The 56816-nt window shown below is 62.9% G+C and carries 53 protein-coding genes and 1 pseudogene (2 of these 54 only partly in view); 29 read left to right on the top strand and 25 right to left on the bottom strand.

All coding sequences use genetic code 11. From position 1 onward, the window contains the following. Positions 1–476, bottom strand: partial view of a LysR family transcriptional regulator gene (locus VSR71_RS17795; protein ID WP_342915166.1) — the 5' portion only. The gene continues 424 nt to the left of window position 1, outside the view; only the first 476 of its 900 coding nucleotides appear in the window; its start codon is at positions 474–476; its stop codon lies beyond the left edge, outside the window. A gap of 181 nt (positions 477–657) precedes the next feature. Here VSR71_RS17795 and sdhC point away from each other — a divergent pair, with 181 nt between their 5' ends. From sdhC to VSR71_RS17755, 8 genes and pseudogenes are all read left to right on the top strand, one after another. Continuing rightward, positions 658–1065, top strand: coding sequence for a succinate dehydrogenase, cytochrome b556 subunit (sdhC, locus tag VSR71_RS17790; protein ID WP_342915165.1), 408 nt, complete (start codon positions 658–660; stop codon positions 1063–1065). An 11-nt stretch (positions 1066–1076) separates the two neighbouring features. After that, positions 1077–1442: a succinate dehydrogenase, hydrophobic membrane anchor protein gene (sdhD, locus tag VSR71_RS17785; RefSeq protein WP_116324062.1), complete on the top strand. Its 366-nt coding sequence runs from the start codon at positions 1077–1079 to the stop codon at positions 1440–1442. Between the two features lie 3 nt (positions 1443–1445). Continuing rightward, complete coding sequence (gene sdhA / locus VSR71_RS17780) at positions 1446–3224, top strand: succinate dehydrogenase flavoprotein subunit (protein WP_342915164.1); 1779 nt, start codon at positions 1446–1448, stop codon at positions 3222–3224. 34 nt (positions 3225–3258) lie between these two features. Continuing rightward, positions 3259–3960: a succinate dehydrogenase iron-sulfur subunit gene (locus VSR71_RS17775; protein ID WP_135705162.1), complete on the top strand. Its 702-nt coding sequence runs from the start codon at positions 3259–3261 to the stop codon at positions 3958–3960. A gap of 229 nt (positions 3961–4189) precedes the next feature. Then, entirely contained in the window at positions 4190–5521 is a 1332-nt protein-coding gene (locus tag VSR71_RS17770) for a PLP-dependent aminotransferase family protein (protein ID WP_342915163.1), read from the top strand. A gap of 236 nt (positions 5522–5757) precedes the next feature. Then, complete coding sequence (locus tag VSR71_RS17765; protein WP_342915162.1) at positions 5758–6501, top strand: acetoacetate decarboxylase; 744 nt, start codon at positions 5758–5760, stop codon at positions 6499–6501. 52 nt (positions 6502–6553) lie between these two features. Beyond that, on the top strand, positions 6554–7336 hold the full coding sequence (locus tag VSR71_RS17760) for a 3-hydroxybutyrate dehydrogenase (RefSeq protein ID WP_342915161.1): 783 nt from the start codon (positions 6554–6556) through the stop codon (positions 7334–7336). Positions 7337–7365: 29 nt separating this feature from the next. Then, a pseudogene (locus tag VSR71_RS17755) lies at positions 7366–8479 on the top strand (DUF3734 domain-containing protein). A gap of 214 nt (positions 8480–8693) precedes the next feature. On the opposite strand, the gene VSR71_RS17750 reads toward VSR71_RS17755, so the two are convergent. From VSR71_RS17750 to VSR71_RS17735, 4 genes are all read right to left on the bottom strand, one after another. Next, positions 8694–9482 (bottom strand): transcriptional regulator, encoded by a 789-nt coding sequence (locus VSR71_RS17750; RefSeq protein ID WP_342915160.1) that lies wholly within the window; start codon positions 9480–9482, stop codon positions 8694–8696. A gap of 817 nt (positions 9483–10299) precedes the next feature. Further along, the gene (locus VSR71_RS17745; protein ID WP_342915159.1) at positions 10300–11421 is read right to left on the bottom strand and encodes a hypothetical protein; all 1122 of its coding nucleotides are present in this window, start codon (positions 11419–11421) and stop codon (positions 10300–10302) included. Positions 11422–11589: 168 nt separating this feature from the next. Continuing rightward, on the bottom strand, positions 11590–13293 hold the full coding sequence (locus tag VSR71_RS17740; RefSeq protein ID WP_342915158.1) for a hypothetical protein: 1704 nt from the start codon (positions 13291–13293) through the stop codon (positions 11590–11592). A 279-nt stretch (positions 13294–13572) separates the two neighbouring features. Further along, a complete protein-coding gene (locus tag VSR71_RS17735) occupies positions 13573–14175 on the bottom strand; it encodes an XpsR family transcriptional regulator (RefSeq protein WP_342915157.1) in 603 nt (200 codons plus the stop codon). Positions 14176–15016: 841 nt separating this feature from the next. On the opposite strand from VSR71_RS17735, the gene VSR71_RS17730 reads away from it, so the two are divergent. From VSR71_RS17730 to VSR71_RS17705, 6 genes are all read left to right on the top strand, one after another. Continuing rightward, entirely contained in the window at positions 15017–16396 is a 1380-nt protein-coding gene (locus VSR71_RS17730; protein WP_342915260.1) for an undecaprenyl-phosphate glucose phosphotransferase, read from the top strand. Positions 16397–16513: 117 nt separating this feature from the next. Further along, on the top strand, positions 16514–17227 hold the full coding sequence (locus VSR71_RS17725) for a WecB/TagA/CpsF family glycosyltransferase (RefSeq protein ID WP_342915156.1): 714 nt from the start codon (positions 16514–16516) through the stop codon (positions 17225–17227). A gap of 16 nt (positions 17228–17243) precedes the next feature. Then, positions 17244–18323: an endo-1,4-beta-xylanase gene (locus tag VSR71_RS17720; protein WP_342915155.1), complete on the top strand. Its 1080-nt coding sequence runs from the start codon at positions 17244–17246 to the stop codon at positions 18321–18323. Between the two features lie 16 nt (positions 18324–18339). Further along, a complete protein-coding gene (locus tag VSR71_RS17715) occupies positions 18340–19854 on the top strand; it encodes a hypothetical protein (RefSeq protein WP_342915154.1) in 1515 nt (504 codons plus the stop codon). Continuing rightward, positions 19851–20756 carry a polysaccharide pyruvyl transferase family protein gene (locus tag VSR71_RS17710; protein ID WP_342915153.1) on the top strand — a complete coding sequence of 302 codons (906 nt, stop codon included), beginning with the start codon at positions 19851–19853 and terminating at the stop codon, positions 20754–20756. The genes VSR71_RS17715 and VSR71_RS17710 overlap by 4 nt, the downstream gene beginning before the upstream one ends. Positions 20757–20797: 41 nt before the next feature. Beyond that, on the top strand, positions 20798–22261 hold the full coding sequence (locus tag VSR71_RS17705) for an oligosaccharide flippase family protein (protein WP_342915152.1): 1464 nt from the start codon (positions 20798–20800) through the stop codon (positions 22259–22261). Positions 22262–22928: 667 nt separating this feature from the next. Here the strand turns inward: VSR71_RS17705 and VSR71_RS17700 are convergent. The 3 genes from VSR71_RS17700 to VSR71_RS17690 are packed head-to-tail and all read right to left on the bottom strand — an operon-like array spanning position 22929 to position 26778. Beyond that, complete coding sequence (locus VSR71_RS17700) at positions 22929–25172, bottom strand: polysaccharide biosynthesis tyrosine autokinase (RefSeq protein WP_342915151.1); 2244 nt, start codon at positions 25170–25172, stop codon at positions 22929–22931. After that, entirely contained in the window at positions 25169–25642 is a 474-nt protein-coding gene (locus VSR71_RS17695; RefSeq protein ID WP_342915150.1) for a low molecular weight protein-tyrosine-phosphatase, read from the bottom strand. Before VSR71_RS17695 ends, VSR71_RS17700 begins: the two co-directional genes overlap by 4 nt. Then, positions 25639–26778 (bottom strand): polysaccharide biosynthesis/export family protein, encoded by a 1140-nt coding sequence (locus VSR71_RS17690; RefSeq protein ID WP_342915259.1) that lies wholly within the window; start codon positions 26776–26778, stop codon positions 25639–25641. Before VSR71_RS17690 ends, VSR71_RS17695 begins: the two co-directional genes overlap by 4 nt. 714 nt (positions 26779–27492) lie before the next feature. Between VSR71_RS17690 and galU the strand changes: the two genes are divergently transcribed. The 5 genes from galU (at position 27493) to VSR71_RS17665 (ending at position 31705) form a co-directional block, all read left to right on the top strand. Then, a complete protein-coding gene (gene galU, locus VSR71_RS17685; RefSeq protein ID WP_342915149.1) occupies positions 27493–28389 on the top strand; it encodes a UTP--glucose-1-phosphate uridylyltransferase GalU in 897 nt (298 codons plus the stop codon). A 134-nt stretch (positions 28390–28523) separates the two neighbouring features. Beyond that, positions 28524–28838: a hypothetical protein gene (locus VSR71_RS17680; protein WP_342915148.1), complete on the top strand. Its 315-nt coding sequence runs from the start codon at positions 28524–28526 to the stop codon at positions 28836–28838. 66 nt (positions 28839–28904) lie between these two features. Then, the gene (locus VSR71_RS17675) at positions 28905–29720 is read left to right on the top strand and encodes an undecaprenyl-diphosphate phosphatase (RefSeq protein WP_342915147.1); all 816 of its coding nucleotides are present in this window, start codon (positions 28905–28907) and stop codon (positions 29718–29720) included. Between the two features lie 190 nt (positions 29721–29910). Then, positions 29911–30264, top strand: a complete 354-nt coding sequence (locus VSR71_RS17670) for a hypothetical protein (protein ID WP_342915146.1) — start codon at positions 29911–29913, stop codon at positions 30262–30264. 82 nt (positions 30265–30346) lie between these two features. Beyond that, positions 30347–31705 carry an epoxide hydrolase family protein gene (locus VSR71_RS17665; protein ID WP_342915145.1) on the top strand — a complete coding sequence of 453 codons (1359 nt, stop codon included), beginning with the start codon at positions 30347–30349 and terminating at the stop codon, positions 31703–31705. Positions 31706–31851: 146 nt separating this feature from the next. Here VSR71_RS17665 and VSR71_RS17660 read toward each other — a convergent pair whose 3' ends face one another. The 6 genes from VSR71_RS17660 to VSR71_RS17635 all read right to left on the bottom strand — a co-directional run bounded on the left by VSR71_RS17660 (position 31852) and on the right by VSR71_RS17635 (position 38119). Further along, positions 31852–32475, bottom strand: coding sequence for a response regulator transcription factor (locus tag VSR71_RS17660; protein ID WP_342915144.1), 624 nt, complete (start codon positions 32473–32475; stop codon positions 31852–31854). A gap of 322 nt (positions 32476–32797) precedes the next feature. Then, the gene (locus tag VSR71_RS17655; protein WP_342915143.1) at positions 32798–34270 is read right to left on the bottom strand and encodes an efflux transporter outer membrane subunit; all 1473 of its coding nucleotides are present in this window, start codon (positions 34268–34270) and stop codon (positions 32798–32800) included. A gap of 14 nt (positions 34271–34284) precedes the next feature. Further along, the gene (locus VSR71_RS17650) at positions 34285–36411 is read right to left on the bottom strand and encodes an FUSC family protein (protein WP_342915142.1); all 2127 of its coding nucleotides are present in this window, start codon (positions 36409–36411) and stop codon (positions 34285–34287) included. A 28-nt stretch (positions 36412–36439) separates the two neighbouring features. After that, positions 36440–37477: a multidrug transporter subunit MdtN gene (gene mdtN / locus VSR71_RS17645; protein ID WP_342915141.1), complete on the bottom strand. Its 1038-nt coding sequence runs from the start codon at positions 37475–37477 to the stop codon at positions 36440–36442. 14 nt (positions 37478–37491) lie between these two features. Next, complete coding sequence (locus VSR71_RS17640; RefSeq protein ID WP_342915140.1) at positions 37492–37755, bottom strand: YtcA family lipoprotein; 264 nt, start codon at positions 37753–37755, stop codon at positions 37492–37494. Between the two features lie 145 nt (positions 37756–37900). Beyond that, complete coding sequence (locus tag VSR71_RS17635; RefSeq protein WP_342915139.1) at positions 37901–38119, bottom strand: hypothetical protein; 219 nt, start codon at positions 38117–38119, stop codon at positions 37901–37903. 422 nt (positions 38120–38541) lie between these two features. Here VSR71_RS17635 and VSR71_RS17630 point away from each other — a divergent pair, with 422 nt between their 5' ends. Next, complete coding sequence (locus tag VSR71_RS17630) at positions 38542–38634, top strand: LuxR C-terminal-related transcriptional regulator (protein ID WP_428979424.1); 93 nt, start codon at positions 38542–38544, stop codon at positions 38632–38634. Between the two features lie 81 nt (positions 38635–38715). Here VSR71_RS17630 and VSR71_RS17625 read toward each other — a convergent pair whose 3' ends face one another. Both VSR71_RS17625 and VSR71_RS17620 read right to left on the bottom strand, forming a co-directional pair. Then, positions 38716–39114: a hypothetical protein gene (locus VSR71_RS17625; RefSeq protein WP_342915258.1), complete on the bottom strand. Its 399-nt coding sequence runs from the start codon at positions 39112–39114 to the stop codon at positions 38716–38718. Between the two features lie 129 nt (positions 39115–39243). Further along, positions 39244–39597, bottom strand: a complete 354-nt coding sequence (locus VSR71_RS17620; protein WP_342915138.1) for a hydroxyquinol 1,2-dioxygenase — start codon at positions 39595–39597, stop codon at positions 39244–39246. Between the two features lie 399 nt (positions 39598–39996). Here VSR71_RS17620 and VSR71_RS17615 point away from each other — a divergent pair, with 399 nt between their 5' ends. Beyond that, positions 39997–40137 (top strand): hypothetical protein, encoded by a 141-nt coding sequence (locus tag VSR71_RS17615; RefSeq protein WP_342915137.1) that lies wholly within the window; start codon positions 39997–39999, stop codon positions 40135–40137. Then, positions 40130–40789 (top strand): MarR family winged helix-turn-helix transcriptional regulator, encoded by a 660-nt coding sequence (locus tag VSR71_RS17610; RefSeq protein WP_342915136.1) that lies wholly within the window; start codon positions 40130–40132, stop codon positions 40787–40789. The genes VSR71_RS17615 and VSR71_RS17610 overlap by 8 nt, the downstream gene beginning before the upstream one ends. Before the next feature lie 16 nt (positions 40790–40805). On the opposite strand, the gene VSR71_RS17605 is transcribed toward VSR71_RS17610, so the two are convergent. Continuing rightward, the gene (locus VSR71_RS17605; RefSeq protein WP_342915135.1) at positions 40806–41366 is read right to left on the bottom strand and encodes a thioredoxin family protein; all 561 of its coding nucleotides are present in this window, start codon (positions 41364–41366) and stop codon (positions 40806–40808) included. A gap of 58 nt (positions 41367–41424) precedes the next feature. Continuing rightward, entirely contained in the window at positions 41425–41841 is a 417-nt protein-coding gene (locus VSR71_RS17600) for an organic hydroperoxide resistance protein (RefSeq protein WP_342915134.1), read from the bottom strand. A 353-nt stretch (positions 41842–42194) separates the two neighbouring features. Between VSR71_RS17600 and VSR71_RS17595 the strand changes: the two genes are divergently transcribed. The 4 genes from VSR71_RS17595 (at position 42195) to VSR71_RS17580 (ending at position 46443) form a co-directional block, all read left to right on the top strand. After that, a complete protein-coding gene (locus VSR71_RS17595; protein WP_342915133.1) occupies positions 42195–42917 on the top strand; it encodes a hypothetical protein in 723 nt (240 codons plus the stop codon). 225 nt (positions 42918–43142) lie between these two features. Next, positions 43143–43526: a response regulator transcription factor gene (locus tag VSR71_RS17590; RefSeq protein WP_342915132.1), complete on the top strand. Its 384-nt coding sequence runs from the start codon at positions 43143–43145 to the stop codon at positions 43524–43526. Between the two features lie 232 nt (positions 43527–43758). Next, complete coding sequence (locus VSR71_RS17585; protein ID WP_342915131.1) at positions 43759–45585, top strand: PAS domain-containing sensor histidine kinase; 1827 nt, start codon at positions 43759–43761, stop codon at positions 45583–45585. A 294-nt stretch (positions 45586–45879) separates the two neighbouring features. Beyond that, positions 45880–46443: a peptidase gene (locus tag VSR71_RS17580; RefSeq protein WP_342915130.1), complete on the top strand. Its 564-nt coding sequence runs from the start codon at positions 45880–45882 to the stop codon at positions 46441–46443. Positions 46444–46787: 344 nt separating this feature from the next. Here VSR71_RS17580 and VSR71_RS17575 read toward each other — a convergent pair whose 3' ends face one another. The 6 genes from VSR71_RS17575 to VSR71_RS17550 all read right to left on the bottom strand — a co-directional run bounded on the left by VSR71_RS17575 (position 46788) and on the right by VSR71_RS17550 (position 52816). Next, positions 46788–47474, bottom strand: coding sequence for a GntR family transcriptional regulator (locus VSR71_RS17575; RefSeq protein ID WP_342915129.1), 687 nt, complete (start codon positions 47472–47474; stop codon positions 46788–46790). Positions 47475–47656: 182 nt separating this feature from the next. After that, positions 47657–48697 carry an AraC family transcriptional regulator gene (locus tag VSR71_RS17570; RefSeq protein ID WP_342915128.1) on the bottom strand — a complete coding sequence of 347 codons (1041 nt, stop codon included), beginning with the start codon at positions 48695–48697 and terminating at the stop codon, positions 47657–47659. A gap of 164 nt (positions 48698–48861) precedes the next feature. Next, positions 48862–49197 (bottom strand): hypothetical protein, encoded by a 336-nt coding sequence (locus tag VSR71_RS17565; RefSeq protein ID WP_342915127.1) that lies wholly within the window; start codon positions 49195–49197, stop codon positions 48862–48864. A 51-nt stretch (positions 49198–49248) separates the two neighbouring features. Further along, positions 49249–50493, bottom strand: a complete 1245-nt coding sequence (locus tag VSR71_RS17560; RefSeq protein ID WP_342915126.1) for a complex I 51 kDa subunit family protein — start codon at positions 50491–50493, stop codon at positions 49249–49251. Between the two features lie 19 nt (positions 50494–50512). After that, positions 50513–52162, bottom strand: coding sequence for an FAD-binding protein (locus VSR71_RS17555; protein WP_342915125.1), 1650 nt, complete (start codon positions 52160–52162; stop codon positions 50513–50515). 15 nt (positions 52163–52177) lie between these two features. Continuing rightward, complete coding sequence (locus VSR71_RS17550) at positions 52178–52816, bottom strand: 2Fe-2S iron-sulfur cluster-binding protein (RefSeq protein WP_342915124.1); 639 nt, start codon at positions 52814–52816, stop codon at positions 52178–52180. Between the two features lie 105 nt (positions 52817–52921). On the opposite strand from VSR71_RS17550, the gene VSR71_RS17545 reads away from it, so the two are divergent. From VSR71_RS17545 to VSR71_RS17535, 3 genes are read left to right on the top strand one after another with little or no spacing between them, the layout of a single operon-like run. After that, complete coding sequence (locus VSR71_RS17545) at positions 52922–54364, top strand: anion permease (protein ID WP_342915123.1); 1443 nt, start codon at positions 52922–52924, stop codon at positions 54362–54364. 16 nt (positions 54365–54380) lie between these two features. After that, entirely contained in the window at positions 54381–55328 is a 948-nt protein-coding gene (locus tag VSR71_RS17540) for a DUF2950 domain-containing protein (protein WP_342915122.1), read from the top strand. Next, positions 55325–56455, top strand: a complete 1131-nt coding sequence (locus VSR71_RS17535; RefSeq protein ID WP_342915121.1) for a DUF3300 domain-containing protein — start codon at positions 55325–55327, stop codon at positions 56453–56455. Before VSR71_RS17540 ends, VSR71_RS17535 begins: the two co-directional genes overlap by 4 nt. 52 nt (positions 56456–56507) lie before the next feature. Here VSR71_RS17535 and mdcH read toward each other — a convergent pair whose 3' ends face one another. Further along, a protein-coding gene (mdcH, locus tag VSR71_RS17530) for a malonate decarboxylase subunit epsilon (protein WP_342915120.1) crosses the window boundary here: on the bottom strand, positions 56508–56816 show its end. It continues 624 nt past the right edge of the window; the window shows 309 of its 933 coding nt (coding positions 625–933); the start codon falls outside the window, past its right edge; the stop codon is at positions 56508–56510.

Genomic DNA, 56816 nt, shown 5'->3' with positions numbered 1-56816 from the left:
AGTTGAACGCCGGCCGGCGACTGCCCGCTCAAGCGGACAAAGGCCACATCGACCCGGCCATCATTGAGATAGGCGAGGAGTTGTGACGTATTGCCTTCCGCCAGGGTGAGGACAACATTGGGGTAATCCTGCCGGTAGGCGCGGATCAGCCTTGAGACCACGGGATTGAACGCAGCCGAGCCGGTGAATCCGATATTGAGGCGCCCGATTTCGCCCCGTCCCGCGCTTTGCGCTTTCTCCACGGCTGTGCGCGTGTCATGGAGTATGCGCCTGGCATCCGTTGCGAACGCCTCGCCCGCTTCGGTCAGTACCACGCCATGCCCGGTGCGGCGAAACAGCTTGACCCCCAGTTCCTCCTCCAGCGCGTGAATCTGCTGGCTGAGCGGCGGCTGCCCGATGCCGAGCCTTTCCGCTGCCCGCGTTACGTTGCGCTCGTCGGCGACGGCGAGGAAGTAGCGAATATGCCGCAGCTCCATGCGATATCTGCCGTTATATATATCAGAAAGATGCGATAGATATTGGACAGTATATCAGCGGGAGGCCAAAATACGCGCGTATCAGCCCCTGGCCGGGGCTGCACGATATCGGACACTGCGTCGGATCGTGTGGCTCGAGGCCAGGACGGCGAATCATCCCACTACAAGAATCAGCGCCCCCATGGAAAAGCAACTATCCACCAGGCCCGAATTCCGGAATATCGGTATCTCGCAGATCGCGAAATACCGGTTGCCCTGGGCCGGCAAGGTATCCATCCTGCATCGCGCGAGCGGTGCCTTGATGTTTCTCCTCCTTCCCTTCGTCCTGTATCTGTTCGAGCAGAGCATCACCTCCGAACTGAGCTTCGCAAAGTTCTCGGCCCTGTTGTCCGGCGGCTTTGTCAAGCTGGTTGTTCTGGCCCTGATCTGGGGTTATCTGCATCATTTCTGCGCTGGTATCCGCTTCCTGCTGCTGGATGTGCACGTCGGTGTCTCCAAGCCCGCCTCGGCCAAGTCTGCCGTCAGCGTGCTGGTTGTCAGCCTGCTGCTTACCCTGATTTTCGGCCTGAAGCTGTTCGGCCTGTTCTGAGGAGAATCACGGTGGCAAATAACAATATCGGTCCCAAGCGTCTGGTCGTCGGTGCCCACTACGGCCTGAAAGACTGGCTCGCGCAACGCGTCACGGCCGTGATCATGGTGGTGTTCACCGTGGTCTTGGCCATTGCCTTCCTGCTGTCGAACGGCGCTTCGTATGAGGCGTGGGCAGGGCTCTTCGCCAACCAGTGGATGAAGATCATCACGTTCCTGACCATCCTGTCGCTGCTGTATCACGCCTGGATCGGCGTGCGCGACATCTGGATGGACTATGTGCGTCCGATGGCCGTGCGCCTGGTGCTGCAAGTTCTTACGATTCTGTGGCTCGTCGGTTGCGCGGGCTACGCTGCTCAGATTCTCTGGAGGGTGTAATAAATGGTCGCAGTCAAGACTGGATTGCCGCGTCGCCGCTTTGACGTGGTCATCGTCGGTGCTGGCGGCGCCGGGATGCGCGCATCCCTCCAGCTCGCGGAAGCCGGCCTGAACGTGGCCGTGCTGTCCAAGGTGTTCCCGACCCGCTCGCACACGGTGGCGGCGCAGGGCGGCATCGGTGCCTCGCTCGGCAACATGAGCGAGGACAACTGGCACTATCACTTCTACGACACCATCAAGGGCTCGGACTGGCTGGGCGACCAGGACGCGATCGAGTTCATGTGCCGGGAAGCGCCGAAGGTCGTGTACGAGCTCGAGCACTTCGGCATGCCGTTCGACCGCAACCCGGACGGCACCATCTACCAGCGCCCGTTCGGCGGCCACACCGCCAACTACGGCGAGAAGCCGGTGCAGCGCGCCTGCGCCGCGGCCGACCGTACCGGCCATGCGCTGCTGCACACGCTGTACCAGCGCAACGTGCGCGCCAAGACCCACTTCTTCGTCGAATGGATGGCGCTGGACCTGATCCGCGACCAGGACGGCGACGTGCTGGGCGTGACCGCGCTGGAAATGGAAACCGGCGAGGTCTACATCCTCGAAGCCAAGACCACGCTGTTCGCCACGGGCGGTGCCGGCCGTATCTACGCCGCGTCGACCAATGCCTTCATCAACACCGGTGATGGCCTGGGCATGGCTGCGCGCGCCGGCGTGCCGCTGGAAGACATGGAGTTCTGGCAGTTCCACCCGACCGGCGTGGCCGGCGCGGGCGTGCTGATCACCGAAGGCGTGCGTGGCGAGGGCGGTATCCTGCGCAACAAGGATGGCGAGCGCTTCATGGAGCGCTATGCGCCGACGCTGAAGGATCTGGCGCCGCGTGACTTCGTGTCGCGCTCGATGGACCAGGAAATCAAGGAAGGCCGTGGTTGCGGCCCGAACGGCGACTACGTGCTGCTCGACCTGACCCACGTCGGTGCCGAGACCATCATGAAGCGCCTGCCGTCGATCCGCGAAATCGGCATGAAGTTCGCCAACGTCGACGCGATCAAGGAACCGATCCCGGTGGTCCCGACCATCCACTACCAGATGGGCGGTATTCCGACGAATTACCACGGCCAGGTCGTGGTGCCGAAGAACGGCAACCCGAACGAAGTCCTGAACGGTTTCTACGCGATCGGCGAATGCTCGTGCGTGTCGGTGCACGGCGCCAACCGCCTGGGCACCAACTCGTTGCTGGACCTGGTGGTGTTTGGCCGTGCGGCCGGCAACCACATCATTGCGCAGAACCTGAAGCAGAAGGAACACAAGCCGCTGCCGGCCGATGCCGCTGACCTGGCGATGTCGCGCCTGGCCAAGCTGCAGGCCACGTCGTCGGGCGAATACACGCAGGACGTCGCCAACGACATCCGCAAGAACATGCAATCGCATGCCGGCGTGTTCCGTACGCAGAAGCTGATGGACGAAGGCGTCGAGCGCATCCTGGAAGTGTCCGAGCGTGCCGACAACATCCACCTGAAGGACAAGTCCAAGGTCTTCAACACCGCGCTGGTGGAAGCCCTGGAAGTGGCCAACCTGGTGGAAGTGGCCAAGGCCACCATGATCTCGGCGGCCGCCCGCAAGGAATCGCGCGGCGCCCACGCGCACAGCGACTTCCCCAACCGCGACGACCAGAACTGGCTCAAGCACACGCTGTTCTACAGCGAAGGCAACCGCCTCGACTACAAGCCGGTGAAGATGGAACCGCTGACGGTGGAAAGCGTGCCGCCGAAGGCCCGTACCTTCTGAGCACCGCATCGTAGAGACAACAGGACCCACAGAAATGAAGCGTATTTTCGAAGTCTACCGCTACGATCCGGACAAGGATGCGGCGCCGCGCATGCAGACCTACGAGGTCGAGCTCGACGGCCACGAGCGCATGCTGCTGGACGCGCTGGTGAAACTGAAGAAGCTGGACGAGACCATCTCGTTCCGCCGTTCGTGCCGCGAAGGCGTGTGCGGCTCGGACGCGATGAACATCAACGGCAAGAACGGCCTGGCCTGCCTGACCAACATGCGCGAGCTGCCGGACCGCATCGTGCTGCGTCCGCTGCCGGGCCTGCCGGTGGTGCGCGACCTGATCGTCGACATGACGCAGTTCTTCAAGCAGTACAACTCGATCAAGCCGTTCCTGATCAACGACGAACCGCCGCCCGAGAAAGAGCGCCTGCAGTCGCCGGAAGAGCGCGACGAGCTCGATGGCCTGTACGAGTGCATCCTGTGCGCCAGCTGCTCGACGTCGTGCCCGTCGTTCTGGTGGAACCCGGACAAGTTCGTCGGCCCCGCCGGCCTGCTGCAGGCTTACCGCTTCATCGCGGACAGCCGCGACCAGGCCACCAGCGAGCGCCTGGACAACCTGAACGACCCGTATCGCCTGTTCCGCTGCCACAGCATCATGAACTGCGTCGATGTGTGCCCGAAGGGACTGAACCCGACCAAGGCCATCGGCAAGATCAAGGAGCTGATGGTCCGCCGCGCAGTCTGAGGCGGTGCTGCTCCGGCGTGGCGTCATGCCACGCACCCTCTTTGCCATGCAGCTGCCCTGCATCGGCACCATGACAAGGACGTCGCGGCTCTGCCGCCGCGACGCTTTCCCTCCAAGTCCCGCCTGCCCCCTGTCCCGCCCGCCGTGCCATGCACGCAACACGTTGTGTCGCGCCGTCGCGAGGCCGATAATCGATGCATTCCGATAATTGTCATGGAAGCGATCTTCGATGCCCCGGCTCCGTTACAAGGAAGTGGTCGACCAGTTCGCAGCCGACATCCGCGAGGGCCGGCTGCGTCCCGGAACCCGGCTGCCCACCCATCGCGCCCTCGCGGCCCGGGAGGGGCTGGCGCTGGTGACAGCTTCACGGGTCTACGCCGAACTTCATGCGATGGGCCTGGTGAGCGGCGAGACTGGCCGAGGCACGTTCGTGAAGGAGACGCTTCCTGCCGGCCAGGGCATAGACCTGCCGGCATGGAGCGCCGACACGGTAGACCTGAGCTTCAACAACCCGTCGTTACCAGGCCAGGTTGACCTGCTAAGGGCGGCATTGCGCCAGCTTGCCAGCGCGGGGGATCTTGAAGCGGTGCTTCGGTACCATCCTCATGGCGGACGCGAGCACGAGCGGGCGACCATGGCGGACCATCTGGGGAGCCGTGGCGTGGCGGCGTCGGCCCGGACCACCGTGCTCGTGAGCGGCGCGCAGCATGGGCTGACGGCCACGGCCATGGCGTTGCTTGAGCCGGGCGACGTCGTGGCCGTGGACGCCCTGACTTACCCGGGCTTCAAGCTCACCGCCGAGGCGTGCCGGCTCGAACTCGCGCCGATTCCCGCTGACGGACGCGGTCCCGACCTTGGTGCCCTCGAAGCCTTATGCCGTCGGCGGCGGGTTCGCGCCGTGTACATGATGCCGACGTTGCACAATCCGCTCGGGTGGGTGATGAGTCTGCGACGGCGGCGCGAACTGGTCGCCATTGCGCGCCAACACGGACTGGTCCTGATCGAAGACGGAGCCTACGCCTTCCTGGAGGAAAGCGCACCGCCGCCCCTGGCGGCATTGGCCCCTGAAGCCACCGTATACGTGTCGGGCCTGTCGAAGAGCGTCGCCACAGGGCTTCGAGTCGGCATGATATGCGCGCCATCCGAATGGATCCCCAGGCTGGAGCGCGCCATCCGCGCAACCACCTGGACGACGCCGGCAACCATGACGGCGATTGCCTGCGGCTGGCTAGAAGATGGCACCGTGGCAAGGCTGGAGGCTGAAAAACGCCGGGACGCCACGCTGCGCCAACGCGTAGTCAGCGATGTGCTGGGCCATCTGAAGCCGGTTCGCCATTCCGCGTCGTATTTCGTTTGGCTGCCTTTGCCCGAGGAAGTCCGTGCGGATGCCGTCGCCAACGCGTTGCTGCGCGAGCGGATCTCGGTGTCGACCGCGCATCCCTTTGCGACGTCGAAGCACGTGCCTCATGCCATCCGGCTGGCACTCGGCTCGGTACGTCTGGACGCGCTGCGGCGAGCGTTGGAGACCGTAGACAAGGTAGTGGCCGAGCAAGCCTGCTGAAGCGGGTCCAGCCTCCAACGCTGACGGGAAGAGTCCGTCCCATACTGCAGCAGCCTCACGGCCGCCCCGGCGGATCCCGCGCCGGGTCCTTGCCCACTCGACGCGCGAATCGAAGTGGCCGGAGAAACCGATACCTAGGTCCAATAGACCGCTGCAGCGCAAGCTCCCAGAATGACCTCGACCGTACACCCCCTCTGACGGGGACGGTACGGAGTCGCCACAGGAGCTCAACTACCATGGACGTCCAGACCATCCGGAAGCGCGCATTTGCCACGCCCCTGCTCAGCCCGGCCTACCCGATCGGGCCGTATCGCTTTCTTCAGCGCGAGTACTTTGTCATCTCCTATCGCACAGATCCCGAAGTGTTGCGTGCGGTCGTGCCAGAGCCGCTGGAAACGACCGATCCGGTGGTGCACTACGAATTCATCCGCATGCCCGACTCGACGGGCTTCGGTGACTACACCGAATCAGGCCAGGTGATTCCGGTGACGTACCGGGGGCGTCCAGGCAACTATACCCATGCGATGTTCCTTGACGACCATCCGCCCCTGGCCGGTGGGCGCGAGCTGTGGGGCTTTCCCAAGAAGCTGGCTAGTCCGCACCTCTCCGTCGAGACCGACACGCTCCTGGGCACGCTCGATTATGGCCCGGTGCGCGTGGCCACCGGCACGATGGGCTACAAGCACCAGACCATCGACAAGGCCGAAGTGCAGGCCGCCCTGGCGAACACCCCCAACTACCTGCTCAAGATCCTGCCGCACGTCGATGGCACCGCGCGCGTTTGCGAACTGGTCTGCTTCTTTCTCAAGGATGTCGACGTCAAGGGAGCCTGGACCGGCCCTGCGGCCCTGTCCCTCTTCCCGCACGCACTCGCACCGGTTGCCTCGCTGCCGGTGCTGGAAGTCATCGGTGCGAAACACTACGTCGCCGACCTGACCCTAGCGTTGGGAGAGGTTGTGTACGACTACCTGCAGGCATGACCGGCATCGACCGGTTTCCGGCCTGACACCCCATCGATGATGGAGAACAAGCATGAAGCTATTTGGCAAATCAGCCATTGTGACCGGCGCCGCCAGCGGCATCGGCAAGGCGATCGCGAAACTGCTGGCTCGCGAGGGGGCCTCCGTCGCCGTCGCTGACCTTGATGAGGATGCCGCGCGCAGCGTCGCCGCAGCCATCGAGGCTGGCGGCGGCCAGGCCATGGGCGTGGCGATGGACGTCACCGACGAAGCTGCGGTCGATCGCGCCACGCAAGCCGTGGCAAACCGGTTCGACGGCGTCGACATCCTGGTTTCCAACGCCGGCATCCAGATCGTCAATCCGGTACACGAGTACAGCTTCGCGGATTGGAAGCGCATGCAGGCGATCCACCTTGACGGCGCTTTCCTGACCACACGCGCCGCGCTCAGGTACATGTACCCCGACGACCGGGGCGGCACCATCATCTACATGGGCTCGGTCCATTCGCATGAAGCCTCGCCGCTCAAATGCGCATACGTGGCCGCCAAGCACGGGCTGCTCGGACTCGCGCGCGTGGTGGCCAGGGAAGGCGGCGAGCACAACGTGCGCTCGCATGTCATCTGCCCGGGCTTTGTGCGCACGCCGCTGGTCGAGAAGCAGATTCCCGAACAGGCCCGCGAACTTGGCATCAGCGAGGAAGAGGTGGTGCGCCGCGTGATGCTGGGCGGCACCGTGGACGGTGTCTTCACCACCGTCGACGACGTCGCCCAGACCGCCCTCTTCCTGTGCGCCTATCCGTCCGCGGCCCTGACCGGGCAGTCGTTCGTGGTCAGCCACGGCTGGTACATGCAGTAAGCGCGCCATGGTCGGCCGCGGGAGGGAACATGTTTCAGGAACGACAAGACTTGCAAGGCAGCTCCGGCGCCGCCCGGGTCCGCACCGAAGTGGATCGCGGCTACGCCGTGCGGGCACTTGTGCTTCAGGGCGGCGGCGCGCTCGGCGCCTATCAGGCAGGTGTCTACCAGGGGCTTGCCGAAGCCGGCATTGAGCCGAACTGGGTCTCGGGCATCTCGATCGGCGCGTTGAATGCCGCGATCATCGCCGGCAACGCGCCGGAGCATCGCGTGACCAGGCTGCGCGAGTTCTGGTCCCATATCTGCCGCCGGCCCTGGTTTCCAAGCCTGATTCCGTATGGCTCGATTGCCGGCAGTGCGCAGCATTGGCCGGACTCGTTGCGGATCTGGTTCGATGGGATCGAAGCCGCCCACGCCCTGCTGGAGGGGCAGCGCGGATTCCGACTTCGACCGCATCAATAGCCACCATGAGATGCGCGTGTCGGTAGGCGCCGTCAATGTGCGGACAGGCAACTTCGTCTATTTCGACAACACCGAGATCAGGCTTCGCGCCGAACACTTCATGGCTTCCGGCGCGCTGCCGCCGGGCTTTCCTGCGGTGGAAATCGACGGTGAATTCTATTGGGATGGCGGTCTGGTGTCGAACACTCCGCTTTCCGCAATCCTCCACGCCAGGCCAAGTCGCAACGCCCTGATCTTCCAGGTTGACCTGTGGAGCGCGCGCGGGCCGTTGCCGGAGAATCTGGCAGACGTCGCCACACGCCAGAAGGATGTCCAGTATTCCAGCCGGACACGCCTGATCACAGCCTATATGAGCGAGCAGCAGCGCTTGCGCCGCATGCTCAGCGACGTGCTGGACCTGGTGCCGCCGGAGCGGCGTCAGAGCGCGGCCTACCTGCGCGCGGCGGAAAACGCCTCCGACGCGCGCCGGAATATCGTCCAGCTGATCTATCGCGACAAATCGTTCGAAGGCAGCGCCAAGGACTTCCAGTTCGGACCGTTGACGATGAGCGAGCACTGGGCCAGCGGGCTGGACGACATGCGTGAGACGCTCCTGCAGCCGGAATGCCTGTCCATGCCAAGTCAGGAAAATCCGTTTGTCACGCACGACATCCACCACATGCGGGCCGGCATCGGTCGGTAATTCCTTGCGGCATTGCCGGCCGGGGCCTTGGGGCCAGATGCCCCGATGCCCGCCGCGCCGGCTCGACTACGTCACACCAGCCGGGCAAAAAAAAGACACCGCGTCAACGGTGCCCTCAATGGGAAATTCAAATGAGTGAAGAGCCAGGATTGTGTCAAATATACTGGCCCGGCAAAATTGAAAATTTTTTACATCAGTCTTTTTTGTCGCGGCACTAAGCGAAAGTTTCGCAGCCCGCGCGCAGAGGTTCGTTTGCCGGAAACACCGGCCGAACACGTTCCATCGTCCGACAAGCACCCGCCTCCGCTGGCCGCCTGCTCATTTCGTTGAGCACCGGCAAGCGCTCCGGACGGGCGGACGGTCCGTCATCGACGGCATCGAGCTCGGCGCAGTGCCTGAAGTCGCTTTCCGCCAGTCGCATGCCCAGAAACTTCCCGAACGCATCGAGCTGAACCTGCGACGTCATTCCGGCGCTGCCGCCGATTGCCGGGCAGATGACCCACGTCGTCCCGTCCTTGGTGAACAGGCGCAAGCGCCTGACCTGGTCAGCCGGCTGGAGTGCATGCTCTTCGCTGGCCAGTCCGCCCAGCGAGAAGGCTTCGATGTATTCGTCGGCATGGCGGTGGCTCAGGCAAATGACCACCTTCGGGCGCCAGCGGCCGCGGGTCTTGGCGAGGAACCGGAAGCGCTCGCCATCCCGGCACAGGTTCAGGTAGCGCGACTGCGGAATCAGTTCAGGCTGGCCTCGGAACGCCTTGGACCACGTCGTGCGTCCGTCGACGTGGGCAGGCAGGGGAAACAGGCTGAGCCTGAATTCGGCGCCCCGCGGCGAGTAGAGATGGCGCCAGTAGTAGTGTTCCCAGTCGTTGTCCCCGAGCCGGATGCGCAGCGCCTCGGCACGCGCCGCGGCCATGATGCGTGCCACGCACTGATGGCCGAACCACTTGCCCATGTCTTCCCGGTGCTGGTGCCGGAACACCGCGTCCCAGGCCGGCGGTGCCATGCGCGGCTGTAGCGGTGCGACGAGCGGCTCCGACCACGCCGGGCTCCTGTCGCATATCCAGACGGGAGCCTTTGGATTGCCTCCTTCCATTCCGACATAGGAGGCAAAATAGCGATCCAGGTCCGGACGCGCGAACACCTTTGAATGCTGCATACTATCCCTTGCTGCTTGGTGGGACCCCCGGTAAATCACAATGCCGCAGCATGCCGCGGCCTCCTGGGCGCACGTGCTGCTGTGGTCTTTGGCAAAACGTTATTTGCAGGCAAGGTGCGAGGATTTAAGTGCGCCGCCGCAGGCGCCATCCTTTGCACCGATCTGGGCATTTTTTTAATGCCCGGAACTGACTGCTTTAATTATTTTTTCATGCTCGTATTCGCATACGACACCACCTGACATGAAGAAATCCAGTCAGTGGCAGCCGAACGCATTCGCGACTCGTGGAGACGCAGAGCTTGCATTATCCTGCAACCAGGATAATTTCCATGCTTGGGTGGACTTTGTCATGGAGAAAAATTCACTCCATGGAATGCACCATCTACGATAATTGGCGCTGAATATGAAAACCAATATCTATCCGAACGCGCAGCCCCGATAATTTCACTCGACTTATATATGGATCCCTTTTTGATTGAAATAATTCTAACCTAGCCCTCAAGTTTTAGGAATTTCAATCTTCTAAGGTCTGACATAAGTGATTTGCTGCGATGCAATATCCTGGGGAAGCGTTATCTATCCCCTCCCCGGAGGGGATAGAAATGTGCTGACAGGCCCTGGGAACAGCATGCAATGGCCACCGGCCGCGACCGCCTTCACAAACTCAGAACCCCGAGAATCGAATGCCGATCGAGCCGTAGCCGTAGTAGCGGTCCAGCTTGCCCGCGGTGGTCGCGTTATAGAGGAATGGGATGGTGCCGACGAAGTTGTACAGCGATGCCTGGCCGCGCAGGAACACCTCCACGTTCTTCACGACCGCATATGACAGCTCCAGGCCCAGCGTATGGTTGGAGCGGATCGGCGAATAGCCGTAGGTTTCCGCGCGGCTATCAACATTGCTGCGCAGGAGGTACTGGAACTGGTACCCAAGGCGCGCCGCAAAGCGCTCGTACTTCCAGCGCCATGACCCGCCCAGGTTCAGGTAGCCGGCCGTATAGTTGAAATCATCGTTGAAATCCAGGCCGAACTGGCTGGCGTCGACTGCGAACGAGGCCGACTGCAAAGTAGCGTTGCCCACGTTGCACGGTGCGGCCAGCTGGCCATTGGCGACATTGTCGGAGCCGATCGCGACATTGAAGTTGCAGTTGCCTCGCTGCAGGCGCGTATTGATGCTCCCGATCGTCACGCGGCTGATGCCGAGCCCGATGAAGCCGGTGAGCTGGTTGCGCTCGGTCAGCTCGCCGGAGAAGATGACGTCGGCCTGGGCCTGGACATCATTCGCGTTGTTCACGGTAAGGCTGTTGAACGTCGTATTGCGGACCATCACCGGCGACGAGCGATTCAGGCTGCCGGAGTGGTCTCCCCATAGGGAGAAGCGCAGCATGATGCGATCGCGCGCACCGGCCTCGGCGAGCGGGTCATAGTGCATCGCCAGCATCCAGGTATCGATCGTGTTGTGGTCTTGCCCGTAATCGATGCCACGGCGCCAGTAGGTGGCCGACCCCGACCAGTGCGGCGAAAACTTGTAGCCCAGCATCAGCTTGCCGCCACGATAATCGCCGGAGTTGTCCGACACCGGCCCCTGCTGCCCGCGCAGGTTAAAGACATCCACGGCGCGGTTCACCATGTCGTAGCTGGCCTCCACCCGCACCGAGGTGAACTCTCCGGTGGCGGGCTCGGCTTGCATGAACACATCGTCGGGGGCGGCGCTGGCCGTGCCCGCGCACGACAGGCCCAGCATCAGGGCGCAGGCGTGGTCCAGCCGGCGCTTGTGAATCAGCTGCATATAGACTCCGAGGCCACTGGGCGAGCCTCATGCGTGGCGGCTCCGGAGAGGCGCTCGACGCAGACAAGAAAAGACCCGGTCACCCTCGCGACTGCATTGAGACACGCGTTCGAATGACCGGGCGGCCTGGCCTTCCCCATCCTGGCGGAAGGCACCACTACGCGCCGGTCACGGGTTGAGCGTGACCGTCGTCTTGAGGCCGTCGCCGACCACCATCTCGGAGTCAGTCTTCACCAATGCCGTCTTGGCGAACTCCACGTCGCCGTTGACCAGCATGCCCACCTTCACATCCCGGCCGCTGACACCGGTGGTTGTGGCAAACGTCACCGGGAAGGTACTGGTGGCCCTTGGCGTGAGGGCGTCAACCTGCGCCTGGCTCAGCGCGCCGGCAGACCTGAGCTTGCCGAGGAACACCGTGAACGGCAGGTTCAGCGAGCCGCCATTGGCCGTGGAGAACAGGCTGTCGGCGACGCTGTTGGTCAGGCTTGCCGCGGCGGACAGGTTGCCACTGATCCGGAACGAATAAGTGGTATTGGCAGGCACCACCGCATTCACCAGTTGCGACCCGTTGAACGTCAGCGTCACGTTCTCGATGATGACGTCGACCTGATTGCCACCATAGCTATAGCTCAACCCGGCGCGCACTTGCGACGGCCCGCCGTTGAAGGCGTTACCATTCTGCGTCAGCGCAACCTGGATCGAGCCCAGCGTGCCGCCCGTGGCCGAGATCGTGTCGGTGATCGGGTAGTTGGCGCCATTGATCGTCAGGTTCGACAGCAGCAGGTAGTTGTTCAGCCCGACAGCGTTTGCCACGTTGTTGATGGCGCCTGCATCCACCGCGCTGCCCAGCTCCGCAGTTACCTGCTGGATCTCGGCGGTGTTACCGGTCGACACCGCAGCGCCTAGTTCAGCCAGCGTGTTCGTGATCGATGCATTCGTGAGCCCGTCAGTCGTTACCGCCTGGACCAGCGCCGTGGTCGTGGTGGACTGCGCGCTCTCGGTCACGATGTTGAGCGATCCGCTTTCCGTCAGCGCCGCCAACGTTGCGGTGGGGCTGCTACCCAGATCGACGGCCTCCAGTGCGGTGTTCACGCTTGCCACCTGGGTCGTGATTACCGGCGCGGCCAGTGCGGCCACATTGGCAGCCACCGCGCCGATGTCCGAGCGCAGTTCGGCGGGCAAGCCTGCCTGCGCGTTCTGTACTGCACTGGATACCACGTTCGTCACCAGTGCACTGCTGGTCAGGTCTGCGGTGCCCGGAGCGCTGGCCACGGCGTTTGCGACTGCCTTGGAGGCCGCTGCGGCCGTATCCGCGGCAGTCAGCGTGCCGCCCTCGCCCAGGCCCGTCAGCGTCTTGGCGACGTGATCGACCAGTTGCTGCACCACGACCGCCGCCCGCAGCGCTGCCGCGTCCTGCATCGGATCGAGCGTGGTCAGGTCCTTGCCTCCGAGGCCAAGGCCGGTTGCCAGGGGCGCCAACTGGCCCGAGCCGAGCTGGACCGCCAGCGTGGTCAGCGGCGAAGCCACCGGAATCACGCCCTGCTTGTAATCCAGCGCCGGTGCCTGCAGCACCCCGGTGAACGGCTGGTTGGTACCGATATCGGTGCCGCTGGTGACTCTCAGCGCGCTCTTGGTGCAACCGGCCGGGAAGGTAAAGTCCCCGGTTGCATTCGTGGTCGCGGTCTTGTTGTCGCAATCAAGGAAGGTGACTGTCGAGCCGGACAGGTAGAAGTCCACCGCCTTGCCGCTCACGCTGGCAGAAGGCTGCGAAGGCGGGGGCGAATCGTCGCCGCCGCCACCGCAAGCCACCAGCGTTGCTGCGGCACTTGCCATGATGCCAAGGATAAAGATGTTCCGGGTTCTGGTTTGCACGCTGCTCTCCTCAGGTCGATACTTCGATACAACGAAAGATGGTTGGGAATCCTGCGACGGGGACACTGCCGCGCACAGTCTCCAGCGCTCTGCTGTCTCGGGTGCCACGCACGACTTTGCGCGTGGCACCCGCGGCAGCAGCTTGCGGATCGCGCCGGCACGCAGATAAACGCATCCACCGATCCGTGTCACCCCTACTTGGCGGGGGAAACTCGATCCGTCGCCGTCGCCGGTGCCGAAGGCAGGCCAGCGGCATCAACGCCCCACGCTCGCCATGGCTCATGACGGCCTCGCACCCGGTTCGTCCGCAGCAGCGGAGTACCCGGGAAAATCGTCCGGCCGCAGCCAGCGCGTGATGTACCGCCCCATCGCGTCAAGCAATACGTCGGACATCATTCCGGCTGCGCCAGCCAGTGGCGGACAGATGATCCACGTGGTGCCGTCTCGTTCCAGCACGCGCAAGGTCTTGGGCTGATCGGCGGGCTGCAGGACGTGGTCGGTGGCGCGCGCCTGCGCGAGTGCGAAGGCCTGCACGAAGTCGTCGGCGTGCCGCTCGCCCAGGCATATCACCACCTTCGGCTTCCAGCGCCGGCGAATTCCGTCGATGAAGGCAAAGCGCCGGCCTTCGCGGCAAAGGTCGAGGTAACGCTGCCTGGGCAAGAGCTCCGGCTGGCCTTTGAACGCCTTCGACCACGGTGTCTGATTGATCAGGCGCGCTGGCAGCGGGAACAGGCTGAGCTTGAACTCCGCGCCCTGCGGCGCGTACAGGTGGTGGTCGAAGTAGTCCTTCCAGTCCTGCTCGCCTGTGGCCATCCTGAAGACTTGCGCGCGCGCCGCCGACATGATCCGCGCAATCTTCTGGTGTGATTGCCAGCGATCCATGTGATGGCGATACTTGCAGCGGTAGGCAGCATCCCACGCGCCCGGTTGTGCACGCGGAACCAGCGGGACCAATAGCGACGCCGCGCCTGGATGCGGGGAGCTATCGCAGAACCATACTGCAGCGCCTGGATTTCCCCCTTCCATCCCTACGTAAGACGCGAAATACGAATCCAGCTGCTCCCGCGTGAATACCGTATGTGGCTCTGTTTTTCTCATTCCTTTACCGCGTTGAGTGAAGGATGCCCAGATGCTGAGCCGCATCAGCTTTTCATGTGCATCACGCACGGCGGTCCCGAATCCGCTCACCAATGTTTTTATTCTCACCCCCAACGCGAGGGGGGCGCTGCCATCTCGCTTCCCTCCTTGAGCGGGGTAACGCTCACCTCGGTTGCACGGCATCTTCGCGCGCGAAAAAACGACGAAGCTCATCGCGATCGGCACCTCCACCAAGGCCAGGCTTTCCCTTCTGATGAAGGGTACCGACGCTTTTCGCTGCATCGCACTATTCGCTCCTGAAAACACGGAGCACACCGGCGCCAGCGTCGCGCCGGCAGCAAAAAGAGCGTTGCGGTTCCATTGGACGGCCCTCAAGGATGCGGCCGTGGCCGGTCATCAGCTGACCGCCGCCACACCATGGAACCGGCTGCAGCTAAGCAGTCCCGCACGACTCTGCTCCGTCAAGACCATGAGCATGCACAACCACGATGCATGCCGTGCGACGGGCCTGGCCGCCACTGCGCGCGGACGGCAAGTTCGGAGGAGACAACAAGGGCATGGGCACCCGCTTGGGCACCCATTACTCGAACGCTTCTGGGGGAAGCAATTGGGTATCTATCGCGATATGTTTGCCAGGCACCACGATCAGCTCACGCTGATGGCTCGCCTGCTCGACGCCGGTGCCATCTGGCTTGCGGCTATCCTGGCCAGTGAAGTGCGATTCGCCACTGCGCACGCGCCAATCCACCAGTTCATCCAGTACTTTGGTTGTGCCATTGCCTTTATCGTGCTGCCCGGGTTCGATGTCTACACATCGTGGCGCGGCCGCAGCCTGATCTCCCTCGCTGCGCGCCTGCTGTCTGCGTGGAGCCTGGTCTGGCTGGTCAGCCTGCTGCTGACCTACCTGCTTCACCAGGCCGATTCACTTTCCCGCTTGTGGATGGTGTACTGGTACGCTTTCTCGCTGGCCGGCCTGGTGGGCCTGCGCGTAGTCACCCGTGCCGTGCTCAACCTGTTGCGCGTTGCCGGTGCCAACAACAAGCGCGTGATCATCGTCGGCTTCGGCCGTACCGGCCAGGAGATGTATCGCCGCGCGACCGCCAGCCACACCACCGGGTTCAAGATCAGCGGCATCTATGCCGCTGAAGGCGAGTCCACGCCGGAAGGACGCCGTCGCATCACCGACAGCGCCCACATCGCCGATTTCGCTCGCGAGCACGGGATCCATGAGATCTGGATCACCCTGCCGATGAGCGAGCACCGGCGGATGCAGGAAATCGCCTTCTCGCTGCGCAACGACTTCATCGACATCAAGTGGATGCCGAGCGTGCTCGACTTCGACCTGCTCAACCACAACGTCGGCAACTTCCTGGGCATGCCCGCGGTGGAAATGAACAAGCCGCCCTCGCTCGGCGTGCGCGGCACCCTCAAGGCCATCTTCGATCGCAGCTTCTCGGCGCTCGTGCTCGTCGCGCTGTCGCCGCTGTTCCTGCTCATTGCCATCCTGATCAAGCGCGACTCGCCAGGTCCGGTCTTCTTCAAGCAGGAGCGCCTCGGCATGGATGGCCGCGTCATCCACGTCTACAAGTTCCGCAGCATGAAGGTGCATGCCGAGCACGGCGTCGTCACGCAGGCCACCAAGGGCGACAGCCGCGTGACGCCGATCGGTGCCTTCCTGCGCCGTACCAGCCTGGACGAGCTGCCACAGTTCATCAACGTGCTGAAGGGCGAAATGAGCGTGGTAGGGCCACGGCCGCACGCCATGGCGCACAACAACATGTACAAGGAACAGCTGGACTTCTACATGCTGCGCCACCGCGTCAAGCCCGGTATCACGGGCTGGGCCCAGATCAACGGCTATCGCGGAGAGACCGACACCCTGGACAAGATGGCCAAGCGGGTGGAGCACGACATCTTCTATATACGGAACTGGTCGTTCTGGATGGATTTGAGGATTATTTTCTGGACGGCTTTCAAAGGGTGGAAAGGACAGAATGCGTATTAGCCTGCTGGCAGCAACACTAGCTTGCTCGCCTACAGCCCGGCACGCACTGCCCTTCCACAATGAACGCCCTGATAGCCGCCACCGAGCCATCCAATATCAACTCGATGCAGGAATCCTATGAAATTTCTTCTGAATAGACTGTCCGCATCCTCGGAACTGCCCACTCGCAATGGCGTTTACACCTTCCTGAATCCCTACTCCTATCTGATCGCCAGAAGAAGCCCTGAAATATTCGAGAGATTCGACGGGATCTATATCGACGGCCAACTCCTCGCCAAAATGCTCAGCTTCGTCCTGGGCGATCAAGTGACCAGGACAAGTTTTGACATGACCTCTCTCGCTCCCAAGCTTATGGAAAGCGCGGAGAATAACGACAAGTCCGTCTACCTGATCGGAGCGAAACCAGAACAGATCGATATTGCCGCCGAACACTTTCAGGAAAAATACCCGAAACTGAAGATATGCGGACTGCGCCATGGCTACTTCAATTCGGCGAAGGAACGAAGCGAGGCAATTCGCAACATTGTTCAGTTGGCGCCCGACTACGTCATCGTGGGAATGGGCACCCCGATTCAAGAGGAGTTTCTCCTGGAACTGGTCGCGGGCGGCTGGCGTGGGCAAGCTTTCACGTGCGGGGGCTTTCTTCATCAATCGTCCGAGCGGCTTACCTACTACCCGGCCTGGGTGAACAAGCTCCACCTCCGCGCGCCATTCCGTGCCTTTAAGGAGCCACGCTTGCTGCGACGCTACATGATAAGTTACCCCTATTTCATCGCTGTTTTCGCAATCGATTGGCTCACATCGAGCCATAGAATCCACAAAAAGACATAAACCTCCACTTTGCCCGATGCGAAGAAGGACATTTCTCGCTAGCGCCTCCCTCCTGGCCTTCCATAATGCCGGGAGCGAGGCGAAAACGAATGCGCAAGCAACAGCTAGCCAGGCTCCTGGCATAAGCGGTTGTTCCCAGCCTGTCAGGATCGAATTCGGAAGCGCTGTCACTGCCGAAGCCCTCAGTACAAACATTTTGTTGCGACAGGCAATCCTGCGGGAATGCAGCATTCTGTCCTTCGAGCGGGAGTTGAAATGGCGTTTGCTTGAGTCCCGGCCCGGACAATGGGACTACGCGCGCGCGGACATAATTGCTGATTTTTGTCGGAATAACCGAATGAAGGCACGCGGACATGCGCCGCTTTGGCATGCAGGATTGCCATCGTGGATTGACGGAACAATGCGCCGCGAGCATCTTTGGCAGAAGATTGAAACCTATTTCAATAATGTTATCGACCGCTATGGCGACATAATCGAATCCTGGGATGTGGTAAATGAAGCCCTCGAACAGAATGGAAATCGACCTGGCGCCCTGAGAGAAGGATTGCTCCCGCATATCCTGGGAGACGACTACATAGCATCCGCATTTATTCTCGCGAAACGATTGGCTCCGGCAATTCCGCTTGTTTACAATGACTTCGGCCCAGAGTATTCCTTCACCAAAACACGATCAATTATCAGGCTGCTGGAAAAACTAAAGCTAAAAGGAGTCCCGGTTGCAAAATTCGGGTTGCAAGCGCACCTTAGCACGACGATGAAGATCGACCAACTGAGCCTCAAGACCCTCACCAGAGAGCTTCGCGCCATGAATATCGATCTATTAATTACCGAACTCGATGTTCGCAATCGAAGCGGATTACTTGATGATGCTGTGCTGAACAAGGTGTGCGCCGACAAGGTCCGCGAGCTGCTAGAACCCATCTTCAGCATCGAAGCACCGCGACAGATCGTTACATGGGGACTGCTGGATGGCCACAGCTGGTTGACCAGCAAAGCGTACAAGACCAACAGCTTTCCCCAGCGCCCGTTGCCCCTTGATGAAAGCGGCCGACGCAAGCCGATGTGGAGTGTGCTTCGTCAGTTCCTGTGCAACTGAGTATCGAGCAAGCGCTATGCAACCCATCTCTTTACCTCAGGCCGCACGATTCACGGCAGGGAATCCCGCGATTTCGAATGTCGCGGTTTATTACATTATTTCCATGCTGATTCTGCTCATGACTGTCATGGCGGTAGCCGTTGTCGGCGCCCCGGCAATCATAGCGCTGGGAATGCTGGCCCTTCTTATTTCCGCATTTATCCCCGGACTAGCGCTGGTGTTGTTGCTTTCATCCGTTACACTGCAAAACCTCGTTCTGGCGCTCGGACTGGGCATCATTGAAGGCCCCGATACTTTCAAAACATTCCAGTCGGCGAGCTTTATTATTACCACCGCGATATTTTCACACGCTTTGGTGTATTTGTTCCTTCGCAAGCGCACTATTTCGAGGCAACTCAAATCAGCATTGTTCGCCGCGGGGGTATTCGCTGCCGTCATCGTTGTCTACACCATTATCGGAATTCGGGCATCGACCTTTCTTAGTGCAGGATCCTACGCTAGGCTATATTTTCTCGGTGGCATGAGCCTGGTAATCGGCATAGCCGCATGCCGCCGCACCAGCACACAATTCAGATCAGCACTGTTTTTCATCACCACTGTTTTACTTTGTGGCTATGGCGTAATCGAGTTTCTTTTTCCGGAGTATCTCTACAACTTTGTCTCGGCGGATGCGTTTCAACGGATGAAATTCGCAGACACCGCAACCGCGGGGCAGTTCTCCTCAATTCAGGATCTGGTCAGGAACTCGACGCGAAGCTACCTTAATCTTTCCGGACAGTATGGACTGGATTTGGCATTCTTGCGAATCATGGGGCCGAATTTTCATGCAATCAGCTATGCGTACGCACTATCGTTCCTGGCTTTGATTGAATACGCAGAAAGGCGATTCATTACCTTCCTCATTGCCGCCGCCCTGGTTTTGCTGATTGGGGCCAAGGGGCCTCTGATTATTATTACGTTGTCTGTCGCTACACTTTTCATCGCCAGGCGAGGACGGCGGTCTCGTCTATCACGATTCGCCCTGATTGCAATGCTTCTACTTTACGCCGTGATCGGCATCAGTTACGGGGTGAAGTCGGCTGACTACCATATCCTCGGATTTCTCGCAGGCGTGCAGGGGGTCAAGGAAAAGCCATTGGGACGAGGTGTCGGGGTTGGAGGAAATCTCTCGGAACTGGGAAAATCCGAAGAGAAGGACTTTACCGAGTTCCAGCATCAGGGTGTCGCTTCCTTTGCCCTGGAAAGCGGCCTGGGTGTCCTTCTATATCAAATCGGAATTTTCACGATTCTACTATTCTGGTTTTTTCTCAAAGTCATCAAGTTATTGCGAAAGACCACAGACCAATCGAATTTCAGGATTCGAACAATTACCGCGAGCGCAATTGCCACTTTGCTGATAACCGGAATCTTTCAGGAAGAAGTATTCTCGCCGGCCGCATGGGGGCTTTGGATGCTATTGTCCGGAATACTTGTAGGTAGTTTGTCGCCTGGCTTGTCAAATAATCAAACAAAATTGGAGTACTCACGGTGAGTCATAATGTTGCCCAGATGGATCGGCTCAAGCAGAAACTCAGCGATATTTCTGCATATATTCCCCCCGATCAACCGATAGCCTACCTTGATCTCCCCATACACCTTAATGTAGGTGACTTGCTGATCAACGCAGGAACTGAACAATTCCTGCATGACTACCGTCTGGCCGTCGACATCCGGTTGTCGGTAAAGAACTACAAAAGGTTTCTCCATCGGATCACGCCGCAGCACACCATCCTGCTGCATGGAGGAGGAAACTTTGGCGACATCTGGCCCGCGCACGAAGGTATGCGTGAACATTTGCTCAAGAAGTTCAGCGCCAATAGGATAGTCATGCTGCCACAGACGGTCCACTTCAGGGACGAGAAGAATATTGATCGGTCACTTGAGAAGTACAGAGAGCTCAAGAACTGCACCATCTTCGTAAGGGATGATGTTTCACACCAGTTCCTGGCAAGGCATTTGGGCTGTCCTGTGCTTCTCTCTCCGGACATGGCGCATCAGCTATGGAAGTGCAACTCGGCTTGGTCGATGAGAAGTCTCGGTACCAGGGAAATGCGATTCCTGAGGCGCGACAGGGAATCCACCGGAGCGGCACTCGGTGGAAGCGTCGACTGGGACGATCTTGTTTCTCCCAGGCGCCGCCTTTCGGCGGCCCCGGCTTATGCACTGATCAAATACTCCATCGACTTCAAGGTGCAACAGGCGGCGCTAGCCTTATGGTACAAGCAGCGCGACGCCATCATCAGCTTCGCGAGAAATCGTTTTTTAGAGTATGAGGGCATAACAACTAACAGGCTGCACGCCATGATCCTGGCGAAGCTTCTGGGAAAGCGAGTCAACATGCTGGATAACAGCTATGGAAAGCTCTCATCCTATGCCGGCGCTTGGTTTCACTAGTCAAAGCTGACCCTTCTTGTAAAACTTTTTTCTGATCCCAATTGCCTCAATCATCCACTGACATCAAGACGCAGCTTTTCGCGCGAAGGACCTCCTGGGTTTTCCTCGAGAAGGCGAGCCAGCAAATCCTGATGTTCGCCGTATTTGCCATCGTGGCAAGGGATATTGGTCCGGCGGAATTCGGCATCATCAGCGTATGCTTCATTTTTATCGCGCTTGCTCAGTTACAGAACTTGGGGTTAAGCGACGGCATCGTTGCATTGCGAATCGAGGAACGATCAACGTTATCGGGAATATTTCTCGTGATTTTGTTTGTCAACCTCGTGATGGCGATCGCTCTCTATCTGGCTGCCTCGCAGATCGCCGGTCTGCTGGAAATGCCGGAAGCGGCACCATACCTTCGTTGGTTAGCGCCGCTTCCCGTCCTGTCTGCTCTTCAAGCTGTACCAAATGCAATCCTGCAAAGTGCAATGGACTTCAGGAAGCTGAGTTTAAGGACGAGTATCGCTACATTTGCCGGAGCTGTTGTTGGAATTGGCTGCAGCACAAAAGGACTTGGCGCGTACAGCTTGATTGCCCAGCAGATTGTTCAATTTTCGATTGCCAACGTGATCGTCTGGAATTCGATCACATGGCGACCCGGTTTTAGTATTGCAGACTGTACTCTGTGGTCGAGTTTTAAACCTGGCCTTCGGCTCACTGCTGTTTATCTCATTGAGTTCTGTGAGACCCAGATTCCGAGACTGCTGGTAGCCCTCGTGCTTGGTCCGATCAGCGCAGGGTACTATGCGTTCGGGGGTAGAATTTGGCAGGCTGTAAAGGAGATCGTGATTCTTCCGATTGCTGCGGTTCTCTTCCCTACCTTGGTTAGAGAACAACATAATGCCGTCGGATTTTCCACCACGTTCAATCAAGCGTTGATATGCACCACTGGATTCTTGATTCTCGCAGTGGGGATGTTTTCCGGCATATCCTCACTTCTCGTTGGTTCTCTCTTTGGTGAAAAATGGCTTCCGGCCACGCAATTCGTTTCGCTATTCATGGTGGCGAACATACTCACCCCCATTGGCCTGGTCTATCGAAACTCGTTTAGAGCTTTGAATCGCCTTGGCGACTATCTGAAAATTCAATGTTTTATCGTTTCAAGTAACCTGATCGGTGTTTATGTCGGCTCGCATTATGGACTTGACGCCACCTTGGGCATCACCGCAATTTCCTATGCAGTATCGATTCCCCTTTTGCACAAGCGCCTGGAGCAATCCATTGCGCTACCTTCAAAAACCGTATGGCGCGCAGCACTCGTTTTCGTGGTGGCGGGGTTGATTACTTTCCTCACCGGGCAACTTGCGGCGCATTTTCTCATGCCTTTGATGGGAGGCGTGGCTACCCTGGCCTTGGCACTGCCTTGCGGTCTGATCGCGTACATACTCGCCTGCCGGCTTCTGGGACTGGATATCCTGCGTTTGCTCCCTGGTATCGTCAAATTTAAGAATCGAACGCCATAGTGCGAGCATCATTGGGAATGGGTACAGCGTTAGCATCGCTATTGCTACGCTGTCGCGGAGGAATCTCTCCTCCGCGACTCGATGGCAGGGACATGTATTCGCAATAGAGCCACTTCGCCTGGGTCATATGACTAGCGCGGTCCTGCAATGCATGCCTGATGGTCACAGGCTTTGGGAGGAGTCAGCGGGACGATCTGGAGTCAAAGTCGAATGCGAGCCGGTGAACGAGCGCAACTCCTGCGGTGGCCTCTTCCCGGGTTGATCACGCCGCGGACGATCCGCCACAGGTCATTTGACCGCTCGCGCCAACTGCTCTCGAAGTCCAACGCTACGTCGAGCACTACAACGTTCACAAAGCGCCCCTGTGTCTGGACCGCTACTGCAGATTCGATCCTCGCTCGAGCGTCTAAGTAAAGTAAAGCTGTTGCTGGGAATGACACTAGCTGTTGACCGAGGCCGAGGTACTTGCCTGTCCCTCCCCCCTGCGATTCAAAGCGATGTTGCTTCTCTTGCTCGTCTTGATGACGGCGGGACGGGCTAACTGGTCAGGAAGTGGCGGCTCGCACGCCAGCGACATCATCCCAACATGAGTCAATACACTGGCAGGCCGTTGAAGCCCACGCCGCCTGGGGGGCCGTCTGACAACGGCCCCCCTGCAACGCTTCCTTTACTTTTGAGAGTGAGCGCCCTGTACAGCGTACCCATAATAGGCGTACCTGTAACGCCCGTACTTGGAGCCATATCCATAGCGGAATGCACGAGGATCCAGACCATTGAAGATGACCCCGCTTACGTCCACGTTTGCATGACTCAGTTGCTTTGCACTTTCCGCTACTTCGCCGATTGTGCTCTTTTCGAATCGCGTTACGAGGAAAACCGTGCCGCAGCGCGCGGCCAGGATCGCTGTATCTGCAACGGCCAGCACGGGTGGAGTGTCAATCATGACAAGGTCATACCGTTCGTCCAAGCTGTCCAGTAATTCGACCAGTCGCGTGTTCAACAGTAGTTCGGCGGGATTGGGAGGGAGGGTACCAGTACTGATGAAGTCGAGTCCATCTATCAAATCCTGATGGATTACGTCTTCCATGTTCGCATTCCCGGCAAGAACATCGGACAAGCCAGGCGCCCGTTCCTTCCCGAAGTACTGATTCAGGTATCCCTTTCGCATATCGGCATCCAATAGCAAGACACGCTTGCCACCGGCAGCCATGATCGCGGCAAGATTCGCGGAGACAAAGGACTTGCCAACGCCCGGTGTCGGCCCGGTGAGCAGCACGCGATTGTTGCCTGCGTCCAGCATGGCGAACTGAAGCGCAGTACGAAGGCTGCGCAGGCTTTCGATGGAAGGCTCATTAGGGGAGAGGCTGGCGAGAAGATGCATGCCTCTCTTCCGCGAACGGATGTCTTCAGACAGTACAAACTGCTGTGTCGAGTGCGGCACGGTACCATAGACGGTGAGCCCGGCATGCTGCTCGATATCCTGAGGATCGGTAATCCCGCCATATAGTGCGTCCCGGACGAATGCAACAATAACACCAAGCATGAGGCCGAGGAGTGCGGCAAGGCCGATCACCAAAGGCTTCCTCGGCTTGACCGGCTCTTCGGGTACGCGAGCATTGTCTACAAGCCGCACTGTACCCACCTTTCCTGCTTTCACCAGCTTCAGCTGCTGCATATTGTTCAGCAGACCCACATACAGGTCGTTGTTCACCTGAACATCGCGCATAAGTCGCAGCGCGTCCTGCTCGAGGTTGGGTAGCGACTTCATCTGATTGGCAATGCCACCAACCTTGCCGCTCAATGCCGCAATCTGTGTGTCAATTGCCTGCATGGAGGGATGTTGAGGGCGGAATCGGGTCAACAATTCCGCCTTCTTCTGCTTTAACTCGAGCAGAGTGGTTTCCGCCGCCACACTCTCTTGCAGGTATGCCCGGCCTTCCTCGCTCAGATTGAAAGTGCCACGCTTGTTCCGCAGCGTGTTATAGCGAACTTCAGCCTGCTCCAGTTCGCTCTTCAACTGGGGCAAGAGATCGCCCAGGAATATCAAGGATTTCTCGGCCTCGGCAGCTTTGCGCTTGATATTCTGCGCGACATACTCCTCGCCGATCTCGTTTAACGTGGCAGCAGTCAGCTTGGGGTCCTTGCCGCGCAGGGCCGCACCTATAACTCCGCTCTGCTTGCCCTTCTCGTCAATCTGCAGAGCAACCTGCAGGTCCTCCAGCGTCTGTAACTTCGAACTGCGGACAAGCTTGAATACGGTGCCGGGCTTTCCCTTGAGTTCGGTGACGAGCAGGCGAATGCTGCCGACTTCCTGCTGTGAATCCAGTGCCTTGCCGACATGACCTTCAATTGGCCCATCCAGATCGCCCTGCTCAAGCCGGAACCGCCCATCCCCCAATGCGGTCAGCTTGAACTTCTGTTCTTCGAGGTCAACCGGCACATCGAACGTGGCAACCTTAATGCTTTCCGTTCCCCAGGCAAAACCGCCAAGGCCAAACAAGCCGGGTTCAGACAGACGTTTGGCCCGACTTGCGATCCACTCGCCTACTACGGGGAAATAGCGTGGCTTCGCCTCGATATACAACCGTAGGGACTCGACGGCCCTGTCAACCACCATACGTGAGCGCAGAATTTCCATTTCTGCGGCGGCATCGGTCTTCACATCGAACAGGTTTGATACATCGCCAAGCAAGCTCTTTGCGTCGGCTGGACTGTCTTCCACCTGCACCAGGATATCAGCCTCATATTCCGGCCGCGCCAGGAAGGCGTACGCTACGCCAAGCGCCAAAATCACCGCCGCTATGCTGATGATCATCCAGCGGCTGGCCAGCAACACGTCCAGATATTTGACAAGATCGATTTCGTCTTCCGCCGGTGCGGCAGGAGATTGGTACGTAGGGTTCTGGTTCATAGGCTGCAGATTTTGTTTTGTTCCCGATCGGCTCCAGCCAGCGCCATAATTCTCGGCACCCAGGCTTGCACACCGTGCTGGATCTGCTGGAAGGCGCGTTCGAAAGACTCCCGCGGCTGCCGGTATGGGTCGGGAATATCGAACTTGGCTGGCTCCCCCAGTCGGAAAACTTTCCCCGACACGATAGGATGCCGACGCTGAATTTCGTGCTTTTGCTCGTTCTCCATGACCAGTATCAAGTCGGTCTGGCTGGCCAGCGTCCCGGAAAGTTGTTGGGCACGGTGCTGCGAGATATCCAGGCCGAATTCGCCCATGAGTTCGATGGCGATTGGGTCGGGCGGACTGCCAACCACGGCACCCAAGCCTGCGGAGGTCACCGCCAAGTTCGGCAACGCCTGCCGCAGCAGCCCTTCCGCCATCGGGCTGCGGCAGATATTCCCGATGCAGACGACGAGTACGGTCCTGATCATTTGACTGCGTTTGCCGTGGACGTGAAGAAGTTTCCGCTCGGCAGCAGCTGGTTGATCACGCGGCTCCAACGCACCACGCCTGCGGCATCCACGTAGACAACGTCCCTCGGCTTCAATTCGAACGCCTCGGCCAGCGCAAAGGCGACAGGGGACTTGCCATCGAGGTGGAACACCTCGGCTTGTCCGTCCGTACCCTTGCGGATCACGTAGAGTTCCTTGGCGTTGGCGGAGCTGGGATTCAGGCCGCCTGCCTCACCAATGGCTTCACTGAGCGTGAGCCGGCCGTTTCGCGGCATCACCGGAGTCGGCTTCACGACTTCGCCGGTCACGAACACCTTGCTGTCTTCGCGTTGCTCCACGCGCACGATGTCGCCGTTGCGCAGCAGGATGCTGGCCGGGTCGATGCCTTGCTGCAACAATGCAGGCAGGCTGACGAAGTAATTCCTGCCCTCCCGTGAAATACGAATGCGGCTGTTGTCGCCGGTCAGGACGTTGATGCCGCCAGCACGGTTGAGCGCTTCGACCAGTGTCATCGGCACGTCGTCGATATTCTGCGGGCCAGGGGTCTTGACCTCGCCGTCGAGGTAGACACGCTTGCTGCGAAAGGCAAGCACGCGTACGGTGACCTGTGGCAGGGTGACGACAGGCTTGAGCTGGGTGCTCAGCTGCCCGCGGATCTGGTCCGGGGTCTGGCCGAGTACCTTGACCACGCCGGCATATGGAAACTGGATGGTGCCTGCGGGACTGACGACATAGCCCGGAATGTTGGCAGCACCGCTGTAGCTCGGAATCTCGTAGGCCGCACCGATCGAGTAGGTCTGCGTGGGGAACACCAGTTCCGGGTGGTCCCACACGACGATTGAGAGAATGTCACCGACGCCTACGGTATAGGGCTTTGGCACGTCGTACAGCTCTTCCACCCCGGCGTTCGCCGCTGGCGTGGCGGCCTTCAGCGTACGCACCAGCGCCGGCGTGATCTGCGTGATCTTGGGCACCGACTCCGGATCTTCCGGATCGAGTGGGCGCTGTGGGTCGAAGCGCATGCCTGGCGCGAGTGCGCAGGATGCCAGCAATGGAATGATCCCCAGGCACATGGCGGCCCTGCCAAACCTCAATCTGCTTGAAAGCTTTAGCACGTCTCGATGATTCCCTTGTTTACAAGAAGATCCGCATTGCACGCCGTATCCCTGGCGTGTTGAGCAGCGGTGATTCCGCTTGTTCGACATGGCACACGTGGTGCCTTTCCGCTTGTTTGCATTGCCTGCGGATTAGAACCTGGCGGTGTTGGCTTCGTACTGCACGGCGCGGAGGCGCGCTCTTTTTGCACTGCGTCATTTCGCAAATGACCGGCGAAGTTTATGGCCCGTGGGACTACATCTTCAAGGCGCGACCGGCGTTTTTAGCAAGTTTCCGATCCCCCCATCGGAGTGGAAAGAAAAAGCGGAAGGCACTGCAATTGGGGCGGTATCGGGTGCGAGCACAAAAAAAAGAGGGTGTAGACGCAGGGAGGCGTCTACACCCTTACGGGAGCGGCAACGGGGTCACTGCTTGCCGGCCTTGATTATTGATTGGGGCGCGAAACCCGTCTTACCCCGCTTCGGTAGGCCCCACACCGAGGTAGGGAAAGTTTTGAATGATCAGGCTGACTCAGCCCCCGCCGCTCCAACCACGTTTTTGCCTCCATTCAGTCCCAACGCGTGGGGGGTACCGTGGATGCTGCGACGCAGCACAATCCCCGCTGGCACCCCGTTGCCGACTTTAGGGTGTAGGCGATTGATTCCCTGTTGCGCCTACACCCTCTTTCTTCGCCGGCAGCAGCATTATCAAATCTCTAGAAGGGAGCAACTGAAATGACGAGTCGCGTCAGTAAAGCCGTCTTCCCGGTCGCGGGCCTGGGAACCCGCTTCCTGCCCGCCACCAAGGCCAGCCCGAAGGAAATGCTGCCGGTGGTGGACAAGCCGCTGATCCAGTACGCCGTGGAAGAAGCCATGGCCGCCGGCATTACCGAGATGATTTTCGTCACCGGCCGCTCCAAGCGCGCCATCGAGGACCATTTCGACAAGGCGTTCGAACTGGAGGTGGAACTCGAAGCCAAGAACAAGCAGGCGCTGCTGGACGTGGTGCGCTCGATCAAGCCGGCCAACGTGGAGTGCTTCTACGTGCGCCAGTCCGAGGCGCTGGGCCTGGGCCATGCGGTGCTGTGCGCGGCCAAGCTGGTTGGCAACACGCCGTTCGCGATCATGCTGGCCGATGACCTGATCGACGGCAACCCGCCGGTAATGAAGCAGATGGTGGATGCCTACAACCACTACAACTGCTCGGTGCTTGGGGTGGAAGAAATCCTGCCCGAGCAGAGCCGTTCCTACGGCGTGGTCGAAGGCCGCGAATGGGGCGAAGGCGTGATCAAGGTGTCCGGCATTGTGGAGAAGCCCGCGCCGGAAGAGGCCCCGTCGAACCTGGGCGTGGTCGGCCGCTACATCCTGACCCCGCGCATCTTCGACCACCTGCGCGCACTGAAGCCCGGCGCCGGCGGAGAGTTCCAGCTGACCGACGCGATCCAGTCGCTGCTGAGCCAGGAACAGGTGCTGGCCTATCGCTACCAGGGCACGCGCTACGACTGCGGCAGCAAGCTGGGCTACCTGAAGGCGACCGTCGAGTATGCGCTCAAGCACCATGAAACCGGCGCAGACTTCCGCAGCTACCTGGAGCAGCGTGGACATTGTCTGTCTGACAGCGTGATTGCCTGAAAGAGGTACCTGTTCAACTCGGGTGTTGTAGCGGCACGGCATCAAGCCAGCCGCCACTTCACCGAGGTCGAGGTCGAGGTCGTAATGCAGATGCGAATACCCTCTCTCCGCTCGAGAATACTGGAGACACCTGGATGTCGGCACAATGCGAAATTGCCAAAGCGCTCAGGCAATGGCTCATTCATCAGTCCTGGTACAGCGCGCACCCTGTCGACGAGGGCAGGTTCTACCGTGCGATGGCCGAGGTCATTGCCCACGCTGGTACGGTCTGGACCGACGTTGAGTTCGAGGATGCCATCTACGATGTGATCGGCAGGGAGCGAAAGACAGCGTTCGAAGAATACGTCTGCGAATACACCAGCATCGCGATGCGCATTCGGGACTACGAGACGGTGCGGCCGGATCCATTGTTTGCTGATGGCGTGACCGGCTCATATGCCCGGTCGTAATCCCGATCCCTGTTCAGGGCCACGTCCCTCCCCGAACTGCAAGGCAACCAAAGAGGCAGCAGCCACATGATTGACTGGATCCACGTGGGCAAGGCGTTCTTTCTCGGCCTCGTCGAGGGCTTGACGGAATTCCTGCCCATATCAAGCACCGGGCACCTGATTCTGATCGGGGACTGGATCGATTTTTCGTCCCATGAGGCGCGCGTTTTCGACGTGGTGATCCAGCTCGGCGCAATCCTGGCCGTCTGCTGGCTCTACCGTGCCAGGATCACGCAGCTGTGCGAGGGAGTGGTCCGAAGGGAACCGGACGCGCTGCGCTTTGCCACTGCGGTACTGGTCGCCTTCCTGCCCGCGGCGGTTATCGGCGCACTGTTCATCGGGCCCATCAAGCACCGGCTCTTCGATCCTGCCGTCGTTGCAGCGGCATTGATCGTGGGCGGACTGGTTATTCTCTGGGTAGAGCGGCGTAACGCCGTCCCTCGCATTCACACCATCGAAGATTTCGGCTGGAAGCAAGCCATCGGCATCGGTTTTGCCCAGTGCGTGGCCATGATTCCCGGCACGTCCCGCTCGGGAGCCACCATCGTGGGCGGAATGCTGTCTGGCGTGTCCCGACAAGCCGCGACAGAGTTCTCATTCTTTTTGGCCATTCCCACCATGCTGGGCGCCGCCACCTACGACGCCATGCGGCACTACCATTTGCTCGGCATGGAAGACCTCTGGGCAATCGCCGCCGGCTTTACCGCGGCGTTCATCTCGGCCCTGTTTGTCGTCAATGCGATGATTCGCCTTGTAGCGCGGCATTCGCTGCGAGTCTTTGCCTGGTATCGCATTGCGCTTGGCGTGCTGATTGCAATCATGACCGCTGCCCCCTCACCATGATTCCAACGCCCGCGCTTCCAGCGGGAGATGGGGAGCTGCCGGGTGCGAATCAGAGCGGCCGTCAGAGCGGCCTTCAGCGCAGCGAGAAGGCACGAACTTATACGAACATCCAATTGGCGGCACTCCGTTCTCCGACCAAACTGCATCCAGGGATTTCGCATCCTTGCGATCCGAACGATTGGAGAACGTCATGAATGCCCGTATCACAAGCACCCTCGCCGCCGTCGCGCTCGCTCTCGCTGGTGCCGGCGCGCTAAGCGTTTCCCTCTCCCAGGCGGCCAGTCAGCGCATCGGCGACAGCCGTCCCAAGTCACATGGCTACACCCTCGACCAGGGAAAGAGCGACTCCTACAGCGACGGCGCACGCGTTGGAGACAAGCCAGGCCTGTTTTCGACCCAGGCGCGCCGGGGAAACCTGGATGGGTCCACGGAAGGCACAAGACTCTTGCCCGCCAAGCAGAACCTGTCCGGTATCCAGCTCGCCGGCAGGGACCTGACTGGCGTATCGGCGACTCCGGGCTCGAGCGACCAGGGCGTGGCTTAAGGCCACGGGCGCAGTGCAGCCACGCTGACTCGCGCCGGTCACCTGGCCTGATTTCCGTCTTCCATCTGCAAGGGATACCGCCATGCACCCCGACAAGCCCGCCGTGCCGCCATTGTCTCGACGCCGCTTTATTGCCTCGGCAACCGCGCTGATCGCCAGCCCATCCGTGTTCGCCCTGTCCGACGTCCCCGAAAGGATGCAGCCACCCGGCCCGGAAGCCAATGTCTCCGGCGACGCCTCGGCATTACGCCAGGGCAGCGACGATGCGCGGATTCGCCCGTTCAGCGTCCGCGTTTCCGAAGCCCGGCTTGTGGACCTGCGCCGGCGGATCGCCGCGACCAGGTGGCCGTCGCGTGAGCTGGTGACGGACGCATCGCAGGGCGTGCAACTGGCCACGATGCGCGAGCTCGCGCGCACCTGGCAAGCTGACTACAGCTGGCGCAAGCTCGAGTCAAGGCTGAACGCCCTGCCCCAGTTCATGACAACGATCGACGGGGTAGAGATTCATTTCATCCACGTTCGTTCGAGGCACCAGAACGCGCTGCCGGTCATCGTTACGCACGGATGGCCCGGCTCCATCGTCGAGCAGCTGAAGATCATCGATCCGCTGACCAACCCCACCGCGCATGGGGGAAACGCAAACGACGCCTTCGACGTCGTGATTCCGTCATTGCCGGGCCACGGGTTTTCAGGCAAGCCCACCACGCTGGGCTGGGACCCCGTCCGCATCGCGCGTGCCTGGATCGTGCTGATGAAGCGCCTGGGATACACGCGATTCGCTGCGCAAGGCGGCGACTGGGGCAACGCGGTCACGGAACAGATGGCCCTGCTGGCACCCGCGGAGCTGGCCGGCATCCATACCAACATGCCTGCCACCATTCCCGACGACATTGCGAAGGCGCTCCAGTCCGGTGGCCAGGCACCAGCCGGCCTTTCGGCGGACGAGAAATATGCGTACGAGCAGCTCGACTTCTTCTATAAGCATGGCCTGGCATACGCCCAGGAAATGCGCAACCGTCCCCAGACCCTGTACGGGATCGAGGATTCACCAATCGGGCTGGCGGCCTGGATGCTCGACCACGACGCGCGCAGCTACGCCCTGATCTCGCGCGTCTTTGCGGATCAGGCCGAAGGGCTGACGCGAACCGACATACTCGACAACATCACGCTCTACTGGCTGACGAACACGGCGGTTTCTTCGGCCCGGCTCTACTGGGAGAGCAAGCTGGCCTTCTTCGCCCCGAAAGGCGTCGCCATCCCCGTCGCGGTGAGTGCATTTCCCGACGAGATCTACACGGCGCCGCGCAGCTGGACAGAGCGGGCATATCCCAGGCTCGTGCATTACAGCAGGCTCGAAAAAGGCGGCCACTTCGCTGCCTGGGAACAGCCGGAAATCTTCGCGTCGGAGCTGCGCGCCGGCTTCAGGTCATTGCGCGGTTGAAAATCATGCGGGCGGAGAGGCAGGCAACTTGCGAAAGCATGGCACCTCAGTCCCGCCACAACCGGGTATGGCGGTGCCGGCGCCCGCCACTTGCCTCTTTCCGGATGACGGTATTGCAGCCGACAAGGCACTAGCGCCAGCGGCGCCTAGGTGGAAGGTGCCTCAAGTTCCAGCTGGCCGGCCTGCCTGACGAGCGCGGCAAACGAGCTTGCCTGCATCTTCCTCATGATGTGGCCACGATGCACTTTGACGGTGATCTCGGTGATCCCCATGACGTCCGCGGCCTGCTTGTTCAACATGCCCGCGGCAAGCAAAGGCAGCAGCTCTTGCTCCCGGGGAGTCAGCGTTTCGTACAACGCCCGCAACCCGGCGCTCTCCGCCGCGTTTTGTCGCTGCGTCTGCGTCCTGGCAATCGCCGTATCGACCGCTCGGATCAGGGCATTCTCGCTGATGGGCTTGGTCAGGAAATCGACGGCCCCGCTCTTCATCGCCCGAACCGTGGATGGAACGTCGTTCCTTCCCGTGATGAAGACGATCGAAGCATGAGAGTTGTCAGTCACCTGCTCCTGGACCTCCAGGCCGTTCATGCCCGGCATGCGCATATCGAGAACAAGGCATGCCAGCGCATCCCACTGCACGGATTCCAGGAATTCCTTTCCCGAGTCGAACGACAGCACGCTTTTTCCATGGGCGCGCAGCAGGCTTGACAGCGCTTCCCGGATCCCCGCGTCGTCATCGACTACGCACACAAGTTGGTTGCTCGACTCCATGGTCCTTCTCCGTCTATGCCCAGGCCCACCGTCAATACTGACGTAAGACTAGGTTGATCCATCCATTAATGACAATTAAACATTGGTTGAATGTATATAACTTATCCTTTATGCATCGCCCCGGTCCCGGGCGATGCATGCAAGGTCACAAGCCGGGCCACGCCGCCTGTCAGCGCTATCGTAGGACCAATGTCCAGTACATCAAAATAATTGTCATGGATACGTTCCCGCCCGGTGCTCGAAGCCTGTTGCTGTTCGGGATTTTACTTCGTAAGCGAAATATGTACTTCGCACGTGAAATAACGCGGCGCCGGGAGCATCATCAGTCGCCCTGGCCAACGTATCCGCCTCCCAGCACAGTCGCCAGCGTGACGGTCGCCTGGACTTGCCGGCCGCGGATCTCGACGGCATGGCTCTGCTCCGCGAGCACCGGCAGCATTGCTTCGTGTGCGTTGGACTTGTCCAGCAGGCCGCGCCGGTAGTGCGCGGCGGCGCTGTCCGAGGCGAAGGTGACGGCCTTCAGCTTGTCTTGCTGCATGGCCCCCTGCCTGCTCAGGTCATCCAGTTCGATGCCGGCTTGCGCGACTTCACGGACGGCTTTCAGTACTGACTCGTTGTACTGGGCGATGAGCAGGTTGCTTTGCGCGCGTGTCGCGGCAAGATTCGCGTTCAGCTGGCCGCTGTCGAAAATCGGCAGGCTCAGCCCCGGGACCAGGTTGATCTGACGGCTCGACTTGCGCAGCAGGTCGGACATGTGGATCGAGTCCAGCCCGATGAACGCGCGGATATCGAAGCTCGGGTAGAACGCAGCCTTCGCCGCATCGATCTGGTCCATCGACGCCTGGACATACCAGCGCATCGCCTGCAGGTCGGGCCGGCGCGCGAGCAGCTTGTAGCCGAGCACCGGCGGGATGCCGCCGCCGCGTTCGGGCAGCGGCTGTGGCGCGATCGCGGGCAGGCCGTCCGGCCCTGCTCCGGTCAGCAACCGCAGTATTTCGTGGAGCGTGCGGATACGCGCCTGTGCCGAGCTGATCTGCTGGTCAAGCGCCACGCGTTCGGCCTCGGCGTTTTCCACCTGGGTGCGTGCCACCAGGCCGCGCGCATTGCGGGCCTGGCTGGCTTGCACCTGTTCCTGCCGGATGTCGCGCGCCTTCTCCAGCAGGTCGAGCATCGCGTAGGTGGACTGGATGTCGTAATAGGCATGGACCACCTGCGACGACAGCACCAGCGCCGCCTGCGCGGCTTCGGCCTGACGCGCCCTGGCCACGCCCAGCGCGGCATTGACGGCAGCCCTGTCTTTTCCCCACAGGTCGACCGAGTATCCGGCGATAAGGCCGATCGTGCCTTCCGTATACCAGGGGCCGGTGATTCCGGCTGCGGGATCGGAATGGGCAAACGGCCCGAGGAAACCGTTCTCCGACAGATGCTGCCGGTTGACCGAAGCAGTCAGCGCGACCTGCAGCCCGGTCGACGCGTCGACCAGCTTCGCCTGGGCGCGGCTCGCTTCAACGCGCGCCAGGGCCACCGCCATCGTCGGCGAATCCTCCAGCGCACGCGCCACCAGCGCATCGAGCCGGTCGTCCGCGTAGGCCTTCCACCATTCGGACGACGGCCAGTCCCCCTGGGGCAGCTGGCTGTCCTGCGCCAGGCGGACCTGTTCGGCAGCCACCTGCGCCGCCGGCGCCGTGTCCTCGCGGATCAGCGCGCAACCGCCGCTGACCAGCAGCAGCGAGACGGCCGCTGCGGTCGCAGTGAGCCGCGTCAGGGAGGTTCGAAACAGTTCGCGGGCGTGCATGGTTCACTCGTGGGTCATGTGAGCGGCGGCGGCAAGTGGTGGTCAGACAAGCGTTGGTCCGACAAGTCGTGGTCCAGCCGGGTAATGCGCTCATCCAGCACGCGCGCGGCTTGCACGATGTCGGCCAGCGATTCCGGCATTGCCGCGTTGGCATCGGACACGTGGCGACGCAGGGCCCGCAGGGCGTCGCCCGACAGCGGCGCCGGCGGGGGCAACGCGTGCCCGTCGAGGCGCCCCGCAATCCGTTCCAGCCGGATGGCAACAGTCTCGCGCCACGCCTGCAGTGAGCCGGCCATCGGCTCCGGCATGCCCTGGCCGGCCTGCTGCATGCGGATATGAAGCCAGTCGACGGCGAACAGGAGTTCCTGCGCCTGCGCCAGCGCCGTGGTGAGCTCCGGGGTGACCGAGTCGTGGGCGTACTGCCAGCCGGGTTCGAGCGCCACCCGGGCCTGCATTTCGCGGTTCTGCATCAGCAGCGACCAGCCCCGCAGGCGAGCCTTGTCGAATGGGGCGCGCCTGTCGCCGTCGGCGCGCACCAGGTCGGCGACGCCGCGCAGCAAGCGCCCAAGCATTGTCTTCAGCGCGCCGCCCTCGCGCTCGGGCCAGATGGCCGCGGAAACGGCGAGCGACACCACCACACCGACCAGGATGCCGATCATGCGGTCGCGGATCTCGGTGAGGTCGATGCTGGGCCCGAAATGGCCAAGCTGCGACAGCCCGAAGGCGAAGATGAACTGCAGGCCGATGTAGTTGCTGCGCGGCGATCCGGACGCGACCCAGGCGCCAGCCGCGACAATGGGCAGCGTCAGGAGCAGCAGCCCGGCGATGGTGTCGAGATGCGGGATGATGAAGACCGTCGCCAACAGCGTCACGATGCTTCCCAGCGCGCAGCCGACTACACGCGCCAGGCCCTTGTGCGACATCGCGCCGAGACTCGGCAGCGCAATGATGAAGCAGGTCAGCATCGCTGTGTGGATGCCCGGCCATTGCACGGCCGTATAGAACAGGTAGCAGAGCATGGCGCTCAGCACCGTCTTCAGTGCAAAACGGCCATACACAGGATTGCTGAAGGCGTCGGGCGAGATCAGCGGCTCTCGCTGCGGCGAGGGCGCCGCGGCCATCGGCTCCGGTTCGGCCGCCGCCCGCAGTGCCTCTCCCATTTCACGCAGCACCCTGTCGAGCGGGCCGCCGGCAGCGTCTGTGATGTCTGTGGCGGGAAGGACGCACCTGAACGGCGTGCCGTCGGCAAGCGCTGCGCGCAGCGCCGCGCAGCAAGCCTGCAAGGCGCTGACCTGCTCCGCCTGTGCCGGCGACAGCGCGCTCACCGGCAGCCGTGACAGGTGCGCGGCGGCGGCAACGAGACGACCCAGCGCCGCGATGCGCGCCAGATGGCGCGCGCGGTCGCGGTGCCAGGCCTTGTCGCTCTCCACCGCGAAAGCCAGGTGACGGTGCAGCTGCAGCACGTTCTGCGCGACCGATTGCATGCTGATCGGCCGCGACGTCGCTTGCGTGCGACGCGCCTCCAGCTGGTCGAGCACCTGGTCGAGCTGGCGGCGCATCTCGGCGATCAGCAGGCGTGCCGGATGGCTCGGCAGGAACAGCAGGTTGACGGTGATCGTCAGGACGATCGCATAGGTAGTCGCGACCCACACCCACAACAGCAAGCGGACCAGCGCCTCTGGCGCGAGCCCCCGATCGACAAAGCTCTGGAAGTAGACCACGAACATCGCCATCAGGAAGCCGGCCGGACCGAGCTTGCTGATGCGCAGGAAGTACATGCCGCAGAACGCGATCGCACACGCGCCGAGAATGCGCAGCAGTGGAAAGTCGATGGTGAACTTCACCAGCAGCAGGGCGCCCGCTACCGCCAACGACATGCCAGCCACCTGGACGATGCCGGACATGCGGGTCAGCACGGTGTTCTCGCGCGCGCAGAGGAACACCACGATCAGCGACAGCGGCAGGTTCGGCACCTCCAGCGCCATCGAGATCACCGTCACCAGCGCGGCGCTCAGCACGAAGCGCCACATCGCCCGGGTGCGCCCGGGAAACGGGGCCAGTTCGGTGCGAATCCATGCCGGCAACCATGCCAGCACCGATTCACTGCCGGTGCCGTGGCGATCCGCCGCTTGCGTGCTCATGGCATCTGTTCCCGTGACATGGCCGCCATCACGCCTTCGGCGTCAGGATCGCCACGGCCGAAGCGCCGATGCGGAATATGGCCGGGTCAGGATTCTCGACCAGGATGCGAACCGGGAAGCGCTGCGCCACGCGGACCCAGTTGATCGACCGGGGCACGTGCGGCAGGCCGCCGGAATCAGCCCCGCCATCGTCGGGAAAGACGCCGTAGCCGACCGAGTCGACCACGCCGCGAAAGCGCTTGTCCGCCCGCCCCAGCACATAGATCTGCGTTTGCTCCCCGGGCCGGATATGCGCGAGCTCGGTTTCGCGGAAATTTGCTACCACGTACCAGTGCGTGGTGTTGACCAGCGTGAACACCGGATGGCCAGCCGCGGCATACTGGCCGACCGAGGTCTTGAGGTTGACCACGATGCCGTCGAATGGCGCGCGCACCGTCGCGTATTCGAGATTGAGTTCGGCCAGCGCGATCTCGGCCTTGGCCACCTCGCGCTTCGCGACCAGCGCATCGACGCCGCTGACGCCGGCGGTGGCGCGCTCCGCATCCAGCACGGCAGCCTTCAGCTGGGCCTGGGCGGAGCGGCTGGCGGTGCGTGCCTGGTCAACCGCTTCGGCTGACACGTATTCGGTCCCGAGCAGCGGCTCGGTGCGGGCCAGCGTGTCCTTCGCCTGCTCGGCCGCGGCCCGGGCACGCTCGATGCTGGCCGTCGCCGAGGCTGCGCCGAGCTTCTGCGCATTGACGGACCGCTGCGTCAGCTCGATCTCGCGGTCCAGCGAAGTCAGCGTGGCGCGAGTCTTGTCCAGCTGCATCTGGAACGGACGCGGGTCGATGCGGTACAGCACGTCGCCGCGCCGGATCGCCTGGTTGTCCTTGACGGACAGTTCAACGATACGCCCGCTGACCTCCGGCGCCACGTTGATGGTGTCCGCGTAGGCATAGGCGTCATCGGTGCGCGGCGCGGCATCGAGCCTGCGCACGACGACGACGGCCAGGCCGATCGCCGCCGCGGTCAGCAGTATCGCAATGGCGCGGCCATGGCGGCGTCGCTCTACAGTTTCTTCTGGCATTGCCAACTCTCGCATCAGTTCTGGTAGAAGATCAGCCACCCGGACAGCGCAAGGATCGCGGTCAGTGCGGCATAGGCCAGCGGCAGCGTCGGTTCGCCGGACAGCTTGAAGCGGCCGCTTGCACGCAACGCGGCGTGAATCAGCGCGGTCCCGACGATGGCGCCGGCGATGCAGAACAGCCAGTCGGGAAAGAAGGCGCCCAGCACGCCGATCGACGGTGACGTTGCGCAACCGCTCAGCAGTGCCCACGGGAACACCAGCGTTGCCAGGCGTCTCATTGCGCCCTCCATCGCGCCAAGCCGCGCGCGGCCATCGGTAGCGGAGTCGTATTCATCCTTGTCAGTTGCATGCTGCGGGCGCATCGTTCACGTTTTCAGGCCGGGGTTCATCCAACGGAGGATCGGAGACTGGGCGCGCCGCTCGCTAGCGCAGGACGCCGCCAAGGTGCCCAAGGGCAATACTCATGACGTACATCGAACCAGCCAGCGCCATCAGCAGCATGGCCGCCGTCAGCGATGCGCTCATCGTCTGGACCGCAACCATCGACAGCGACGCATAGCCGCTCCAGCTGGCGGCGGCCAGGCGGTAAGCCGTGCCCCCGATGTGCTTGCTGGCGGCAACGAAAAACGCGGTGCGCATCATCGATGGCTCCACCGGGGCAGTGTGCGGTCGGCATGCCGGGCAGGTGGCAGCCCACGCCGACTGTGGTGAGACGCTTCGCTTCTCATGGACCGCTCCTGTTGGTTGCCTGCCATGTAGCAAGGTATGCCAAAGGGCTGCCGGGCTCCATTGGACGAAGGTATCGACAACACGTTGTCCCGGGGCATCGGTGCACGCAATGTGCCGGATAAGTCTGCCCTTGATGGCGCGGCCACGTCCGGGATCCGCCGGAACCCGCCGCAACCGATACCAACGTATATTGACTTGCCGTCGACGCGCGGCCATCGTTGCGTCTTGATGCAAACGGAAAGGACAGCGATGGAGAACGGGCTCAGCCGTACTGCGGACGCGCGGCCGGGACTGGCATGGACAGCCTTCCCTGATGGGGGCGCGTCGAGCCTGGCATCAGCGAGATCAACGTGAAGGCGCACCGCGGGCAGGTCATGCGAAAGATGAACGCCCGCCCGCTCGCCGATTCCGTGCCCATGGCTGCATAGCTCCGGCTGCCCGCGCGCCGAGGGCGACGCCGCCCAGCGCACGATGAGCCAATGGCACTCACCGGCGGCACATACGACGCACTACGCCGCGCGATGCGCGTCGAGATCCAGCGCGGCCTCGGCCGCGTCGCCCGACTGCCCCCTGTAATAGAGGTGCACGCCGATCGCCAGCGAATCATTGCGGATCTCATGCAGCGCCTTCCAGGCGATGGCAGGATCCGTGAACACCAGGTAGTGCTCTTCCTTCTTCACCATTTCCGCGACCTGGTGCAGACCGCGCAGGTGCAGCGCGCTGACAAGCGCATCGAGGTTGCGATGCGTGCGGGCGTCGGTGCGCGGGTAAAGCATGTGAAGCACGGCGGCGCGTTGCGCAGCGGCTGTTTCCGTAAAGGCCTCGACGATGTGATGGTGGCGGATAGCCGTGACGACGTCTTCCGTCGCCGCCGGCTGCTTCGGTGGCACAAGTTTCATGGCAGTCATTTCCTGGTAGCGCTGAAATCGGGCGATCCCGGTCAGGATTGCGGAAGCGGCCGCGTACCGCGTGGTGCAGATGCACGCCCACGGCAATGGCATGCCAATCACCGGTACGCGCCGCGCCGGCAAGTCCTGTCAGTCCGCTTTGCTTGATGACCCATTCAGCGCGCCTCGCGCGGGCGCCGTCGGGATAGGCTCGAGGCCCTGCGCGGGGTCCGCCGAGGCGCCCGTGAGGCCCAGGGCGGTCGAGGTGCGGGCGCCATCGGAGTACGGATCAAACTTGCGGGCGCCGTCGCTATACGGGCTGCGCGGCTCTTGCACCGAGCGGGCTCCGTCGGTGTACGGGTCGCGTGGATCGGTGACCGAGCGAGCGCTGTCGGTGTACGGGTCGCGAGCGCCAGTGGCGGACGGGCCGGCGGCTTGTGCGCCGGCTGCCGCTGCAACCAGGGAGATGGCGAGAAGAAAACGCTTGGCAAGACTGGTAGACATGATCGGCTTCCTTGAACGTTCGTTGTGCGGGGGGCGGTCCGGCAGTAGCGGATTCGTTGCCGCATGCCGCGAACCATTGGTCCGCGTTGAACTTGAACGTTGCATGGACGACTCCTGACGGCTGCCAGCCTGGTGATCAGTTAAGCCGAAGACGGCGCCGCGATCCATTGGACGATGGTATCGGGTGATACCTTTGTTCAATGGAGTTGCCCGTCATCTTCCGTCTAGATTCGAATCACCGAAGGCAGCGATGTGGAGATGTCAAATGGCGTGCAAGCGAACAATCAAGGTGGCTACGCGTTGGGCTGAGAGAAGAAGCAGCGGCCTGCCAGGGAAGGCCAAGTGCCCACCGCCCGGCTTCCTGGGTACCGTTGCTTCGCAGCGCCGGGGGGTCGCATCATGAGCCCGCACGATAACCTCATCGCCTTCCTGTCCATCCTTGGATTGCTGATCGTGGGCGCGCTCGCCGGCGTCTTGCTGCTCCCGGTCGCCGCGGGCCGCTGGGCGCTGGCCTCGGCCAGGGGGCGGTCCCGTGGATGATCTCCAGTTGCGTGCGGACCGGCAGGAAGGCGTCTCCACGACCATCGACCGGGAAGTGCCGGTTTCGCGTGGCACCCACCCGGCCCCGGCGCGGTTTCCCGATGTCAGCGCCCTCCTCGCGGATGTCCTGGTGCTGGCCACGCGCCTTCAGCACGTCTCGCAGTCGCTGGCTGGGCCCGCCATGCGGGGTGCCGACGTCACCGTGCCGCAGTGGCTGGTGCTGCGGCATCTGCGCGACACGGGAGGCTGCACGCTGACCACGCTTGCCGCGGCCATCGATCATGATCGCGGCGGCCTCTCCCGTACCCTGTACAAGCTGCGACAGCGCCAGCTGATCACGCCGCGGGCGCGGCGGGACGACCGACGCGCTGTCTGGCTCGAGCTTGCCCCGGCCGGCCTGGCGCTGTGCAACGCACTCGAGGAAGCCATGCGCCGCCAGCTGGCAAGCGTGTTCGAACAGGTGCAGCCGCAGAACCCCCTGCGCCAGCTGACACGCACAATGCTCCATGCAGCGGCAACCCTGCGCGATGCGGCCGCACTTTCCGAAGGACGGGCACGCTGTCCTGCGCCGGCCGCAGCTGGCAATCGGCGACACCATGAAGAACGCGGTCATCCACGCCCGCGCATCCCGGCAGCCGGACGCAGCGCCTGAGGCCGATCCGCGTGTGTCATGCCGACGGCGCCGACTTGCGCTGCGCCAACAGCTTTTGAATGGCCGCTTCGGTCTCTGCGTAGTTTCCTTCGCCGAAGTGCTGATAGACGATGCGGCCATCCGCGTCGATCAGGTACAGGGCGGGCCAGTACTGGTTCTGGAACGCAGACCAGGTCGCGTAGCGGTTGTCTTGCGCCACCGGATAGCGCACGCCGAGGCGCTTGATCGCCTCCTGCACGTTGGCGGTCGATTTCTCAAACCCGTACTCGGGTGTGTGCACGCCCACGACGACGAGCCCCTGGTCCTTGTACTTGTCGTGCCAGCGCTTCACGTGGGGCAGCGTGTTGAGGCAGTTGACGCAGGAGTATGTCCAGAAATCGACCAGCACCACCTTGCCGCGCAGCGCCTGCATGGACAGTGGCGGCGAATTCAGCCATTGGGTGATGCCGGCGAATTCCGGCGCGGCACTGCCATTGGCTGCCGGCGCACTGAAGGCGCGCGCGCCAGTCCCGCTGAAATAAGCCGCGCCGATGGCGATAACGATGGCCACCAGGGTGGCGCGTAGAATCGTGCGCATGATTTGAGATCCTGAAGGTCGGAAAACTGTGGCCTGCCGGTTCAGGCCACGGGCTGCGTCAGATCACGTTCAGTTCGACGTGGATATTGCCGCGTGATGCCTTGGAGTACGGGCAGAGCTGGTGCGCCGCTTCCACCACCGCTTGCGCCACCTCGCGGTCCAGGCCGGGCAGGCTCACGTTCAGGCGGGCCTGCAGGAAGAACGCCTCGCCGGCGGTGCCGAGATCCACTTCGGTATCCACCGACAGGTCGGACGGAAGCCTGACCTTCATCTGGCCGGCAGCACGGCCTATTGCACCGATGAAGCAGGCGGACCAGCCCGCGGCATACAGCTGCTCCGGGTTCGTACCGTGGCCGCTGCTCCCAGGGGGCGACAGCCTGAGGTTCAGGCGGTCGTCATCGCTCTGGGCCTGGCCATCGCGGCCCCCCGTGACGTGGACTTTGCCGGTGTACAGCACATGTTCGATGCGGGTCATGGTGACTCTCCTGTGAATGGGACTGCGTTGGAATGCGCGGCCTGCCTGCTTGCACTGGTGGCGCCGCGCCACGGAACCCATTAAAGAATCCGGACGTATCCCCCACGTAACGCAGAACGGCCAATTTGTCTGGGGATGTATCGCAATCGTTGCCTGATACAAAGGCGTACAAAACGGCCCAGGGCGATCACTCATTGGCGCGACAAATCCGATACCTTGGTCCAATGGAGCGCCGCCACCCTTTGGACTAACTTGATCCTGGAAGGCGGACCCTCGCAAGCGGCGCGCGCGGTGCGACGTTTCATCGCGTCGTTTTGTGCCCTTTTGCGCCCTTTATGTCTCTTTGGAGGTGGATGATGAGCAACCTGGCAGACGAAGTCCTGGAGGCGCACGGCGGCCTGGAACGCTGGAACCGCCTCAGTCAAGTGACGGCAACCATCGTGACCGGTGGCGCACTCTGGGCGATGAAGGGCCTGATCCAGGACCCGGCACCGCGGACCATGACCGTATCGCTGCACGAAGAGCGCGCTTCGGTGACGCCATTTGGCGAACCCCACTGGCGCACCGCCTTTGAGCCAGGACGCATCGCCATCGAGACCACCAGCGGAGAAACGGTGAAGGAACTCAGGGATCCCCGCCGCAGCTTCGATGGCCATGTCATCGATTCCGCATGGAATCCGTTGCAGCGCGCCTATTTCAACGGTTACGCGCTCTGGACCTACCTGACCACACCGTTCCTGATCGCCCTTCCCGGATTCGAAGTCACCGAGATCGAACCATGGCAGGAGGGTTCGGAGACCTGGCGGGGATTGCGGGTACGCTTTCCGGCCAGTATCGAAAGCCATTGCGAGCTGCAGGATTTCTATTTCGGCGACGACGGGCTGGTTCGTCGGCACGACTACCATGTCGACATTGCGGGGGGCTTCGCGGCGGCCCAGTATCTCTCCGATCACATTACCGCGGATGGCATCGTCCTCCCGTCGCGTCGCCGCGCCTACATGCGCAACGAAGACCTGTCCGCCGACCGGGAACGGCTGATGGTTGCCATCGATCTTGGCGATGTGCGGTTCAGTTGAGCCACGCCACCCGTACAGTCCGATGGATGCCTGTGCCCATGCATCCGGCTTTCCGCAAGACACCTCGAGCTGGTTCGCCTGAACCGGAAGGCTGTGCTCCGATCCCTTCAGCTTCGCCCGCCTTCGCGCCCTCGAGCGCGTGGCCGCGCGCCCCAAAGGCTGGCGGGCTGGTGGCTGGGCAAGTCAGTGCGCCGATACGATGGTCAGCTTGGCAGAGGTAGTCGCTTGTACAACAATCAGACAGTAGCGATCGTCGACGACGACGAATCGGTCCGCATGGCGATATCCAGCCTGGTCCGCTCGCTCGGGTGGCAAGCGCTGACGTTTGCCACGGCGCGGGAGTTCCTGCATTCGGGCAGTGCCTCCGGCGTGGCGTGCGTGATCTCGGATATCCAGATGCCGGGCATGAGCGGGCTTGACATGCAAAGAGCGCTTATCCAGGCCGGCATCCTCGTCCCGGTGATCTTTATCACGGCCTTTTGTACCGAGGCCATGCGCAAGCAGGCGCTGGAGTGCGGGGCATGGTCATTCCTTTGCAAACCCGTCGATGGCGCCGCGATCAGTGAATGCCTGGAACAACTCGTACGCGAGTCGGCCCGCGACCCATAGACATGGCAAGCGGGAAGCGACGCAGGGGAGGAATCCGGTGGAGGCAAGGTGCATCGCCTGGCATCGCCATGCGCGGCGATGCGCCACTCGGCTACCCATGCTGGGCGGCCCGGGTTGCTCGCATCGGCATGCCTGCTCCGGATAACCATGCCATCGGGCCCACATGATGAGAGAGCATCGCTTTTCCTTGCCGGCGATCTTCGGCCGGGCTGCCAGTCCCGAAAGCGCCGGCTTGAACGAGTCATTTCCCGCCGTCGGCCCGGCGCGCGCCGGCACGCGCGCTCAGTTGCTGGTGGCGCTGGTGCTCGCGCTGGCCGTTTTCCTGATCGACGCACTGACGCCGCTGGATATCGCCATTGCGGTGCTCTATGTGGTGGTGGTACTGCTGATCGCCTCGGGCGGATCCCGTCGGAGAACCGTTGCCGCGGGTGCGGCCTGTGTTGTCCTGACGCTGGTCGGCTTCGTGCTTTCGATAGACCTCAACGACAGCGCCGGCTCGGTGGCGCGATGCGTATTCAGCCTGCTGGCGATCACGATTACGTCGCTGCTGGCAATCCGCAACCTGGACAGCACGGCGCGCCTGCGCGAGCAGGTCCAGATGCTGAACCTGACGCATGACGCCATCGTCGTGTACGACATGCAGGACAGCATCATTTTCTGGAACCGGGGCGCCGAGGAAGTCTATGGCTGGACCGCGGACGAAGCGATCAGCCAGCCGGTCCACCGGCTGACGCGGACCAGCTTTCCCGTCCCGGTGGATGAGATCCGGGCCGAACTGCTGCGGACAGGACGCTGGGACGGCGAACTGCAGCACATGCGCCGGGACGGCAAGCCACTCACCATTTCCAGCCGTTGGGCGCTATGGCGGGACCAGTCGGGCAAGCCGGCCGCCATCCTCGCCACCAGTAACGACATTACCAAACGCCACCAGGCGGAAGCCGCGCTGACACGCAGCGAGGCCTTCCTGGCCGAAGCGCAGCGGCTCAGCAAGACCGGCAGCGTGGCGCTCCGGCTGCCCGAAGAGGAGATGACCTGGTCGGACGAGGCCTACCGCATCCTGGGCTACGACATGAGCGTGCCGCCGACCTCCGATCGCGTGCTGGAGCGGACGCACCCGGACGACCTGCCGCTGGTACAGGAAGCCCGCGCCCGGCTCCGGGCCGGTGCGCCACGCATTGAAGTCATGCACCGCTTGCTGATGCCGGACGGCACCGTCAAGCATGTGCACCTGGTTGCCAGGTTGACCACCGCTGGCGCCGGCCGCCTCGAGTATGTAGGCGCCTTGATGGACGTGACGGAAGCCACGCTGACGCAACAGGCGTTGCAGCGCTCGCAGACCGAACTGGCGCACGTCACGCGCATTACCACGCTGGGAGAACTCGCTGCCTCGATCGCTCACGAGGTCGCCCAGCCGATCGCGGCCATCGTCTCGTGGGCGGATGCCGCGCAGCGATGGCTGCACCGCCCGCAGCCTGATATCGAGGAAGCCACGCGGTCGATCCGGCAGATCGTCGCGGACGCGAAGCGCTCCAGCGAGATCATCAGCCAGATCCGCGCAATGGCGCAACAGCGGGATCCCAGCTATGCCGCGGTCGATCTGAACGCACTGGTGCGAGACTCGGTGGAATTGCTGCGCCGCGAGCTCCAGGACCATGGCACCAACGTCACGCTGCAGCTGGATGCGCCCGCTGCGCTGGTCCGCGGCGACCGGGTGCAGCTGCAACAGGTCCTGGTCAATCTGGTCATGAACGCCGTGCAGGCGATGGATGGTTCAACCAGCGGCCGCCGGCGCCTGTGGATCAGCACCTGCCGGGCCGATGCGGAGCGGGTCGAGCTGGCGGTCCGGGATTCGGGCTGCGGCATTCCCGCCGGGGATGCCGATCACCTGTTCAATCCGTTCTTTACGACCAAGGCGGATGGCATGGGCATGGGCCTGTCCATTTGCCGTTCGATCGTCGAAGCGCACGGAGGCCAGATCTGGGCTGCCTCCCCCGATGACGGCGGCGCATCGCTGCACGTGGCACTGCCGCTGCAGGATGCGGCGAACATCGGGCGATGAGCCAGGGTAAAGCGCCGCCCTGGCTTGCGGCAAGGATCTCGCGGCCGCTTTGGCGGCGCTGACCCGAAGCGCACGACCCGGGCGGTGTTTCAAAGTCGAATCAGCCTCGAGATCCCCTGTTTGAAGGATGGGAGCGGATGTCCTCGTGCATTACGCTTACATGAAAATGCCACACCACTGAAACCGGGGGGAATCATGGGTAAGTGGAAACCGCGCGGGCCGCACGAGCCTGTCGAGCTTTCATTGTGCGAAGCGCCTGATGCCATGACTGGCCACCGGGAGCAGCATGCCGGCATGCACGGTTCGACGGGCGCGGATGATCCGCTGCTGGGCTGCCTGTTGCTGGTCAACCGGGCACGGCAGCGGCCAATACCATCCGCTGTCCTGCAGAACGGGCTGCCGCACCGCCTCACATTGCCGCTGCTGAGCGCCGCGGCGGCGCACGCCGGCTTGTCGACCCGGCTCGTCGAGGTGGAGCTGGACAAGATCCCGGACAGCGTGCTGCCGGCGATCCTGATGCTGGACAAGCGCAGGCCGTGCGTATTGCTGGAGCGCCGCGAGCACGGACGCTTCCGGGTTGCGCTGCCGGGTTGGGGCGGCGGGGAACAGGAGGTCAGCCGGGATGAGCTGCTGGCCGGGTACAGCCGGTACGCCATCCTGGTACAGCCGCTGTCGCAGGCGGAAACGCCGGCGGACACGCCGGCAGGCATGAAGCCGGCGCAGCCGGCCCATTCGACAGGCGTCACGACGCGCCCATCATGGCGGCACCATTGGGACCGGCTGGTAGCCTTTACGCAGAAGGTGCTCTGGTTGCAGGGCAGGCAGCGTGCGGAAGAGGCTGCCGGCGTGGGCAGCTAGCCCTGCCGGAAGCGATGGGCGCGCCACAGGGCTAACAATCGATTACATCTTTTTCATCTGGATGAGGGTCCTTTGCCCACTCCGGGAAGATGCGCTGTCGGACAACGTCGGATAGCACTGCGGATAGGGAGCGGCTAAATTTACCCGCTCGACCTCGCACTTCCTGGGAGTCAAAGCGTATGCAAGACATACTCATCCTGACCGTCGGAGGCCTGCTGCTGGCGGCCCTCCTCTACCCTGGTCACAAAAACCGGCGAAGCAAATAATCGGCCTGGCGCCGGCGCCACGCGCAACCTGCGCCGCAGGCCGATTACGTACCGACGCCGGCGCCGGACGACGGCACATCAGCGCTGCTGGCTTCCCAAGGCGCGAATCGCCGCTTCGCGGGAATTTGCGATGCGCTTGTGCGCCGTCTGCAAGACCGCATCGATATCCCGCTTTGAAACGGCGCGCTGCAGCGCACGCCATGTCTTCAGGGAATTCTCCAGCGAGCCGGGATGGCATGCGAGCCCGAGCCGCACATAGCGCAGCACCCGCAGCGAGATGGAATTCAGCAACTCCCCGACCAGCCGGTTGCTCGACAGGTCTGCCATGGCGATGTTCGCGAGAAAGGTGACGCTGATATAGGCGTCCACCGATTCCTCGACGGCTTTGCCGAACTCCGGCATGAACTTTTCGAACCAGCCATCCAGCGCGTCCGCACGCTCTTCCACCAGTTGCCTGAGCAGGATGGCAAAGAGCGCATCCCGAACGACGTAGATATCGCGCAGGTCCTGGGCGTTGGGCTCGGTGACAATGGCGCCGCGCCGCGCGCGGAACTCGACCAGGCGCTCCCGCTCCAGGATCCGCAGGGCTTCGCGCACCGGGGCCCGGCTGACCTCCAACACCTCGCAGATGTCGTTCTCGAGCAGCCGCTGGCCCGCATGGATCACGTCGAGGGTGATCAGTCCCGCAAGCCGCACCGCAATCTGGTCCGCAACCGATGCCGACCAGTCGCGGCCATGCTTGAGCGCTTGCTCGACGGCCAGCATGACCGGGTTTTGCGGCGTTTTCAGCACCAGCAGCGATTGCAGGTCCGGCGTATTGGTGGTCTTGAGTCGACCCATGCGTGATGAATCCTTCGCTCCGCGCTATGTACTGGATTTTTGTCAACAATATTAAATCGCGCAGGCTTGCTGGCGGCAACCGGAACGGCGCAAGACTTCCTGACGTGTCATGCGCTGGCTTGCAGCGAGCCTGCCTGCCGGCGTATCGCGCCACGGGCCGCCCGGCTCTCCTTGGGACTGCAGCCAAACTGCGCGTGATACCAGCGCGAGAACCCGCTTGGCGCCGAGAAACCGAGCAGGGTCGCCACCTCGGTCAATGGACGGTCGCTCTCGATGACATGGCGCGCAGCGAGCTCCCTGCGGATGTCATTGACGATCGACGAGAAACTCTGCCCCTCTTCCGCCAGCCGGCGCTGGACCGTGCGGCACACCACGCCGAGGTGGTCCGCCACCTGCTCGATGGTGCAGCGCCCGCCGGGCAGCAGCAACGGGATGATGCGCCGCACGTCATCGAGCATGGTCACCTGCCGGGAAACGGCAAACGCATCGACCAGCTGTTGCGCGTAACGCGCCATGGCGGGATCGGCAGAGGGATTGCGGGCGTCGAGATCGGCCTTCGTGCAGATGATGCAGTTGAATTCATGGTCGAACTCGATGCTGGCGCCGAAAAACCGCTGGTGCGTGCCGAGATCGCGTGGCGCGGGATGTTCGAAGCAGACGCGCCGCGGTTCCCAGTCCGGTCTCAGCAGTTGCCGGATCAATCGCACGATGACCCCGAGTGCGAGTTCTGCCCTTTGCCGCGTGGGCTGATGGGCGTTGCCGGCAATGACCGCCTCGCGAATGATCGCCAGCCCGTCGCATTCCTCGACCGACAGCGAGAGCGCACTGTTGAGCAGGGTCTGGTAGCGCATCAGGATGCGCAGCGAGTCGCGCAGGGTCGGCTGGTCGCGGATCAGCAATCCTACCGGCCCGAGGTTGGACAGCAGGCGCGACTCGGCCATGCACAGTCCGAAGCTTTCGTTGCCCGACAAGGTCGCCGACGCCTGCAGCAGACGCCCGACGCGCTCCCCCGGGATCATCAGGTCCGGCTCGCGCAGCACGCTGGGACTCAGGCCCGCGTCAAGGAGCATCCGCACCGGATCCAGTCCGGCAGCCAGGGCGACCTCGCTGTAGTTGGTGAGGGCCGCAGCGCGGACAAGAGACGACATTGCAGGGCCGAGTGAAACAGTGACACGGAATGATAAAAGGCCGCCATGTACTGTCAAGCGGGACAAACCCGTGGCTCCAGGCTCCAGGCTCCCGCTGCGCAAGCCCTGCCGTTGCCGGGCCCGGGACGAGATCCGGTGACTGCTATGGCCTGCCGCGGCGGCTTTCAGCGTCCCATGCGGCGGTCATAGCTGCGGGAAACGCGCTCGATCAGGCCGGGATCGCGCGTGCTTGAGGCATTGAACTCCACCCGTACGCTGCCATCGCCCTGCTGGCGGACAGTGGCCGTGACGGTGTCGCCGTCTTTCCTGCCGACGACCGTGCCGGCCATCGCGTCCTGCCTGTCGATCACCAGGCCCTGGTCGCGCATGGCATCCGCGGCGGCATAGAACGAACGGTCGTAGCTGGCCGGCGCGCCTGCCGTGGGCGGATAGCCATAGTAGGTGCAGCCCGCCAGCGTCAGCATGGCAGCGGCAATCAGGGCAATGCGCGTGGACTTCATGGTGGTACTCTCCTCTTCCAGTAGTCGCCCGGCCAGCCGGCCGGCGCGCGACTATGCCATCAGAAGCGCCTCATATTCTTCCCGGAACTGATCGAGGGAGCTGTCCACCACCGTCACGGCGCCGTCGATCAGGCCGCAGCGTCCGCTGCCGGGAAGGATGCGGCACAGGTTTTCCAACGCTTCCAGGTCGGCGCGCACGCCGCGGCCGGTATCGATGCGATTGAGCAGGCGCATCAGCTGGAAGGTCCCGCCCTTGCAGGGCGGACACTGGCCGCATGAACCCTGTGCGAAGAAGCTGACGTACTCGGCCACCTTGCGGACGATGCTGGTGCCCTCCGACACCACGATCATCGCACCGGTCCCCAGCCGCGAGCGCCGCTGCCGTACGGAATCGAAGTCCAGTGCCACGTCGAGATCGCGCTTGGTCAGCAAGGTATTGGAGGGCCCGCCGGTAAACACCGCCTTGAATTCCTTGCCCTGGAGCATGCCGCCGCCATGCCCGAACACCAGGGTCTCCAGGCTCGTGCCCATCGGCAGCTCATACAGACCGGGCCGCAACACGTCGCCCGACAACGAATACAGCTTCGTGCCCGCGGCGTTGCCGATGCCGAGGCTGCGATACCACTGCGCCCCGTGGCGCATGATGCCGGGCACGTGGGCCAGCGTCTCGGTGTTGTTGACGACGGTTGGTGCGCCATGCACGCCGTGCTGGGCCGGAAAAGGCGGCTTGCGGCGCGGGAACGGGAATCCGCCCTCGACGCTCGCGATCACCGCGGTTTCCTCGCCGCCGATGTACAAGCCGGAGCTCGGCACGACGCCGAGCGAAACGGGCCCGCCTACCAGTTGCACCAGTTCGGCGAACTGCGCGTGCGCCTGCCACTGCTGCACTGCCTGGCGCGTCATGTCCAGGGCCAGTGGCTGGTGCGGATTGACGTACACCACGACATGGTTGGCACGGGTGGCGGCCGCGGCGATCAACGCGCCCTCGATCACCTGGTGCGGCGTGTGCTCCAGCAGGAACCGGTCCTTGAACGTCCCTGGCTCGTCTTCGTTGCCGTTGCAGATGATGTATTTGTCGCCATCCGGGGCAGCTGCCACCGGAGCCCATTTGCGATGCGTCGCGAAGCCCGCGCCGCCCATGCCGCGCAGGTCCGCCTGTTCGATTTCGGCGATGATCGTGGCGGGATCGCGCAGCGCCCTGGCCAGCCCCTCTCCGCCGCCCCGCGCAAGCCAGCCCTCCAGGTCCGCACCGACACGGATTTCCTCGTTGAGCAGTACCTGATTCAGGTGTTCCATCGCGCGCCCCGTGGATCGGTCACCGCGTGCCGCCGACCGTGCGGCCCCGTACGCCGGCGCGCAATCCGGCATCGACACGCAGGTCGAAATGCGCGTAGCCGGGGAACAGCTGCGGTGCCTTGACGTGCAGTGGCAGCCCGGCCAGCGTCAGTTCCCGCTGCCACGCATGCACATGGCCGATGCCGGCGCGCACGGCCATCGCGGCGCGGCCTGCCTGCGCCGCGCTGGCTCCGGCACGCCGGCCCATGCTCAGGATGTCGAGCAGCGCGTTGCCCATCAGCCGGTTGCGCCCGTGGATGCCGCCCGTGACCTCGCCCACGCAATACAGTCCCGGCACGCTGGTCGCGCCGTCCTTGTCGATGGCAACGCCACCATTCTGGTAATGCAGGGTCGGATAGACCAGGAAAGGCTCCTGCGCCGCATCCTGTCCGCACTTGCGGGCGAGATGGCGCAGCGTGACCAGCCGCCTGGCCAGGATGCCGGGGTTCTCCAGCTCCAGCGTCGGCGTGTCGAGGAAAACCCCGACTTGTCCGCCCCGCTCGATGCCGCGGCCCTGCGCGCATTCGCTCAGGATGGCCGACGCCACGATGTCGCGTGCCTTGAGTTCATCGACGAAGCGCTCGCCTTCGCCGTTGATCAGCCGGGCGCCGGCCGAGCGCGCCGCCTCCGAGATCAGGCCGCCTGCCAGGTGCGGCGGGTAGGCGATGCCGGTGGGGTGGTACTGGAACGAATCGAGCTCGCGCAGCCGCGCGCCGAGCCGATAGGCAAGCACCAGGCCGTCCGCGGTAGCGCCGTAGTGATTGGACGTGGGGAAGCCATTCAGGTGCAGGCGCCCCGCCCCGCCGGTGGCGAGAATTACGGCACGCGCGCGCACCAGCATGAAGGTGCGCCATTCAAGGTTGTAGATCACGGCGCCGGCGCAGCGGTCGCGTTCGTCGGACAGCAGCTCGACCGCGGGGCAGCGGTTCCACACCGCAATCCCGGGTTCCAGGTCTACCGCCTCGCGCAGCACGCGCATCATCTCCAGCCCGGTGTAGTCGCGATAGGACAGGATGCGCGCGGCCGACGCCCCGCCCGGCTTCTTGCGCAGCAGGTTGCCGCCAAAGGGCCGGTCCTCTTCCTGGTCGAACATCATGCCCAGCCGGATCAGCCAGCGGATCACATCGGGTCCGTCCATCACCATCTGCGCGACAAGCTCGGGCTCGCCGCGGAAATGCCCGGCGCGCAAGGTGTCCTCGAAGTGCAGCTGGGGACTGTCATCCTCGCCGATGGCCGCCTGGATACCGCCCTCGGCCATGACGGTATTGCTGTCGCCAAGGCGCAGCTTGGTGGCAAGGATCACCTGCGCGCCCTGGCCGGCGGCGGTGAGTGCCGCCGCGCAGCCGCCCCCGCCGCCGCCGATGATCAGCACATCGGTGGAGACCAGCTGCGCGCCGGCGATGTCGACATCGTCGATCAGCGCGTTAGCCTGCAGGCAGCGCGCCAGATCCGGCTGGCAGGGTTCGCCGCGGTTCACGCCAACGGCCAGCGCGACGCGCGCATTCGGCCCGTGGTCAGGGTGATAGCCCTTGAGCAGTGCTTCGGCGCTGACGTCGTCGCTGCGCATCGCCGCGGCCACGCCGGGCCGGTAGCGCCGGCGCGCTTCGTCGTATGGGATGCCGGTCGGCATGGTCGCTTGCCCCCGTCAGCGCGGCGGCTGCGCGCCGGGTGCGTCGAAGTCGATCGTCATCGCGCCGCTTTCGATCTGCTGCAGGCGCAGCATGAGATTGGCGGGACGCAGCGTCTGCGCCGCGATCATGCGCCGCACGAACAGGCCGAGATGATTGGGGCGGATGTGTTCCGGGCAGGCCAGCGTGCAGAGGTTGCACATGACGCATTCGTCGAAGACCTGGCTGGCCGCCGTGAGCTTGCCTTCCACGGCGAATTGCACGCCCTGCTGGACCGCGAGTTCCTTCGGGCAGGCGCGGTCGCATCCGCTGCAGTGGCGGCAATGCGCAGCTTCGGGGAAGGTCGTGGCGATCGTCCGCAAGGCCTCCCAGCTCTCGCCGATCTCGTCCATGCGATAGACGTGCCGCTCCGACGCCGTGAAATAGTCCAGGAAGGCGACCTGCATGCCGTCTTCGACCAGCGTTTCGCAGGCCAGCGCCGTACGCACGTCCTGCTCGCCGCTGCGCCGCACCATGACGCGGCACGAGCCGCACACGCCCTGGCCCATGCAACCCACGCCTTCGACCAGCGTTTCCCCGGCGTGCAGGAAGGCCTGCAGGATGGAGCAGTTTGGCGGTGCTTCGATCTGCCGCCCTTCGATGCTCAGACGTACCATCGCGTGCCCCGTGGAATCGGCGGCGCCAACCTCACACTGGCGCCGCGGTCGAAAAGGTCATATAAAACCTTAGCACACCAAAGGTCTTTGCCTAAGGGAGCCGTAATGGAAACCTGGCTGATGGCGCTTGCGCCCGTCCTTGCAGCGATCGTGGTCGCCCTGATCCCGGCGCCCGAGGGGCTGGCACTGCACGCGTGGCTGTATTTCGCGATCTTTGTGGGCGTCATCGTCGGGCTGATGCTCGAGCCCATCCCCGGTGCCGCAATCGGCCTGCTGGCGGTGACGCTGGTGACCGTGCTGTGCGAATGGGTGTTCTACAGCCCCGAGCAGCTCGCAAAGCCAGGCTTCAATCCTGCGAACGCGGCCCTGGCGTGGGCGCTTTCCGGATTCGCCAACAGCACGGTGTGGCTGATCTTCGGCGCCTTCATGTTCGCCCTGGGATACGAAAAAACCGGACTGGGGCGGCGCATCGCCTTGTTGCTGGTGCGCGCCATGGGCCACAGGACGCTGACGCTGGGCTATGCGGTGATGATGGCCGATGCATTGCTGGCGCCGTTCACCCCTTCCAATACCGCGCGCAGCGGCGGCACGATCTTTCCTGTCATCCGCAACCTGCCGCCCCTCTATGACTCGAAGCCGAACGATCCGTCGGCGCGGCGGATCGGCTCGTACATCATGTGGACCGCCATCGCCACCACGTGCACGACCAGTTCGATGTTCCTCACCGCGCTGGCGCCCAACCTGCTCGCCGCCGAACTGATCCGCAAGACGGTCCAGGTCGACCTGAGCTGGATGCGGTGGTTCATGGCCTTCGCGCCGGTAGGCATCCTGTTGTTGCTGGCGGTGCCGCTCCTCGCGTACTTGCTGTACCCGCCGGAAGTGAAGCAAGGCACCGAAGTGCCGGCCTGGGCGGCACAGGAACTGCAGAAGATGGGCCCGCCAGGCCGGCACGAGCGGTTGCTTGCATTGCTGGTGCTGATCGCGCTGGCGCTGTGGATCTTCGGGGACAAGCACGTCAATGCGACCACCGCGGCGTTGATGGTCATTGCCCTGATGCTGGTGACCGGTGTCGTGACCTGGGACGACATGCTCGCCAACAAGCAGGCGTGGAATACCCTCGCCTGGTTTGCGACGCTGATCGCGCTGGCGGACGGCCTCACCCGGACCGGCTTCGTCAAATGGTTTGCCGACACCATGGCAGGCCACATGAGCGGCCTGTCGCCGATGACGGCCGCGGTAACGCTGGTGCTGATCTTCTATTTCACGCACTACCTGTTCGCCAGCGTCACCGCCCATACCACGGCAATGCTTCCGGTCATGCTCAGCGTCGGCTCGACCATCCCCGGCCTGCCGATGGAATCCTTTGCGCTGATGCTGGCCCTGACGCTTGGCATCATGGGCATCCTGACACCCTACGGCACCGGTCCGAGCCCGGTGTACTTCGGCAGCGGCTACCTGCCTGCCGGTGACTACTGGAGGCTTGGCGCCATCTTCGGCGTGATCTACATCGCCGCGTTCCTGGCGATCGGCGTGCCGCTATTGCTTTGAAACGGAGCCTGCAGCCATGCCCAACGAACCGAGCCCATCGCATAGGTTGGCAATATCGCGATCCCGGGGTTTTTCGCCTGGCGCGGCCGGGGCCTGCCTCCGCCTGCTGTCGCTACTTGCACTGCTCGCACTGGGTGCGGCACCTGTCCTGGCGCGCCAGGTCTTCGACTCGCCCGATGCGGCGATGGCGGCCTTTGGCCAGGCGGTGCGCGCTGACGACGAGGCGGCCATGCGCCGGATGCTCGGTCCAGGATTCCGCGACATCATTCCGCCGGCCGGCGCCGAAGTGCGGAAGCGGTTCGATAGTGCCTGGGCGCAAACGCATCGCTTGCAGCAGACGGACAAGCATGCCTTCATCGCTGTCGGCGACGATGGCTGGACCCTGCCGGTGCCGCTGGTCAGGTCGTCAGGCGGCTGGCAATTCGACACACGGGCGGGCGTCGAGGAAATGCGCGTGCGCCGCATCGGCCGCAACGAGCTTGCCGTGATCCAGACCATGCAGGCCATCTGCGATGCGCAAACCGAATACGCCCAGACCATGCACGATGGCGAGAAGCGGCTGGTCTACGCAAACAGGCTGTCCAGTTCCCCGGGCAAGCACGACGGGCTCTACTGGCCGACCGCCTCGAACGAGTCACCGAGCCCGCTCGGCCCGGCTTTCCGCGACGCCGGCACGCGCAATGCAAGCAAGGACGGCTACCACGGCTACCACTACAAGCTGCTGACCGCGCAAGGGCCGCACGCCGATGGCGGTGCGCTGGACTATGCCGTCGACGGCAAGCTGTTCGGCGGCTTCGCGGTCATGGCCTGGCCGGTGCGCTACGGCGACACCGGCGTGATGAGTTTCATCGTCAGCCACAAGGGGCAGGTGTATGAACGCGACCTTGGTGCCAACAGCGCGGCCAAGGCTGCAGCAACGAAGTCGTTTGACCCTGCGCCCGGCTGGAGGAGGGTGTCGCCATGAGCCATCGAATCCTCACCATGGTCTGCTGCGGCGTCCTGGCACTGGCGGGATGCCAGAGCGCCGGGCCGCCAGCCGCCACGCCGGCGTCCGCGCTGCCTGGCGGCGCGGCACAGGCCCAGAGCGAACCCGCACCGTACAAGGCAGAGGAAATCGAGGCCCTGGTCGCCCCGATCGCGCTCTACCCCGATGCGCTGCTGTCGCAGGTCCTGATGGCCTCCAGCTATCCGCTGGAGGTCGCGCTCGCCGCGCGCTGGCTCAAGGCACACCCGGACCTGAAGGGCGATGCCGCGGTCAAGGCGGTGCAGAACGAGACCTGGGATGTCAGCGTGAAATCACTGGTGGCCTTTCCGCAGATCCTTGGACCCATGGGCGACAAGCTGGACTGGACCCAGAAGCTGGGCGATGCCTTCCTGGCCCAGCAGAAGGATGTGATGGCTGCCGTGCAACGCCTGCGCCTTCGCGCCCAGCAAGCCGGTCACCTCAAGTCGGGTCCGCAGCAGACCGTGATCGTTGAACCAGCGACGGCGGCCGAATCCACGCAGCAGACCATCGTGCGCATCGAACCCGCGCAGCCCGACGTGATCTACGTGCCGGTGTATGACCCCGCCATTGTCTACGGCGGCTGGGGCTATGCCGGGTATCCGTACTACTATTGGCCGCCCTACGGCCCCTATTATCCCGGCGACGCCTTCCTTGGCGGCATCGCATGGGGCATCGGACTGGCCGCGGCCATCGCCATCTTCGGCGACTGCGACTGGAACAACGGCGGCATCCATGTGGAGCACCACAAGGCCCGCAACATCGACCGCAACTTCGACGCCAGCAAGCTGGACAAAGGCCGCTGGCAGCACGACGCGCGGCACCGCCAGGGGGTTGCCTACCGCGACAGCGCCACGCGTGAAAGGTTTGGCAGGAGCGCCGCCGATGCGTCCGGCCGCGCCGGCTTCCGCGGGCGCGATGCAACCGGCGGCCGCGACAACGGCTTCCAGGGCGTGGGCCACGGCGGCAGTGCCGTGCAGCGCGACGTCAGCCGTGGGAACCAGAGCCTGCACGGCGCTGGCCGAGCCGGCGGCTTCGGCGGGGGGCGCGCCGGAGGTTTTGGCGGCGGACGCGGCGGCAGACGCTAGCGGGAGCTGGCGCGAATGCGTCGTTTCAGTCCGGCCTTGCCTGGGCTTGCTTTCAGGGACTCGCCTGCCCGCGCCGCATCAGCGCCACGATCGAGTCCAGCCGCGTCCTGTCGCACGCCAGCGGCATGCCGTCGGCGAACATTGGCTGCGCCAGGCGCGTCAGCACATCGCCCGGCGGCGCTTCCACCACCAGCCTGGCGCCATTGGCATGTGCCAGCAGCATGGTTTCGTGCCACCGCACCGGCGTGGCCATGTTCAGCGCCAGGTCGTCGGCGATCCTGCTCGGGTCGCGCAGCTCGCGCGCCTTGCTGGCGCTGAAGTAGCGCAGCGAGGGCGCGCACAGCGCCACGCCCTGCATGGC

The sequence above is a fragment of the Cupriavidus oxalaticus genome (genome assembly GCF_038900635.1).
Classification (GTDB): Bacteria; Pseudomonadota; Gammaproteobacteria; order Burkholderiales; family Burkholderiaceae; genus Cupriavidus; species Cupriavidus oxalaticus_B.
The sequence above is the reverse complement of the archived record's forward strand: the minus strand, read 5'-3'. Positions and strand labels throughout refer to the sequence as shown.

Excerpts from the sequence above, each read along its gene's own strand:
- VSR71_RS17555 (WP_342915125.1), bottom strand. The coding sequence starts at position 52,162 with ATGCCGACCGGCATCCCATACGACGAAGCGCGCCGGCGCTACCGGCCC.
- VSR71_RS17760 (WP_342915161.1), top strand. The coding sequence starts at position 6,554 with ATGAAGCTATTTGGCAAATCAGCCATTGTGACCGGCGCCGCCAGCGGC.
- VSR71_RS17580 (WP_342915130.1), top strand. The coding sequence starts at position 45,880 with ATGCACGGTTCGACGGGCGCGGATGATCCGCTGCTGGGCTGCCTGTTG.
- VSR71_RS17560 (WP_342915126.1), bottom strand. The coding sequence starts at position 50,493 with ATGGAACACCTGAATCAGGTACTGCTCAACGAGGAAATCCGTGTCGGT.
- VSR71_RS17600 (WP_342915134.1), bottom strand. The coding sequence starts at position 41,841 with ATGACCCGCATCGAACATGTGCTGTACACCGGCAAAGTCCACGTCACG.
- VSR71_RS17720 (WP_342915155.1), top strand. The coding sequence starts at position 17,244 with ATGCGAAGAAGGACATTTCTCGCTAGCGCCTCCCTCCTGGCCTTCCAT.
- VSR71_RS17625 (WP_342915258.1), bottom strand. The coding sequence starts at position 39,114 with ATGACTGCCATGAAACTTGTGCCACCGAAGCAGCCGGCGGCGACGGAA.
- sdhC (WP_342915165.1), top strand. The coding sequence starts at position 658 with ATGGAAAAGCAACTATCCACCAGGCCCGAATTCCGGAATATCGGTATC.
- VSR71_RS17550 (WP_342915124.1), bottom strand. The coding sequence starts at position 52,816 with ATGGTACGTCTGAGCATCGAAGGGCGGCAGATCGAAGCACCGCCAAAC.
- VSR71_RS17655 (WP_342915143.1), bottom strand. The coding sequence starts at position 34,270 with ATGCACGCCCGCGAACTGTTTCGAACCTCCCTGACGCGGCTCACTGCG.
- VSR71_RS17535 (WP_342915121.1), top strand. The coding sequence starts at position 55,325 with ATGAGCCATCGAATCCTCACCATGGTCTGCTGCGGCGTCCTGGCACTG.
- VSR71_RS17640 (WP_342915140.1), bottom strand. The coding sequence starts at position 37,755 with ATGAGACGCCTGGCAACGCTGGTGTTCCCGTGGGCACTGCTGAGCGGT.
- VSR71_RS17570 (WP_342915128.1), bottom strand. The coding sequence starts at position 48,697 with ATGTCGTCTCTTGTCCGCGCTGCGGCCCTCACCAACTACAGCGAGGTC.
- VSR71_RS17650 (WP_342915142.1), bottom strand. The coding sequence starts at position 36,411 with ATGAGCACGCAAGCGGCGGATCGCCACGGCACCGGCAGTGAATCGGTG.
- VSR71_RS17635 (WP_342915139.1), bottom strand. The coding sequence starts at position 38,119 with ATGATGCGCACCGCGTTTTTCGTTGCCGCCAGCAAGCACATCGGGGGC.
- VSR71_RS17605 (WP_342915135.1), bottom strand. The coding sequence starts at position 41,366 with ATGCGCACGATTCTACGCGCCACCCTGGTGGCCATCGTTATCGCCATC.
- VSR71_RS17545 (WP_342915123.1), top strand. The coding sequence starts at position 52,922 with ATGGAAACCTGGCTGATGGCGCTTGCGCCCGTCCTTGCAGCGATCGTG.
- VSR71_RS17745 (WP_342915159.1), bottom strand. The coding sequence starts at position 11,421 with ATGCAGCTGATTCACAAGCGCCGGCTGGACCACGCCTGCGCCCTGATG.
- VSR71_RS17620 (WP_342915138.1), bottom strand. The coding sequence starts at position 39,597 with ATGTCTACCAGTCTTGCCAAGCGTTTTCTTCTCGCCATCTCCCTGGTT.
- VSR71_RS17680 (WP_342915148.1), top strand. The coding sequence starts at position 28,524 with ATGTCGGCACAATGCGAAATTGCCAAAGCGCTCAGGCAATGGCTCATT.
- VSR71_RS17565 (WP_342915127.1), bottom strand. The coding sequence starts at position 49,197 with ATGAAGTCCACGCGCATTGCCCTGATTGCCGCTGCCATGCTGACGCTG.
- VSR71_RS17595 (WP_342915133.1), top strand. The coding sequence starts at position 42,195 with ATGATGAGCAACCTGGCAGACGAAGTCCTGGAGGCGCACGGCGGCCTG.
- VSR71_RS17660 (WP_342915144.1), bottom strand. The coding sequence starts at position 32,475 with ATGGAGTCGAGCAACCAACTTGTGTGCGTAGTCGATGACGACGCGGGG.
- VSR71_RS17735 (WP_342915157.1), bottom strand. The coding sequence starts at position 14,175 with ATGGATCGCTGGCAATCACACCAGAAGATTGCGCGGATCATGTCGGCG.
- VSR71_RS17695 (WP_342915150.1), bottom strand. The coding sequence starts at position 25,642 with ATGATCAGGACCGTACTCGTCGTCTGCATCGGGAATATCTGCCGCAGC.
- VSR71_RS17540 (WP_342915122.1), top strand. The coding sequence starts at position 54,381 with ATGCCCAACGAACCGAGCCCATCGCATAGGTTGGCAATATCGCGATCC.
- VSR71_RS17750 (WP_342915160.1), bottom strand. The coding sequence starts at position 9,482 with ATGGCACCGCCGGCCTGGGACGCGGTGTTCCGGCACCAGCACCGGGAA.
- VSR71_RS17765 (WP_342915162.1), top strand. The coding sequence starts at position 5,758 with ATGGACGTCCAGACCATCCGGAAGCGCGCATTTGCCACGCCCCTGCTC.
- VSR71_RS17700 (WP_342915151.1), bottom strand. The coding sequence starts at position 25,172 with ATGAACCAGAACCCTACGTACCAATCTCCTGCCGCACCGGCGGAAGAC.
- VSR71_RS17730 (WP_342915260.1), top strand. The coding sequence starts at position 15,017 with ATGTTTGCCAGGCACCACGATCAGCTCACGCTGATGGCTCGCCTGCTC.
- VSR71_RS17770 (WP_342915163.1), top strand. The coding sequence starts at position 4,190 with ATGCCCCGGCTCCGTTACAAGGAAGTGGTCGACCAGTTCGCAGCCGAC.
- VSR71_RS17615 (WP_342915137.1), top strand. The coding sequence starts at position 39,997 with ATGAGCCCGCACGATAACCTCATCGCCTTCCTGTCCATCCTTGGATTG.
- galU (WP_342915149.1), top strand. The coding sequence starts at position 27,493 with ATGACGAGTCGCGTCAGTAAAGCCGTCTTCCCGGTCGCGGGCCTGGGA.
- VSR71_RS17670 (WP_342915146.1), top strand. The coding sequence starts at position 29,911 with ATGAATGCCCGTATCACAAGCACCCTCGCCGCCGTCGCGCTCGCTCTC.
- mdtN (WP_342915141.1), bottom strand. The coding sequence starts at position 37,477 with ATGCCAGAAGAAACTGTAGAGCGACGCCGCCATGGCCGCGCCATTGCG.
- VSR71_RS17665 (WP_342915145.1), top strand. The coding sequence starts at position 30,347 with ATGCACCCCGACAAGCCCGCCGTGCCGCCATTGTCTCGACGCCGCTTT.
- VSR71_RS17725 (WP_342915156.1), top strand. The coding sequence starts at position 16,514 with ATGAAATTTCTTCTGAATAGACTGTCCGCATCCTCGGAACTGCCCACT.
- VSR71_RS17775 (WP_135705162.1), top strand. The coding sequence starts at position 3,259 with ATGAAGCGTATTTTCGAAGTCTACCGCTACGATCCGGACAAGGATGCG.
- VSR71_RS17675 (WP_342915147.1), top strand. The coding sequence starts at position 28,905 with ATGATTGACTGGATCCACGTGGGCAAGGCGTTCTTTCTCGGCCTCGTC.
- sdhA (WP_342915164.1), top strand. The coding sequence starts at position 1,446 with ATGGTCGCAGTCAAGACTGGATTGCCGCGTCGCCGCTTTGACGTGGTC.
- VSR71_RS17575 (WP_342915129.1), bottom strand. The coding sequence starts at position 47,474 with ATGCTGGCCGTCGAGCAAGCGCTCAAGCATGGCCGCGACTGGTCGGCA.
- VSR71_RS17715 (WP_342915154.1), top strand. The coding sequence starts at position 18,340 with ATGCAACCCATCTCTTTACCTCAGGCCGCACGATTCACGGCAGGGAAT.